Raw genomic sequence first — 57671 nt, forward strand, 5'->3', positions numbered from 1 at the left:
GCTGGTCAGTCAGACCCTGACAGAGGTCGCCGGCCTCCTGAAGCCCGGTGTGACCACCCGCTTCCTTGACGAGTTTATTGGCGGCTATATAAAAGATCACCAGGCAGTTCCATCCTTTCTCAATTATCATGGATACCCTTTTAATTCCTGTATCTCCGTAAACGATGTGGTCGTACACGGATTTCCGACGAATGAACCTTTGAAAGAAGGTGATATTGTCTCTATCGATATTGGTGTCGTACTGAATGGTTGGCATGGTGATCATGCCTATACATTTGCAATCGGAGCGCCGGAAGCTCCCTGGCAGGAGCTAATCCGGGTCACCAAAGCTTCGCTTTACAAAGGGATTGAGCAAGCGGTTGCCGGGAATCGGATCGGTGATATCGGATTTGCGATCCAGGACTTTACTGAAAAGCAACATGGCTATGGTGTAGTGAGGGAACTAGTGGGTCATGGTCTGGGACAGCGGATGCATGAGGATCCCCAGGTTCCTAATTATGGTCGACGTGGCAGTGGAACCAAGCTTAAGGAAGGTATGGTACTGGCCATTGAACCCATGATCAATCTGGGTACTAAAGACGTATTTACAGAAAAAGATGGCTGGACTGTAAAGACCAGCGACGGGCAACCCTCTGTGCATTTTGAACATGATGTCTGTGTAAGGAAGGGGCGGGCAGATATACTGTCTAATTATGCGCCCATCGAAGCCGCTGAAGCTGCCAATCCGCATTTATTTGTCTGTTAATCATAAGTAGGGTCGGATCCGGATATAAATCAACGCAATATTGAAGTCTCAAAAGACATTGGTCGTTATAGGGGGTGGGGCTGCCGGTTTTTTCTGCGCCATTAATGCCGCCCTGAAGCAACCCCATCTTCGGGTGGTCCTATTGGAAAAATCCGGAAAACTTTTATCCAAAGTGAAGATCAGTGGCGGGGGACGCTGTAATCTCACCCATGCCTGCTTTGATATTCCGGAAATGACCCACCGCTATCCCCGGGGCGCCCGCTTCCTGAAAAAAATATTTCATCAGTTTTTTACAACCGATACCATTCAATGGTTCGAAAGCCGTGGTGTCAAGCTCAAAACGGAGTCAGACGGCCGGATGTTCCCGGTTTCAGATAGCTCCCAGAGCATCATAAACTGTCTGCTGGATCAGGCAGCAGGTGCAGGCGTCCAGATTGAACTGCACCGTGCCGTGCAGCAGATTGAAAAAACCGCGACTGCCTTTAAACTGACCACTGCCGAGGGGCATCAGTACATTGCTGATGCTGTCTGTGTGGCCTGTGGCGGCTATCCCCGTTCCGTTTTGTATGACTGGCTGCAACAAACGGGACACCGCATCATTGCACCCGTACCTTCACTGTTTACCTTTAATCTGCCGCGGCATCCGATTACCGGACTGATGGGCCTCAGTGTTCAAACGGCCCGGGTACGGCTCAAAGGCGGATCCCTCCAACAAGAGGGGCCTGTATTGATTACCCATTGGGGGCTGAGTGGACCCGCTGTATTAAAACTGAGTGCTTACGGTGCCCGTGAACTGGCAGAAAAGCAATGGCGGTTTGAAGTCCAGGTCAATTGGGTGCCTGAATATAACGAGCACAGTCTTCGGGAGCTATGTATGCAATGGCGGCGGGAAAAAGGTGCTGCTTTATTGCATCAGCGAAATCCCCTTGGATTACCACAGCGACTCTGGACCTTCCTGCTGGATCAGTCGGGTATTGCCGCAGACTGTCGTTGGGCGGACTTGCCGGCGCGACAACAGCAACAACTGGTCTTTCAATTGACTGGTGGCATTTTTCAGGTGCAGGGTAAAACGAGTTTCAAGGAAGAATTTGTAACCGCCGGAGGGATTGACCTGGCGGAAATCGACGCCGGCAGCATGATGAGCAAAAAAGTTCCCGGTCTCTTTTTTGCCGGTGAAGTCATCGATGTCGATGGTATTACCGGGGGGTATAATTTCCAGAATGCCTGGACCACCGGCTGGGTGGCGGCCCAGGGCATTGCGCGTTTGATGCAGGAAGCATCCTGAACTGGAACATTTAATATTTTGCGACGATCCCGGTGTAATTATGCGGTGTGATTTTCTTTAATTCAGCTTTTACCGCTGCTGGTATTTTCAGGCCCTGAATGAACTGGTGCAGGGATTTCTTGTCGATACCGCTTTTGCCCCTTGTTAGTGCTTTTAGCGCCTCATAGGGATTCGGATATTGCTCCCGACGCAGGATGGTCTGAATCGCTTCGGCCACTACCGCCCAGTTTTGTTCCAGATCCTCCTTGAGTGCTTTTTCATTTAAGAGCAGTTTACCCAGTCCTTTTTCAAGGCTCCGGATTGCAATTAGTGTATGGGCTACCGGCACGCCAATATTACGCAGAACGGTGCTGTCGGTGAGATCCCTTTGCAGCCGGCTCACTGGTAATTTTGCCGCCAGGTGTTCCAGTCCGGCATTGGCAATACCCAGATTTCCTTCTGCATTTTCAAAATCAATAGGATTGACTTTATGAGGCATTGCGGAGGAGCCTACTTCACCTTTTTTGGTCTTTTGCTTGAAATATTCCATACTGATATAGGTCCAGATGTCCCGGCATAAATCAATCAGAATCGTATTAATTCTTTTAATGCCATCAAAATGAGCCGCCAGACAGTCGTAGTGTTCAATCTGTGTGGTATACTGCATCCGATGGAGTCCCAGGATATCATCTACAAAATGATTGGCAAATTTAATCCAGTCAGTACGGGGAAAGGCCACATGATGGGCGTTGAAATTACCGGTAGCGCCACCGAATTTAGCTGCGAAAGGGATGGAACTCAATAATAAAATCTGTTGGTCGATACGTTCCACGAAAACCATCAATTCCTTACCCAGCTTGGTGGGAGAAGCGGGTTGCCCGTGGGTTCTTGCCAGCATAGAAACGGAAGCCCATTGCCGGGCCATCGCACCGAGTCTTTGCTGCAGGTTGAGGTAAGCAGGCAGTAATTCATATTCCAGGCTGTGTTTCCAGAGCAGGGGAATAGCCGTATTATTGATGTCCTGAGAAGTTAGTCCGAAATGTACCCATTCCTTGGCCGCGCCGGCACCAATGTTATCCAATTGTTCTTTCAGAAAATACTCTACGGCTTTGACGTCGTGATTGGTGATCTTTTCAATTTCCTTGATCTTTCCGGCAGATTCGACATCGAAATTTTCCGCCAGTTCGCGAAGGCCCTTCCTGGCAGCGGCTGAAAGTTTAAGGAATTTCCGGTCTGCCAGCAGCAGCAGGTATTCGATTTCCACGATGACCCTGTATTTTATCAGGGCATATTCACTAAAATATTCCTTCAGAGAAGCCACCTGACTATTATAGCGGCCGTCAATGGGAGATATTGCGGTTAAAGACATGTTATGTAAAATTTGGTATAAAGTTTTGTGACATTCAGGCTGCGGCTCTTATGAAACTTCGAACTTGATTATCTTTACCGCGCAAAAATAAGCATTCAAGGTGGAAGAAAAGATAAGAGTAGGAATTGTTAGTTACTTAAACACCAGACCTTTGATTTACGGGCTGGAACGTTTACCCATTAAAGATAAAATCGATTTATTGGAAGCCCATCCGGCTTCACTCGCGGATCAGCTGATCCAGGGGCAAATCGACCTGGGTCTGGTACCTGTGGCCGTGATCCCCTTTTTGCCGGCGTATTATATCAATGGTAAATATTGTATCGGTGCCACCGGTGATGTAGCGTCTGTGGCGCTTTTCAGTCAGCAGCCTGTAGAACAGATCGAACGGATTTATCTCGATTACCAGAGCCGTTCTTCGGTACAACTGCTTTTATGGCTGCTGCGTCATCACTGGAAGATTAATCCTGAAATCATCGCCGCAACGGATGATTCCTATATCGCTGAAATTCAAGGTACTACTGCCGCACTGATTATTGGTGACCGGGCCCTTATGCAACGCGGCCATTCAGCGTACACCTATGATCTGGCGGGTGAATGGCTGGCCGCTACCGGTCTGCCTTTTGTATTTGCGGCCTGGGTCAGTGCCCGGCCGCTATCCGCTGCATTTATACAGGAATTTGACAGCGCCAATGCCTATGGATTGCAGCATATCGACGAGATTGCTGCGGGATTTAATAACGGCCTTTATGATCTGAAAAAGTATTTCTCCGTAAATCTGAGCTATGAACTCGACAGTGATAAACGACGAGGATTGCAGCTGTTCTTAGACAGTCTCAGCAGCCCTGTGCCACCTGCTTCGAAGGCGGGTATTTCACCGGTGGAAAGCCGGGATGACTAAAACTGTTAAGTTGGCCTGCCGGTTGGCCCGATAGCCTTATTTTTGCGCATAAAGGGGAAAACCCATTAATAATGAAAGTAGTCATTTTTGCAGGCGGATTAGGTACCCGTTTATCAGAAGAAACCGGTGTCAGACCCAAACCCATGGTCGAGATCGGCGGCAAGCCGATTTTATGGCATATCATGAAAATTTACAGCCATTATGGTTTTAATGATTTTATCGTATGTCTGGGCTACCGCGGTTATATGATCAAGGAGTATTTCATGAACTATTTTCTCCACAATGCCGACCTGACCATCGATATCGGGAATAACCAGGTGGAATACCATGCCAATAAAAGTGAGAATTTCCGAATTACCCTGGTAGATACCGGCGCTGAAACGAAAACCGCCGGCCGTCTGCAACGGGTACAGTCCTATATAGGCGCAGAACCCTTTATGCTTACCTATGGCGACGGCGTGGGTGACGTAAACATACCTGCCCTGCTGGAGTTTCATAAGCAGGGAGGCAAGACGGCTACGGTGACGGCTATTCAGATGGATTCACGATTTGGCGGCATGGATATTGCACCCGAAGGCGAAGTGACTTCTTTCAAGGAAAAGGCCAAGGATGAAAGTAAATGGATCAATGGTGGATTCTTTGTATTGAATCCGGAGGTTTTTGATTATCTGAAAGAAGATATGACCCAGATGATGTGGGAGGACCAGCCGCTTGAGCGACTGGCTGCTGCCGGACAATTGCAGGCGTACCAACATAAAGGTTTCTGGAAACCTATGGACGCATTGCGGGATAAAATTGAGCTGGAGCATTTATGGCAAACCGGAAAAGCAAAGTGGAAACTGTGGTAAATCAGCAAATATTGAGATCAGCGTTTGAAGGCAAAAAAGTCTTTGTTACCGGACATACCGGTTTTAAGGGCGCATGGTTCTGCATGTTATTGAACGCCCTGGGTGCCCGGGTTAAGGGCTATGCGCTGGAGCCAGCGGGACAACCGGCTTTGTATGATCTACTCCAGCCCTTGGATGTCAGCCATTCCGTTATCGCAGATATCCGGGATAAGAAAAGACTGCACTATGAACTGGAACGCTTTGCCCCGGATTATATCTTTCATCTGGCGGCGCAACCGCTGGTGCGGCGTAGTTATGAAATCCCCGCTGAGACTTTTGAAGTGAATGCCATCGGTACCGCCAATCTGCTGGAAGCGCTGAGAGGACTGGCAGGTAAATGCACTACCCTGATTATTACAACCGATAAAGTATACGAAAATATTGAGCAGAATATCGCTTATAAGGAAACCGACCGACTGGGAGGTTATGATCCTTACAGCGCCAGTAAAGCCTGCACGGAAATAGTTGTCGATGCTTTCCGTAATTCATTTTTTAATACGGGGACTTATGCCGCACATCAGAAGGCGGTCGCTTCTGTGAGAGCCGGCAATGTGATCGGGGGTGGAGACTTTAGTCAGGACCGGATCCTGCCTGATATTGTACGGGCGCTGGAACAACAGGAACCGATTGCCGTTAGAAATCCCGATGCGGTACGCCCCTGGCAACATGTACTGGAACCTTTGACCGGCTATTTGCAGTTGGCCCGGAACTTAAGCCAGGACCTGAGTTTGTCCGGGGCTTATAATTTTGGACCCCGGCCTGCCGATCATCTGCCGGTCCGCTCCCTGGTCGATCAGGCCATACAGGCCTGGGGCAGTGGCAGCTGGACTGACGTCTCTGATCCTGCACAGCCACACGAAGCAGGGTTGCTTCAACTGGATATTGAGAAGGCGTTAACTGTCCTGAACTGGCAACCCCGGCTCGATGCCATCACTGCCATACAGTGGACCATCGACTGGTACAAGGCTGTAGCCACAGATACTAATGCCGCACTGGCTATTACACAACAACAAATCGCCGCTTATTGGTCATGATGGACTTTATAGCCACACCCTTACCGGGAAGTTATCTGATTCAACTTGCTCCTATTGGAGACAGCAGGGGCTGGTTTATGCGTAGCTACTGTGCCAGGGAATTTGAACAAATCGGTCACCAAAAAGAATGGGTACAGATGAATCATTCCTTCACAGCATTGAAAGGAACGATACGGGGCATGCATTTTCAATTACCACCCCACCGAGAAATTAAAACGGTCCGCTGTATTGCGGGTTCTGTATTTGATGTGATCGTTGACATGCGGGAAGACTCGCCCGTTTATTTACAATGGTTTGGCGCGGAACTCTCTGCTGTGAACAAGAAAATGATCTATATTCCAGAGGGGTTCGCGCACGGGTTTCAGAGTCTGACAGACAATGCTGAGTTGCTCTACCAGCATACAGCGTACTACCAGCCGGAATTTGAATCTGGTTTATTGTATAATGACCCTAAATTGAACATAGAATGGCCAATGGCAGTTACAGAAATTTCTGATCGGGATCAGCAGCATCCTGCTTTATAAATGATCAATTAAATAAAATGAATTGCAGATTTTGTAATACAGTACTGGAAGATGTTTTTATTGATTTGGGCAACGCGCCGGCATCCAATTCTTTTCTGAAAGCAGAGCAACTCAACGAGCCGGAGACTTTTTTCCCCTTAAAGGTATTTACCTGCCCTAACTGTTTTCTGGTGCAGGTGGATGAATACAAGAAATCGGATGCCATCTTTAATAAAGAGTATGTTTATTTTTCCTCTTTTTCCACCAGCTGGCTGGAACATGCGAAGAACTATACGGATGCGATGCAGCAGCGGTTCGAATTGAATAATAATTCCTTTGTGGTGGAGATTGCCAGTAACGACGGTTATCTGTTACAGTACTTTAAGGAAAAAGACATTCCGGTGTTGGGGGTGGAACCTACTGAAAACACCGCAGATGCCGCCAGAGCTAAAGGTATAGAAACCGTAGTGGATTTTTTTGGCGTACGCCTTGCCAAGAAACTCGCGGCAAAGGGTCCGCTGGCAGATCTGTTGCTGGGTAATAATGTCCTGGCGCATGTTCCGGATATCCTGGATTTTGTGGCGGGTATGAAGATCCTGCTGAAACCTACAGGTGTTATCACCATGGAGTTCCCGCACCTGCTGGAGTTACTACAGAATAACCAGTTTGATACCATTTATCACGAGCATTTTTCTTATTTGTCTTTTTATACTGTAAAGCAGATTTTCGAGTCCCAGGAACTGGAGTTATTCGATGTGGAAACCTTGCCTACGCACGGAGGATCTTTGCGGATCTACGCCAAACATAAAGATGCGGCCAAACATCCGGTCCAGCCGCATGTGCTGGAATTACTCGATCGCGAAGCGGCAGCCGGGCTGAACCAGATCGATACTTATAAGGGTTTTCAGGAGCAGGCTTTTGCTATTAAACTGAGTTTGGTGGATTTTCTGATACAACAAAAACAAGCCGGAAAGAAAGTGGTGGCTTATGGCGCAGCGGCGAAGGGCAATACCCTGCTGAATTACTGTGGCGTGAAGAATGACCTGATCGAATTTGTAGTGGATGCGAATCCTTATAAACAGGAGAAATTTCTGCCCGGCAGTCATATACCGGTGGTGGCAGAGCAGGAGCTTAAAGATGCCCGGCCGGACTACGTGATCATACTTCCCTGGAACCTGAGTTCAGAAATAAAGAACCAGCTGGATTATATCAGGGAATGGGGTGGAAAGTTTGTAACGGCAATACCGTCTTTGCAGATAACGGATTAAGATGCGGGTATTAGTGACAGGTGCAACGGGATTTATTGGCCGCTATGTGATTGCGGCCTTACTACGCCACCCTGGTGTCGAAGTGATAGCGACTTCCCTGCATCCTGAGAAAGCAGCCTGCCAACCCTGGAAGGACCAGGTTCTCTATAAAGCCTTTGACATAAAAGGAGTGGAGGAAAGCCCGGCGCTTTTTGAGTATTTTGAACGCCCTGATATCCTGATTCACCTGGCTTGGGAAGGTCTGCCGCAGTATCGTTTGGCACACCATCTGGAAGTCAACCTGCCCCTGCATCGAACTTTTATCCGGCAGCTGGTGACCGGTGGACTGAAGAATGTCAATATCACGGGCACCTGTTTCGAGTACGGTATGCAGGAGGGACGCTTATCCGAGGATCTGCCCGCGCAGCCGGATAACCCTTATGCGAAGGCAAAGAATGAGCTGAGATTGTATGTGGAGGGGCTTTGCGGGGAAAAAGGGTTGGCATGTAAGTGGCTCCGTCTTTTTTATATGTTCGGACCTGGGCAGGCCGCCGGATCGCTGATTTCACAGCTGGAGACGGCATTGGACAGCGGTGATGCGGTATTTAACATGAGTGGTGGCGAACAGGTTCGGGATTTTTTACCTGTGGAACAGGTAGCGGCTTATATTGTAGCTGCCAGTTTACAGACACAAGTGCAGGGGATTATCAACATATGCAGCAATCATCCGGTGACTGTCCGGCAGCTGGTAGAAGATTACCTCAGGCAAACCGGCAGGACCATACGATTGAATTTGGGTTATTATCCTTATCCTGATTTTGAACCCATGCGTTTTTGGGGAGACAACAAAAAATTAAAATCTATTTATAAAGAATATGAGTGATCACATAAAAGAATTTGCCCGGGAATGCCAGCAGCGGGTAGATAGTTATAAAGAAAATACCGAATTGCAGGCTGCCAAAGAAGCGTTTAACACGGCTTCTAATAAGTCACAGTACTCCTATAATTTTAAATGGATGGGTCGGCCGATAATACAGTATCCGCAGGACATGATTGCCATGCAGGAGCTGATTTGGGAGATCCAGCCGGATTTGATTATAGAAACCGGTATCGCCCACGGCGGCTCGCTGATATATTATGCCTCACTATTGGAGCTGATTGGGAACGGAGAGGTACTGGGTATTGATATCGATATCCGCGCGCACAACAGAGCTGAGATAGAAAAGCATCCAATGTTTAAAAGAATCCGAATGATCGAAGGATCCAGCATTGATAAGTTTACCATTGAAAAAGTACTTCCTTATACCGTGGGAAAATCCAAGGTATTGGTAGTGCTCGATTCCAATCATACCCATGCGCATGTGCTGGAAGAACTCAGGCTTTATGCGCCTCTAGTAACCACAGGATCTTATATTGTGGTATTTGATACTATCGTGGAACACCTTCCCGATAATTATATCCCGGGTATGGAACGCCCCTGGGGCATAGGTGATAACCCGATGACCGCAGTTGATACTTTTTTGACGGAGAATGACGAATTCCAGATCGATACCAATATTGACAACAAGATTCTGATAAGCGTAGCACCACGAGGATATTTAAAACGGATTAAAAAATAGATATGTCCAATCCATGGGTTAGCTTTTGTATTTCAACCTATAAACGTCAGAAATTTTTAAAGGATCAATTAACATCTTTATTGACCCAGACCAATACTGATTTTGAAGTTGTGATATCTGACAATGATCCAGAGGGCAGCGCTCAGGAAATTGTTAGACTTCTCAATGATCCACGTTTAAAATATTTCAAGAATGAGGGAAATCTGGGAATGGTCAAGAGTTTTAATAAAAGTATTGAACGTGCGACTACTCCATTTATTGTCATGGTCACTGATGACGACCCAGTACAACCAGAAATGCTGGCTTTTTTCAAAATCATTATAGAAGACCTTCCCGGATTTGGTATTTATTGCGGGTGTTTAAGAAATGGCAAGCGCGAAGGTCAGGTCGAAAATTTTTCTGCAGCGGATTTTTTATTTGAGCTCCTACACCCCGGCCGTACAAGTAATTTTCTTTGGTCCAGCTGCGTTCTAGATCGCCGTGTTGCACTTGAAATTGGTGGTATGCAGGATTATGGAAGTCCACACTTGGCGGATCATGCCATGCTGGCACTATGTAGTAAAAAAACAGGTGGCATTATGGTCAATAAAATGTTCAGTCACCTGAATAAGCATGACAGCAATTTCAGTAAAACGAACCTTGAGTTATACTATACCGCTTGTAGCAGTTTCGTCGATCTGATCCAGGAGTCATTTCCTGAATCCAGCTATATCAAAAATGGAGCAAATGTGATTGAAATTCATTTGAGAGAATGGTTCATTGTAAATATGTTTGTATTAAAAAAATATTTCGCTATTACTAATCCAGACCCTATAAAATTTAATGAAGTAGACCAGATCGCCAAAAGGATATTATCTATACCCATTATGAGAAAAAATGTAGTCTGCTATTATCTTAAACAAGCAATTTTTAAACTCAAAAGACCTTTGTTAAAATCTGGTATTCTAAGATAAAGCAAAATCTATTGAGAGTTTTTAGAATATTTACTCCTAAAAGCCTATTTTTACGCTGATATAAATTGTAAATCAACTATTCTAACCGGTGCTTATCAATATGGCCATTTTTAAATTGGCAGTTCCCGAAATATCTTCAATAGACGCTTGTTCATGCCCGCTTTTAGGTGGAGTAAATGGAGCTAATCATATAAAGCCGATCAAATTCCAACTTGTAGTTTAATTTTTTACGAATAAAATATTAACATACTTCAATCTATTATTAATCTGTTATCAAAATAACTAATTATGAGAACGCTACTGCTAATTTTACTATGCGTGTTTTTTCAACTTGTTTCTTGTACAAAGAACGATCCAAAAGAAAAGGATCCGGAAGTAAATATTAACTATCAGTATATAAGGGATCTCGGTTACAAGGATTCGGAAATAAAAGATACGGGTGATGAGTATTTGGTAGACGGTGACATTTTATTTTCCAAGGAAGCACTACCCGATTTCTCCATTTTTGGGACAACCCCAAAAATTCAACAATCTGGCAGAACATCTTATTTAAGTTATAGTGTACAGTCAAATATATTAGTTCGAATCGATCCATCGATGAATTCCTTAAAAAGTGAAATTGAGGGAGCTATAGCTATTTGGGATAGTGTTCTCAATAGTCGAATAAGGTTCGTAGTTACAGAAGGAACGAATCAAGATGTACTTATAGTAAATGCTGAATTAGGTAGAGGTATTTGTGGGGCTGCCTATTTTCCAATGAACGGCTTACCAGGATCGTTGGTTAAAATCAATAAAGATGAAATAGCAGGGAATACGTTGGAAGAAAGAGTGAGAACTATTGCGCACCAATTGGGGCATGTTATTGGGTTCAGACATACGAACTGGTATTCAACCTTAGAGCCAGCCAGCAAGACTTTGCCTGATAATATAGCAAGAGGTTACGCTGCACAATTACTCAAAATGCCAGATGAGCGAGATCCGAGTTCACTTATGAACAGTGGTCAATGTGGCAGCGGTTCCATTAACCTTTCTAATTCGGATATTCTTACATTACAGTCTCTATACCCTGAGTATCCGCCGGTACCGGGTACTGTACCAGTCTTCAGATATTATATGAGTAATTTGGAAGGAAATTATCAGGATGAAGATTACATATTGACCACTGAAATTATTCAAACTGGCAGTGGCAGTAATACGTATATATTTCAGGGTGTTGCTTTTTTTGCCTTTGCAGAACAAGGCGCTAGTACAGTGCCTGTTTATCGTTATCATAGTGTTTCAGACAATGATCATTATTATACGATAACCCTTGGAGATTTAGGGGGCGGTGTTGGATATATATTTGATGATATAGCGTTTTATGCTTATCCTTATAATACCAATAATTCTGTTCCAATTCATTTGTACACTAACTATCAAACAACAGCCCATAGTTATTCAAATAATCAAGAAAAAATTGGTAGTGATTCAGAACAGTGGGGGTATTCCGGTATTGCCTTCTATGCGCATTAGCAGTAAAGACCTTTTCTAGGGTAGTGAGAATTTTCAAAAGAGAATCCTTAAGAGACTACAGGAGTTCAATATAGACAAGGTGCGGAATGATAGCTTTTCCTTGAAGAATGTAATGGATTCCTTTAGATTGGCACAAGTATTCTAGAGTTAAGTAATATCTCAGCGGAATACATATCTGAGACTATATTCAGTTTAAAAAATTGACATTTTCATTGGGCAAAACTGTTTAGCTTTACAGGTCTACATGAACCGGCAGTTTTCCATCATATTACCTGTACGCAATGGCGGCAATTATATTGCATCCTGTATTTCAGCGATTCTATCGCAAACCTGTCCGGATTTTGAATTATTAATTCTGGAAAACCAGAGTACGGATAATACCCTTGCGCTGATCCAATCGTTTCAGGACGAACGCATCCGGATTTTTCCGGCTGAACGGGATTTAACCATCGAAGAGAACTGGGCCAGAATTACTGAAATTCCAAAAGCGCCTTATATAACGCTAATCGGTCATGATGACCTGCTGGATCCCGGATACCTTACGGAAATGAAGCAGTTGATTCGGGAACAGCCTGCAGCAGGATTGTATCAGACACATTTTCGGTATATTGATAGCAAGGGGTCGCGACTCAGATCCTGTAATCCCATGCAGACTTATTACAGTCCGGAACAGGCGATTTCAGGGTTTTTGGAAGATAAAATTAATTTGATGGGTACCGGGTTTATGATGCGCAGCGAAACCTATGACCGGGCTGGCGGTATTCCACCCTATCCGGCGCTGTTATTTGCTGACATGGAGATTTTTATACGACTGGCCGCTGCGGGCGGGCTCGCCGTGTCGCCCAAAGAGCTGTTTGGCTACCGGATCCATCCTCAGGCGACAACATCGATATCATCCGACCGACGTTTTTTTGCGGCTTTTGAACAGCTGGTGCATTTTTTAGCAGATTTTTCCGTTGAACATCCGGAATTAAGGGATTCGGTCCGTAAAGGCAGCAGTTCGCTGCTGGATAAATATTGCCAGGGTATCACCCACAAGATATTAAAGACTGCCAAAAGCCAAAGGGACAGCCCTTCGGTGGCGGAAGCAATTACAGCGTTCCGTAATTACGGTCAATTACTGACTGATGGAGCGTATGATCCCCGGCAGAACCGTTCGGTGCGTTTGGGGGCCTGGATCGACCGGCGTCCATTCTGGCACCGGATGTTTCTAGAATTCAAAAAAATCTATAAAAAACCGGTACTCTAATACAATCCACTGTTGAGTCAATATTCCATCATAATCGTCAATTATAAGACCCCGCATTTGGTGATTGATTGTATCCGATCGGCAGTAACGGATATCAGGACGCACGAAATCGAGGTTATTGTGGTGGATAATGATTCAGGTGATTACAGTGAAGAGAAGATAATGGAAGCCTTCCCTTTTGTCCGTTTTGTTCAGATGGGTTATAACAGCGGTTTTGCCCGGGCCAATAACCGTGGCATTCAGGAGTCCAAAGGTCAAATTATTCTGTTACTCAATTCCGATACCCTGGATCAGGACGGAGGTATTATACAATGTTTCCGACGCTTTGATCGGGAATCCGATGTAGTGGCTTGTGGATTGCAACTGCTAAATCCTGACGGAAGCCCCCAGATTTCAGGTAATTATGTGATGAAAGGCGGTCTCAATTATCTGATGGCATTACCCTATGTTGGAAGGCTGCTTCGTGGGCTGGCCCTGGCTGCCGGTGCCCGAAAACCCAATATACCTGAAGCCCGGGATACCGTCACCGTAGATTGGATCAATGGTGCATTTCTAATGGTCAAGAAATCTGCGATAGCGCGCGCGGGACTACTGGATGAAGATTTTTTCCTTTACTCCGAAGAGGCAGAGTGGTGCAGTCGGCTGAAGAAGCAGGGCCGCCTCCTGATTTACGGTGACCTCCATGTTATACATCTGGAAGGCGGCTCCTCCAATGCAGCCTATGAATCCCGGTCCAGGGGCTATCAGGTGCTCTCGGATAAAAAAGGCTATCAGATCCTGGTATCCAATTTTGTTCGATTTCGTAAAGAGTTTGGACCATTCTGGTACCTGCTGCACTTAGGAATGCATACTTTCACCATTTTAATAGCTTTGCTGATACTGATTTTCACTACCCTTTTTCCAGGGGAAGGAGTGCGCCGGAAATGGCAGCTTTGGCAGGGATATACCAGGAATGTATTAGGATCCTATCAATTTTTGATACCGATTCTGTTCAACCGGAAACATTTTTATAAAGTACTTTGATTGCCGGTAGTTGCTGGCAATGCCTCAATAATTGCCATGGCTTTACGGGCGATGGCATCCCAGCTGAAATGCTCAAAAAATGCAGCCGGAATCGTAGTATCTTCCATTTGTAATTGATGCAGGATGGCACGGGCAAATCCTGCATTGTCACCATTCCCTGCTAATGCCAGATGCGTGCCTGTTATAGCTGCAGGAATGCCATAGGCCCCTGCCTGAAAAGAGACAGCAGGTGTGTTGGCCGCCAGCGCTTCCACCAGTTTTGTCTTAATTCCGCCACCGTCCGTGATAGGATTTAAAAACAGATCCGCTGCCTTAAAGTAAAGGCCGATGTCTTCTACAAATCCCTTATAAATTATATGACGTTCTTTATAGGCCTTCAATTCCTGGTAAACCTGTGGAAGCCGCATGCCGCAAATAATGATACGGTAAGGAGTCTTTAACGTATTCTGCAAAAAAGGATTGATTTGAGTAAGGATGCGGTCCAGTCCATCGCGGTTCGGCTGGTAATCCAGGGTGCCGTTAAACAGCAGTATTCTGGTATCCTCCGACAGCCCCAGTTCGTCGCAGAGGGCTTTTTTAGCAAGGGCTTTTTCTTTCCTGACAGGAGCAACGTCCGCTTCGATACCATAGGTGATTACTGCTGTCTTATGTGGGTCCAGCCGGTAAGTATTAACTGCGGTGTCTAAGTCTTCCTTGCTGATAAAAAAACTAAAATCCGCCTGGCGATGTCCGAACTTTTCATAGGCATGTAAAAGACGCCACCAGGGTTTTTGCATGCTTTTGAATCGGGCTGCTTCTATATTATGTGAATGAACGATGAGTCGAACGCCGGTAGATTTTTTCAGCAGGTAGCCCAGCCAGCTATAATAAGGATGTTCGATAATCAGGCAACCGATGCCAGTGTTTTTGATCTGTTTTCTGATCCGGAAAAAGAGCCGGATGTCGAGATATCTGAGTTTCCTAAGGGTACTTCCCAATACCGGGAGCCAGGTGATTCCGGGTATAGCTGCCTGGTTTTCGGTTACCGTGAAACAAGATATCTCACTGTAGCGCGACAGGTATTTTAAGAATAGAAAAATCCCTTTTTCTCCGCCGGTAACTGCGGGAACAATGCGGTAAGGCGTTATGGATGCTATTGATTTCGACATGGATCTCAGCCCCAATGCGGTATCCTAATTTTCTGCTTCTTCTTTTGCTGGCTTCGGTTCTTTTTTGTTGACGATCCGAAAATGCATAAAACAACCTCCGATAAAGATGATGATCAGGAGCCAGGAACTGGCGTATGAAATGGCGATACCATTTTTTACTGACTCTGGTTCAAAAACCATTTTTACGGTATGCTTACCCGCTGGAATGACTAAACCTCTGAGGAAATAATCGGTCTTGATGATTTCAGTTTTCTGACCATCGATATAAGCGTTCCAGCCTGCCGGATAGTACACTTCACTGAATACAGCGAATGCCTCTTTGGCACTGCTGGTAGTATATTCGATCAGATCATTGCCATAATTCACCAGTTGAATGACAGATGACGAATCAGCAATCAGGTTGCTTGCATTTTTTAGCAGCGACTGTTGCACGACCGCCGTATCTTTCAGATTGGTCTGACCAATGGCCTGGATTTCGTCAACCGCACTTTTGACAGGTTTAACTGCTTTCACAAACCAGGCGGCACCGTAGGCGCTGGGGTTGGGAATGAGTTCCTGCTGGCCCTGTTGGTTTACGTTGATGATATACTTGGCATCCAGTGCATTCAGGATTTGCTCATTGGGTGTACCGCTAAAATACTTTTCAATGATGTCCTGATAATTTCTCAGTTTCGCAGGATGATAGCCCAGCACCGAACGGTGATAATAGGAGACCCGGTTATCGTTCATGCCCTGCACTTCATACACCCGGTAATGCGGGTCTTTATCTTTGAGGATTTCCTGGTCAATGGGCAGGGGAGTAGTCAGGCTCGACTGTAATTCGTCTTTGGGAATATAGAGTTCATCGGGAAAATATTGTTTATCCACAATCCACAGATCGATTAGTGAGATCAGGGTAATCAGCGCTACGGCCATTACTGCGCTGAACCATTTTTTCAGGTAGCCATATAGTAATGCCAGTACCAAAAACAGGAATATAAGCGCCCGGAAGACCTGGCCACCGAAGACATGCTGGCGATCTGCTTTCATGCCAGCTATGATGGCCCGGTTGAACTGATCGCCCCCGTTCGGGTCCAGCTGCATTTGGAGAATTTGCTGGTCAAAACCCGAGCTATAGTCCTGTGATAAATATACCAGACCCAACACTACCGCGATACCGCCCAATGTATAGAGCACTTTTTTGAAGTTTGCTGCTAATGCCTCCCGGGCCCCTTCTTTAAAAAACAAGGTGTAGACAGCCAGCAGGGCCATCAGCGGCATTGTAAACTCTGCAATTACCAGCGCCATCGAAGGCGCCCGGAATTTATTATATAGCGGTAGGTTATTTAGCAGAAAATGATTGAAACCATAGAAATAACTGCCCCAGCTCATTAAAACAGATAAGACGGTGACGATCAGTAAGGGCCATTTCAGGCGATGTCGCACTACAACGAAACCGATGATCGCCAGAATAAAGATCAGCGCACCAATGTAGGCAGGTCCGCCGGAGTATTCTCCAGGTTTGCTCATGCCTCCCCAATAGAGCGGCAGTCGCATCTGGGAAATAAATTGGGCTGCCTGCATTTCAGGTACACCGGCACTGACCAGCTTTTCCACGACTTCTGAATCTTCTGGTATGGGCGTGCCACTACTGCCGCCAGCACCCTTTGGCATGAGCATGATCAGTGGCTCGGCCGGTTTCATACTGTAATTGAAGGCATAATCGGCATCCAGGCCGGAGGTTTGGGCCGCCTTAACTTCCGTTGCGCTGATTTCCAAATCCTTGCCACCCCGCATGGTAAATTTTGTGTATTCACTGGTCGTCAGGTAGGCCAAAGAATAACAGCCCAAGGCGACCAGTGCGGCCACGGCACTCAAGCCCAGCGATAGGGCCAGGTGCCGGTAATCTTTTTGGCGGATCCAGTTGACCATATAACCAATGGTAACGGCCAGTGCAACAATAAAAAAGTAATAACTGATCTGCGGGTGATTGGACATGAGTTCCATATAGGCGCCCAGGGTGGCTACTGCTATGCCCAGCCAGTATTTTCGGTTAAAAATCAATAACAGTCCGGCAAGCAATAATGGCATATAGGCGATTGCCATCATCTTGGTCTCATGTCCTGAGCTGATAATCAGCGGGTTATATGTAGAGAACGCAAAAGTCAGCCCACCTAGTATACCGATGACCGGATTAAAACCAAGAGCCAGCGACAGAATATAAAAACATATACAGGCGATGAAGAAAAAATTCATGGGTTTGGGCAGCCCCAATCCAAAAACCTGATTCAGGTCAAAAGGTAACGCGCTTTTGCCCTCCATTGCGATCTGGTAATTGGGCATGCCACTGAATACATTCGTGTTCCAGAGCGGCATTTTACCAGTCTTCTCTTTAATGTCATAGGAATTCTGGGCAGAACCCTTCCATCCGCTGATACCGGTATCGTGCTGGTTGAGTACCCTGCCGTCCAAAACCGGTTTGCAGAAAAAGACGCTGACGATCAGAAAAATAATAATGGCAATAAAATGAGGTAAGGCTTTTTTTAACCAGTTCATGTGAGTTGTTTTTTGTTACAGAGGCCTGGGACTCCTTGTGATTTTGCGAAATCCCTGAAGGATTGGGCTCCTGAAAAGGCAAAATAATACTATTTTGTACGAATTGGGCATAAATTTTAGGCCGGATTCCGACTTCAAGCGGTTAAAAAAACCAGGAGATCGTTTTTGAGAAGTCAGGTTGTCCTAAATTTGAATCCTATGCGCTGGTTAATTTTCTTATCCAGGGTGGCGTTTTTGAGCGGTGTGTTGATGCTGATCGCCATTTCCCTGTTGATATGGCCCTGGAACGGAGAAGAACCGGTTTCCTCCGCCGTTTTTAATGCGGGTTATGTTCTGGGCGTTTTTTTACTGCCCATGGTCAACGTCCTGTATCTGTTGTTGAGAGTAAGTGGGAGGAAACCCCAAGCCTTCGTACCCCGATGGCTAATGAGTGCTAATCTTTTCTTTCTGATTGTACTGCTGGTCTTCATTCTATTTGTTTATTAATATGATACGATCTATTATTGGTAATAAAGCCACCAAACTCTATATCATTCTGGGCGGCTTCTTTATTGCCAACGCTATTATTGCAGAAGTAATTGGTGTTAAAATCTTTTCACTGGAGAAGACCCTGGGAATCACGCCCTTCGACATCCGACTGTTTGGCAATAGTTTTTCTTTCAATCTGACAGCAGGCGTTTTGTTATGGCCTGTGGTCTTTATAATGACAGATATTATCAATGAGTATTACGGGATGAAAGGCGTAAAGCTGCTTTCCTATATTGCCGCAGGGTTGATTGCCTATACTTTTCTGATGTTTCAGGGAGCAATATACCTGACGCCGGCCGATTTCTGGACCGGCAACTACGAAGCGCAGCAAATTACCAATGCGGATAATGCCTATAAAATCATACTGGGTCAGGGATCCTGGATTATCATTGGATCGTTAGCGGCATTTTTAATAGGACAAATCCTGGATGTGGCTGTTTTCCACAGTATCAAGAAAGTGACAGGCGAGAAAGCCATCTGGCTACGGGCGACTGGTTCTACGCTGATTTCGCAGCTCATTGACAGTTTTGTGGTTCTTTTTATCGCATTTTATATCGGCCCCCGGGTTTCGCCAAATCAGGGTGCCCCCTGGGACCTGAAACTGGTCCTGGCAATTTGCGTAGGCAATTATATCTATAAATTTATTGTGGCGGTAGTGATGACCCCTTTAATTTATTTGATCCATGGTATTATCGAAAGATATCTGGGTGACCAGCTGGCCAGCGAAATGAAAAAAGAAGCGATGCATCATTCTTGAGCAGTGGTTCGATCATTACCAATAACAGGATTTACATCAGGAATTTCTACCAATTTTTCAACAAATACAGAAAACGGAATTAATTATCCCGTTTTTTAACCTATTTTTGCGCGATTTTTTGTTCAAACACAACCGTCACTGCTACCTGAAATTCGGAACTTAGACCCGGAGGGTTGATCCCGAAGACTCTGGTTCGCCAGTGATGACAAAAAAAAGACATAAATGCCTGACAGTCAACCCCGCGCCATTTTATTATTACAGGATGGAACTATAGCCGAAGGATATGCTTTTGGCGCCATCGGAACCACCACCGGTGAGATTTGCTTTAACACCGGAATGACCGGTTATCAGGAAGTTTTTACCGATCCCAGCTATTTTGGACAGATTGTCATCATGAATGCGGTACATGTCGGAAATTACGGTGTGAAACCTGAAGATGTGGAAAGCAACAGCGTGAAGATTCTAGGTGTAATTGCCAAGAACCTGAACGAGAATTTTTCACGACCGCTGGCAGAAGGCTCCCTGGATGCCTATCTGAAGCATAATAATATTGTCTCTATTCAGGGAGTGGATACCCGGGCTCTTGTAGCCCATATCCGCACCAGGGGGGCCATGAACTGCATTATTTCTTCTGAAATTTTTGATGTTGATGAATTGAAGCGCCGGCTGGACGCCACCCCTGACATGGGTGGTCTGGAACTGGCATCAAAAGTGAGTACGGAGCAGGCTTATGAACTGGGCAGTCCCGATGCAGCCGTGAAGATTGCGGTTATGGATTACGGTACCAAACAGCATATTCTGAAATGTATGGTTGACCGGGGTGCCCACGTGAAAGTTTTTCCGGCGAAAACCAGTATACAGGAAGTCAATGCCTTTGAGCCAGACGGCTACTTTATATCCAATGGCCCGGGAGACCCGGCAGCCATGGAATATGCCGTAGATACCGTTAAAGAAATTCTCAACCAGGAAAAACCAGTATTTGGTATCTGTTTGGGGCATCAGCTGCTGGCCCTGGCCAATGGCATCGAAACCTTTAAAATGCACCATGGCCACAGGGGACTCAATCACCCGGTGAAAAACCTGATCACGGGTAAGTCTGAAATTACCACCCAGAACCATGGTTTTGGTGTGGATCCGGAAGCGGTCAGGGCTTCCGATAAGGTGGAAATTACCCATGTCAACCTTAATGACCAATCCATCGAGGGGATTCGTGTTAAAGGCAAACCCGCTTTTTCTGTGCAGTATCACCCCGAAAGCACTCCCGGTCCTCATGATTCACGCTATTTATTTGATGATTTCATTCAAATGGTGAAATCTCATAAACAGTAAGCCGGGATTTGCCCGATTGAATGCATCAACCTGCCTGTCTCTGTTGGCGGCTTTCTGGCCATTGTCTAATTTTCCCTAACTGCTAAATAAATTAGTATGTAATTTTGTGCCATGACGCCATTAGCAGAAAGATTAAGACCCCGAACACTGGACGAAGTTGTGGGCCAGCAACACTTGATTGGACCGGACAGCGTTTTGCGGAATGCAGTAGCTGGTAAAACCCTGGGTTCCGTTATTTTCTGGGGACCTCCCGGAACCGGTAAGACCACACTCGCTCATATTATAGCGCAGGAACTCTCACTTTCATTTTTTGCACTGAGCGCTGTGGATGCGGGCGTAAAAGAAGTCCGTGCGGTTATTGAAAAAGCGCGAACCTTACCGGGCAGTATTTTATTTATTGATGAGATTCACCGATTTAATAAAACACAACAGGATGCGCTTTTGCATGCCGTAGAACGTGGCATCATACGATTGATTGGAGCGACCACAGAAAATCCATCTTTTGAAGTCAATAGTGCTCTTTTAAGCCGCTGTCAGGTTTATGTATTAAAATCACTCGAAAAACAGGAACTGATTCAACTGCTGGAACGGGCCATTCAACAGGATGCCGTATTAAAACGACATCGGGTTGTACTCGGTGAAACTGAAGCCCTGTTGCGGCTCAGCGGGGGTGATGCTCGGAAACTGTTGAATCTGCTTGAACTGACTGTGAATGGAGCTAAATCCACAGCCGGGGAGGACCTGGTGCTTACCAACGATATGGTAATGGAGATTGCGCAGCAGAAAACGGTATTGTATGATAAAACCGGCGAGCAACACTATGATATCATTTCTGCCTTTATCAAATCTATTCGGGGAAGTGATCCCAATGGTGCAGTATATTGGCTGGCTCGAATGATCGAAGGCGGCGAGGACCTGAAATTTATTGCTCGTCGGCTGGTAATCCTCGCCAGCGAAGACATTGGGAATGCCAACCCCAATGCATTGTTGATCGCTAACGCCTGTTTTGACGCAGTAACACGGATCGGATATCCCGAATCGCGGATCATTCTTTCCCAATGTGTGATTTATCTGGCTTCAAGTTCTAAAAGTAATGCAGCATATCAGGCTATTGGCGCAGCGCAGGCGATGGTGCGCAGCCACGGGGATTTATCCGTACCCCTGCACCTGCGCAACGCGCCCACCAAACTGATGCAACAGATGAATTATGGTAAAGGCTATCAATATGCACATCAGTTTGAGAATAATTTCGCTTCCCAGGAGTATCTGCCGGATGAAATAGCCGGTACCAGGTTTTATGAGCCGGGAGATAACCCCCGGGAAAATGAATTGCGAAATTTTCTTAAGAAAAGATGGAAAGAAAAATACGGCTATTAACTATTTGTGCTGATATCCTGTTTCGCCAAACCATTAATTATTAAAAAGATCAAAGCATGGACTGGTTTTGCAAAAAATTTGAAGCGCTTTCAAGGGAAGAATTATATGCAGTACTGCAACTGCGATCCGAAGTATTTGTAGTCGAGCAACATTGCTATTACCAGGACCTTGATGACAAGGATCAGCAAAGCCATCATTTACTGGGTTATGAGAACGGAGCACTGATGGCTTACAGCCGGCTGCTACCGCCGGGACTGAGCTATGAGGAACCGGCGATTGGCCGGGTCGTATTACGGGTACAGGCGAGGGGTGGCGGCGCTGGCCAGTCTTTGATGGAGCATAGCATTGAACAATGTTACCGACTATACGGCCGGCAACCTATCAAATTAGGCGCACAATATCATCTGCGAAGATTTTATGAAAAGCTGGGATTCATACAGGCCGGTGATATATATGACGATGCCGGTATCGACCATATTCCAATGATCAAAGCTTAAGACCGAATGGGTAGATTGATCAGATACAATAGCAAACGGCATTGATATTCATTCCGGCCCCGACTGAAGCAAACAGGATGATATCGCCTTCAGTAATTTGATGCCCCGGTACCTTATTATTCTGTAGTAGATAATACAAGGTTGGTATGGTGGCAACCGAACTATTTCCCAACCAGTGAATACTCATCGGCATAATATTGTCGGGAGGCGTTGCATCGTATAGTTCGTAAAACCGGCGTATGATCTGTTCGTCCATTTTTTCATTGGCCTGATGAATCAGGATTTTGCTAATACGCTCCACCGGAATGCCACTCTTGTCCAGACAGGCTTTCATCGCCAGGGGAACTTGTTGCAGTGCGTATTCGTATACCTTTCTGCCTTTCATTTTTATAAAAAGAGCATTCCCCCCGGGGTTTTCATAGCCGGAGCCCATATTGATAAAGTCCAGCTCTTCCATGCTATGGGTTTGTGCAGCACAACTTAGAATACCTTTTCCAGCGGGTGCCGGTTGGTATTCCATCACTACGGCTCCGGCACCGTCTGCGAAAATCATACTATCCCGGTCAGAAGGGTCGATGACCCTGGAAAGTGTTTCAGTACCGATCAGTAAAACCTTCTGTGCCATACCCGCCTGAAACCAGGCATGAGATTGAATAACGGTATGCAGCCAGCCGGGGCAGCCTACCAGTACATCATAGGCGATACATTCGGGTCTTCTGATACCCAGTACATGTTTGACCCTTGAAGCCAAAGATGGAACATTCTGTGTCTGCAGGGAATTACTGGTAACATCGCCAAAATTGTGAGCGACGACTACCTGATCGAGCGATTCGGGATCGATACCGCTATTGAGTATTGCCTGCCATCCCGCAATGGCCGCCATATCAGATGCATTGACATGAGCAGGTGCATAGCGTCGTTCAGAAATCCCGGTGATGTCTTTGAACTTCTCAATAATCGTTTGCTGGTGTGCGGTAATGGGCACGCCGTCCGATTTAAAAAATTGATGGGTAGAGAAGTCGGCATTTTTTTGGATCTCCGATGGTATATAAGCTCCTGAACCTGTGATAATGGAGGCAAAACTCATGTAAAAACTGTTTAATTGATCAAGGTATTATCCGTTTGGATATTGACAAATCAATATTCACTTAAATATACCCCTTTTTAAATTAATTTTTTCCATCCACCGTAAGGTACGAGGTCGACAACGCTGCCTGGTAACTGGATTTACGCAGATGCCGGACGGCGATAAAAGCGCTTCTTATTTTTACCGGCATTGTTTTTTTGTCCTGAACTGTTTCGATGGCCTGTGGCCGATGCAGTGGATTCCTTCGCAGGCATCATGGGCACCAGGGGCGCTTCAAAAGCATGACCTTCGACTACCGGAATGGTTTTGCGAATCAGTTTTTGGATATCCCGCAGATAGGGTCGTTCTTCGGCATCGCAGAAAGAAATTGCTACGCCATCTGCACCTGCCCTGCCTGTTCGGCCAATGCGGTGTACATAAGTGTCGGGTTCATTTGGTAATTCGAAATTGATTACCAGCCCCATCTGATCGATATCAATACCTCTTGCGGCAATATCAGTAGCTACCAGAACCCGAATAGCTCCTGACTTGAAATTGCCAAGTGCTGTCTGGCGAGCGTTTTGAGATTTATTGCCATGAATGGCGGCAGCTTTGAACCCTGCCTGAATCAGTTTTCTGACTACTTTATCCGCACCATGTTTAGTCCGGGTAAATACCAGAACGGAGGGTGCAGCTTCTTTGTGTAGGATATCCAATAACAACGGTAATTTCTGCCCTTTATCTGCAAAATATACGGATTGTTGGATCCGATCCACGGTGGTGGCAGGCGGAGTGATTGTAATCGTGGAAGGGTTGTTTAAAAACTGTTGTGACAGCCGCTGGATCTCCATGGGCATGGTTGCTGAGAACAGGATGGTCTGGCGGACGGCAGGCAGTTTGGATAGAATTCTTCTAACATCATGAATAAAGCCCATATCCAGCATCCGGTCTGCTTCATCCAGCACCAGGTATTTGATATCCCTGAGAGAAAGCAATCCCTGCTGCATCAGATCCAGTAAGCGGCCCGGAGTTGCAATCAGGATGTCTACCCTTTGTTGGAGCGCCCTGACCTGATTAACCTGAGATACGCCACCGAAAATCGCCAGATGTTTCAACGGGAGATATTTACCATACTCTTTAAAACTTTCTGCGACCTGAAGGGCCAATTCCCGGGTAGGTGTTAGTATCAGCGCCCGACAATTCTTACTGCGTATGTCTTCTTCGGACATCAACTGAAGCAGCGGTAATGCAAAGGCAGCAGTTTTGCCGGTGCCGGTCTGGGCACAGGCGATCAGGTCTTTATTCTTTAAAACGATAGGTATGGATTGTTCCTGAACAGGAGAGGGGGTGTTATAACCCAGTTCACTTACAGCTCTTAATAAAGGCGCTATAAGCGGTAAATTATTAAATGACAAATTATTAAAATTAAACAGTGAAAAATCGGGTAAGGCTGTGTACCAGGAAGTTCACACGAAACCCGCCTTACGTTAAACGCGCACTATATTTGATAGGAGGAATAGTACAAATCCAGTGAAGGGATAACATAACAGGGCGCAAAGGTAGCGATTTTATGCGAGATGACCCATATTCGACGGAAACAGACGGGCTTTTGCCGGATATAGCTGGCCCAAATATGACGAATGATTAGTTAGGAGATGGAAAAAGGAAATACCGGACGAACTGGTCCAACTGTTAGTTATTTCGTTAATTTGTAAGGCTAAAGTCAATTTCCGGTGGGAGCCAGGACGGGGCGTTTTGGTACAATTCTTATCCACATATTATATTACCCGAATGGGCGTAAACCTTTTTAGAAATGAGCAGTATCATCGGTGCGCTAAATATGACTTTGGATGGCTATTGTGATCACAATGCCGTCGATGCAAGTGAAGCCTTGCATCAGTATTGGGCATCCATTATCGATAATGCCGGAGTACTGATGTATGGCAGGGTGACTTATCAATTGATGGAGTATTGGAAGACTCTCCTGGACACGCCTTCCGGAAATGCTTTTATGGATGCTTTTGCTGTTTCCATAGACCGGGTCCCTAAGATCGTGTTTTCCCGGACCTTACAAGCGCTTGATTGGAAGTCTGCCCGACTGGCGGATGAAGATTTGAAAATGGCAACCCTGAAATTAAAGGAAATGGCTGGGAAAGATATCTATGCCTGTAGTCGCAGCCTCATTGTTCAGTTACTGGATTTGTCGCTGCTGGATCAGCTGCAAATCGTGATACATCCCGTTGTTGCCGGTAAAGGATTGCCGTTGTTCCAGAATTTACAAGCGGGTAAAAAACTTCATTTGCTGAGAACCGAAAAGGTAGGTACAGGAGCTTTAGCCTTGTATTATCAGCCCTTGCATTCGAGCTGAATACTTTTACCTCCTAGTTAAACCTCCACGCGTGTACGCGCAAGTTCCTTACGAGGTTTTTACATCTAATACTGATGTTGCAAAAATGCTTTATTTTACAGTTATGCAAAAAACAGTTTTCTGCCTTTCATCCCAAAAACTAAATACTTTTGGGTTTTACGGCAAGTTTTATTAATAGGGTGATTTGTTCTCGAGTTCGACAGATATTGGCACAGACAATTTTAATGACAGACGAAACAATACAAGTTATGGGATTAGACATGCGGCCATTGGGTAAACCTAAGCCAGGATTTGAAAAAAGGTTCGTTGAAATTTTTGGATTGTTGACAATGAATATCTTCCCTAAGCCTTCTTTCCTTGACAAAATAAAAGGGACAAAATATCCAACAAAAGAAGAACTTTTAATTGAATGGTTTACAAATCAAATTCAATCCTATGAGACCATTAAAGCACCGAAAGTTGGACGAGATAAAGAGGCCAACGAATGGATTAGAGTTAAGTATGAACAACTTAAACAAAAGCCACTACTCGAGCAATTTTTACAAGATTACGATGGATACTATGTAATTGAGTTAGCGAAAGAAAAAGACGGCGTGCCTGTTTATGTTGCAGCGGGACAGGACGAAAATGTATTTCGTGGTGAATTTCTTCGATTCTGTGAAGATATAATTGGAGATGACTTAATCAATGAAGCGTGGAATACAAAAATGGCTATCGAAACTTTGGAATATGGTAACAGACTAATGGAAGTAGCTGGCAAAATAGCTAAACAGCATAACTTGGAATATTTGAAATCCCAACGACTTCCACCTGACGCGGACGAAGACTCAATAGAAAGTAAATTGCATATTCTGTTTTCTTTAGCGAAATGGTTAATTTTTTATGGAAAAAACGGACACGGCTATGAAGCTGACTTTTGATAGAAGAATTTCCTGTAACAGTACTTCGTTTCCACCACTTTCAAATTTGAAAAACTTATCTTATTAGTGAGGTGATTCCTGCCTTGTCTCGATTTTACACAGACCGGACGGTCAGGTCTCTGAACGAAGCGTACCATATCTGTAAACGACTGTTAAGCCGTTTACAGATATTCCATTTATTTATTGACTTGCCCCGCAATAATTTTTTTACCGGATGCTCTTTAATCCGGGAATTGCTGCTTTATAATACGTCGCTGATCGGCAGGTATATCTTCTATTTTGCGTAGTGTATTAGCCTGTATATGAGGCCAGCTTGTGGTACCACCCGAATTCCCGAATTGAAATTCAAAGAAGACGATTTGCTCATACTGCAGTTGCAGGATTTCTTTTCCGTCCTCGATTACGGTCTCGATCCACATACTCATCTCCACTTCAACTGTAGGAACAAAGCGATTCACGAACGGGACATTTAAAATGCCACCTTCTGCGCCGGTTGGCATTCTGGATGACAATTTTACCAGCACATAGTTGCTTACCTGTTGACCGCTTAGAGTATCCCGGAGTCTCAGATCGGGTCTTACGGCATAGGGATATAAATCGTCGGCCAGTATTCTTTGCGTGTAAATTTTATTGGAACCGGGATCATTTTCATCCGTAAGTGTTTCATGCACCCAGGCTGGCGCAGGCTGATCGAGATTGATAGGGTCCGACGGACTGGCACCTGCGCCCCCCATCGTATTTGAAATTGACAGATGCTCAGGTTGCCAGGCTGCGTCACCATAAGGAAATTGTGGCGCCGCATTGATGAGATAACTATTGCCATTAGGTTGGATGTCACCCAGTAAAGTAACGGTACTGCCATGAGGGATGACACCACTTCTGGAAATAGAATAGTCGGGTATAAAATACGGTCCTTCAGTACCAGCGCCCGGTTTTATTTCCTGAGCCGGGATGATTTCATAATATTGCTGTCCTGGTGCCAGTTCACTTAACAGAATATACTTTTTATTATTTTCATCCGCCGATACCTGAACCAGGGGCTCATTTCTGTATTCTCCCTTGTAGCCGTAGAGTTTATAATCTTCCTCAGAAAATGCATGGATGCCGCGGTCTTTTTCGATCGATTCTTTGGTAGCGGCATGATTGTACACATCGCTGAGCCATAAATACATGCCGTTTTCATCATGAATGGGTGTGTATTTTAAAGATTCCTGTCCTTCAACTTTCGTAACACTCTTGATGTTTTGCTCATATTTGACGGCGCCACAGAATAATTCACTTGCCCCGCCACGATTACGTACACCACCCGGCATGAGCGAGAATGTCAGTTTCTCGATATATTCTTCACAGTCAAAACTAAACTTCCCGGGGATAGTTCCTGAATTGGTCCCCGGAGAGGGCATGATGGTGGTATGGATTCCACTGGCCAGGGACGGCTTGACAATATTTTTGTTGTAGTTGGCATTGTAGCTCACCCAGGTGCCTTCCAGGGCAAGTAGCACACCGTAATCCACATCGTTGACGATTTGATCGAGATTTTCTTCCTTAAAGGGCAGTACCGGGTCATCGATCAGCAGCTTCGAGTATCCCTCCATGATTTGCGCCAGGGAGCGCTGATTGGTAGCTTTTTTTTTGATGAGGCGCGAAGCACCTGCTTCGAGACCTTCTTTTTTTCGTTTAAGCATTTTCTGTTTTTTGAAAGTTTATGGGTTTTAATACAGTTATTCTATGTCAGGTCAATGATCCTAAGGGGTTAGGTAAATTCTTTGCTCAACTGTCGGTTTTACATCTTCTGGTTCCTGACTTTATTATAGATGCCCCGGTGAGCAAGCAATGGTGATAGGGTCGCCATTTTATTTTGTTATGTGGCTTCAAACGCTACCAGCCCAGATAATAGTCTGCAGGTATCCAATCAGGTCGTTTCAGGTCAAAGAAGTCCTCCAGCATGTTTTCAGCAACACAGAAGGCGCCTTCGACCCAGCCTTGCTGGTCGGAGTAGGCTTCGCCACAGATATAAATAGATTCTGCTTTGTCAGGGTTACGCATGTATTGCATGACTTCCTGGATATTGTAATTGGCTTTCCATGCATGGTAACCGCCGCCATAAGGGTCGAGGGTCCAGTCTTTGAACCAGGTGACATAGGGGTTGGGTATGTCCTCACGGCCATGTAGTTCCCGGATCTGATGCATGGCTTCATTAACCATCACCTGGGTGGCCTGATTGGATTGCAGTTTGAGCAGCACTTCAGCATCCACATCTGCGGATGCCAGCAATTTTTCAGGTTTGAATTGGAATAGCTTTCTTTTGGGACCAAACGGTTTCCGCGAACCCGCCAATGTCTGCCAGAAAGTAATCGTATTCATGTCGTTATAACTGCTCAGAAATAAGGAACGACTGTTGTTAGGATCGGTTCCAAAATAATAGCACTGGCGCATGGGCAGGTCGGTAATGGAATGGCCGGCCTCTATTCCAAAGTCTTCTTTCCACCAGGGGGTCTCAAATCCCATGAGTATTTTCAGGGAAGGTTCTTTGATTACGGAAGCGATATTCTTTTGCAGGACTTTTTGCGTGTCCTGGTTAAAAAAGAAATTGTTTTGATCCAGGAGCTCAAGTGATCTGCGCGGCATCGCCAGAATGATTTTGTTCGTTTCTAAAACCCATTTTGACTGCGTCACCACGTTAAAAAAAACAAGGGAATATTTGTACGGCCCTGATAATTGTTTGGTAAAAGTCTCCAGGCGATTTCCCATCCATATATTGGCTCCGGCTTTTTGCAAATAGGCTTTTGCTAATGCGTAAGCAATCAGGTCATAACCGCCGTCGATAGTTTTATAGGTCGATCCTGCATTCGAAAAATCACCGACCATATAAGGAAAGGCCTCTGCGGCATTCCAATTGATCGTATTGGAATAATAGCCGCCGGCTACCGACAGAAACGTATAACCTTCTTCCGAAATCCGGTCCTTGATCAGGTTCCAGAATCCAATATCGTTGACCCGCATTCCCTGGTACGGCCCATCGAAATTATAAATCAGTTGAGGTTTGATATCGTTCCATTGTTCTCTCGTGATCTTAAATTCATACTGATAAGGCGCCGGGTTAGAAATTAAACTACCATATACTTTCATAAATGCAGGATCGGCGGCTAAAACATCATAGATTATTTTATTAAATAGCTGATCCGCGCTGTAACCGATATCGTCTTCATTTAAGTAGTATCTTGTCTGTAGTTTCTCTCCTTTATTCTGTGCAGCCACCCAATCACCCATATGTACACGCTGCTTCCTGAAATAGCCGAAGAGATCAGCGTCGTTTCCCATAGGGAAATCCACATGCTGTAATTCATCTTTAAAGACATCCTCAATAAGGGAAGTGACGATCTCCTGTGAGGTCATATAACGCATTCCGCCTAATTCTCCGGTTATGCTCATGCCTGGCAACTGAACCGATTCCAATCGGCCGCCAATGCGGTCGCCCATTTCGAATATCTGGACCTGATCTGCAGACATTGGATTTTGCACATCATGGGTGAGGCGATAGGCACTGTACAAACCTGAGACGCCGGCGCCAATGATGGCCACTTCGACTGCACGGATGTCCGGTTGTCCGACTTTCAGGGGTAGATCTTTTGTTTTTGTTGTTTTCATGAGATGGTGTAGTTTAATTGCTGAACAAATACAGATGGGGAAAAGGAAATATGCAACATCATTTTAATGAGGTGAAATATTGAGGACCTAATCGGAAGGGACTGATGTCATAATCAGTTTTGCCGTCCAACGCCATGTCGGCAAGCAATTTTCCCAGGAAGGGGATGAATTTAGCGGCCCAGCCCGTACCATAGATTGCGATATCCTTGTGGCCGTCAATATAGTTCGGTGCAAAATCCAGTAGTAGTTCTTTTCTTTTAAGTTTTGACAAGGCAATAAGACAGGTCGAAGTATGCGTAGGCGTGATATCCAGACCCGTCATGTGATCTTTTACCCATTGGGCAGTATAAGCGAGGGCCTGAGGGTCGGGCTTACGGGTGGCATCCTCCGGATTAGCCAATGGCTGGATAACAAAATCAGGTGCCACTCTGATATACCCCGGATAATCCCAGTCCACTGCCGGAAACCCATAGAACTGATTGCCGTTAGCTTCGATGGCATTCTGAAAGACAAACCAGGTCGGATACTGGATTTGGGGATCCTTTATTTTAAAGTAGGCGGAAGACATTTCCCAATAAGTAACGGCTACTTCGAATTCTTGTAAGTTAAGCACCTCATTAATATAGGGACCCGGTGTTATTACCAGCTTGGGAGCGGTGAAAACACCGTTTGCAGTTGAGATATAAAAAATACCATCTTTTCGTTCGACTTTTACCACCTGGGCATTTTCCTCTAGTTGAACTAAGGGGTTTTTGTTGTTCAGGTCAAAAAGCGATTGCAGGGTAGCTGCCAGGTTGATGCTGGCTCCATCGGGCTGAAACAGTCCCGTATAATTTTGGGGTAAGTTTTTAAAATGGAAATTCTCCTCGATATTTTCGACCGTCAGGCTGTCATATTTTACGTGTAACTGCTGAAGCGCTATTTCTGCTGCAGCAATATTTCCTTCGGTGGAATCAACCGTTGGGTCTCCAAACCACAGCGTGCCCACTTTGTCCATCAGGGGTGATGGCGTAAGCTGCTGAAGAGCGTCCCAATAAGGCTGGGAATCCAGAGCCATTTTTACCATATAGGTATCAGGATAGGGGATGCGGTATTGCCGGGAAATGCCGGCAGAACTGCCATTCTGATTTAGGAATTGAAACCTTTCGAGTACCAGCACGGATGCCTTTCTCTTACTGATTTCATGGGCGCTGGCAAGCCCCATGGCGCCACCGCCAATTACGATAACATCGAAGTTATTATCCATTTGAATATTATTTTGATCTTAAATCCTAAACGAGTACATACCTATGCCTGTACGTCAAGAATCAGCTTCCTGAAATAGTGTCGCTTAAAAATTCTAGCGACAATAATTGTATTTAAGTTAAATACTAAAACTAATTGAACCGTGTCCTTAAAATTGGCCGGAAAAAACTATGCAGATTAGAGGGTTACTTTCGCAATTGCCTTTCCGGTTTTTGGAACAGAATTTTGATTAAATTTTAATTTGATGGTTTAAAATGGCCGCATAAATATAATATAGAAATTCGAACTAGGCTAATTTTTTTAAATTAATAAACTATGAAATAGTTTATTAATTATAAGATTCCTGAAATTCATTTATCCGAATGAAATTCTATAACTGTGCTTGCAGGCTATACCAGCCTGATTGCAGCAAGCTACTTTTATCGTGAGTCGTCGAAACAGCAATTGTACTTGTTTGTATGATAGCAGTTCAAGAGAATAAGATTTTTTTTGACAGGGTCCCGCAACAGGTTACGGAGATTAGCTTCCGGGAGTTTACATCCTTGTTGAGGGGTGTGAGTGAAAGGGCATTACACCTGCCGCAACATCCCCCTTATAATGTCGTTTTTCCCCCTTGTGGCTGTAAAGATCCGCATTTACCTTTATGAAAAAATTTAACCCATATGGGGAAGTTAAAATTGCTGATGCAGATTTCCGTCGATGGTTATGTAGGAGGACCGGAGGGTGACCTTGACTGGCGGGTATGGAACTATGATAACAAGTTAAAGGCCTTTGCAAATCACCTCCGCGATAGTAGTAGTGTCATTCTCCTTGGCAGAAAAATGGCAGAAGTTTTTATTCCGCATTTCGAGCAAATCGTGAATGATTATCAACCTGAGAATGGAGATAGGTTAGTTGATGAAAAGTTTGCATACGCCAAACGGATGGTTGATATGTCAAAGCTTGTCTTTAGTAAAGTCCTGAAAACAATTGACGGTAAAAATGCTTCTGTGGGAAACGGTAATATGGTTACTTTAATTAATAATCTCAAACGTGAAAAAGACATGGATATGATTGTATATGGTGGCGCTGGATTCGTTTCATCGCTCATCAAAGAAGGATTAATTGATGAGTTCAACTTATTTGTCAACCCTGTAATGATAAGCAGAGGATTAAGGATTTTCGATCTGCTTGAACGCAGACAAAAACTCACCCTGATAAATGCCGTGCCCTATCCATGTGGAATTGCTGTTTTGACCTTCAAACCCAATCATGGAAATGAAAATTGAATAAAGGAATTACGATAGATGAAAGATTGGCGGCCAACAATAATTGGCATGTAATGAACATCTTTTTACAAAGACGTACTTTTCGGTGTCTTCGAAGAACCTGAGATTTGAAAACTTGAGTTAAATGGTGATGAAAATTAGGAACCTGGTCGAACTTTTTTCTATTCTTCCCGAAGATGAAAAGATTATTGTGGATGTATTACGGCAAATCATTATTGAAACGCTTCCGGAATACTGTAAAGAGAAAATATCATACAATGTTCCATTTTTTTATGGTCACAAGGGTATATGTATTATTTGGCCTTCAACGGTTCCGCGTGGGGGTATTAAAAAAGGAGTTCTTTTAGGTTTCTGGCACGGAAACAAATTAAATGATCCGGATGGTTTTTTGTCCCATGGTACAAACAAGCAAATTTTTTATGTAATCTATCAAACTCCGGAAGAAATCGATGAAGCAGGCATTAAAAAGTTATTGAAGGAGGCGATTAAATTTGACAGCAGTTTCAAAAGGAACACTTGAGTTCCGCAGTTGGTTTCGGGCACCGTTGTTCGATTCCGATGGTAAGATTTAATCCGTAAAAAGCAAAAGCCGCTAAAACTTTGATTTTAGCGGCTTTTCGGTTTCTTTAAACCTTAAAAAGTCGGCCTGCCGGGACAATTTTCGAACCATTTTTTGGAGGTTTTGGGAAGCTTGGCCTCAGAAAATGGAAGCTTAATATTTTAATTTACAATCATTTAGGTATTTATGGTTATACAATGATAGTAAATGGTATTCGGTTGCACTTTAGCGTTATACAAACTTTCATGCCGGGAGAGCATACCAGAAATCCAGTGCAAGCCCTCATTCAGATAGGTTGATCCTACCTCATTCAGCAATTTGGAAATGGAATACAATACTTCGGGATGATGCCCTATATCCTCGCACACCTGTTTAAAGAAAAGGCTGTCGTCGGGTTTTAATAAATGTCATTCCCTCGCAGTGTCTTTCCACCGCTGCCAAGCGATTCGAACGAGGCTTGTTCGCGCTGGTGAAACTTAGTTTTGAATGTGTTCCAGTTCGGTGCCGTCATTTGAACAGATCCTCCATGGTGACCTCCGAAACAATGCGGCCGATGTAATAAATATTCTGTTTCGTTCCATAGGTGGTGATCATGGTTGGAAAAATCGTTTTCCTCGTTTTTGTTTGATCCTTGAATACCTGGACTTTGCTATCCAGTTCACCTGCGTATTTCTTTTCAATGGTGAATTCACCTGCCGAGAATTTCATTTCGCAGAGGTTGATGCAGTGGTCAGCACGGTCAAGCAGCAGATCCACCTGCGCGCCTTTTTCACCTTTCTTAGGGATGTAACGCCAGCCCGATGCTTCGGTATATACTCCGGCAATTCCCAGGGCATCCTTGATAACATCCACATGTTTCTGGCACACCGATTCAAAAGCAAAACCGCTCCAGCTGGTATAGGATTGTGTTTGCGAAAGACGAAGCCAGGTTCCCGCGCCGGTAGCCCGCGCTCCTTCGATGAATTTCAGGTAGAATAGGCTATACTCATCGGACAGTTTATAAATGGCATCTCTTACTGTGCGATCAAATGGTATGTACTGGGTGATGAAACCCGATTGTTCCAATTCGTTAAAGAGTTCAGTGGTCCATCCGCCTGTAGTAAAACCACAGGCATCGATAATCTCCGCCCGCGTCATACCTTTTGCTTTTTTGGAAAGAACCCTGACTATCGCTTCATGATTTTCTGCATGCGCAAACAGGGATTGGTAGAGATCATCGAATTCAGTTTTGAGCATACCGCTTGTCATGAAACAGAGTCTGTCGATAGACTGCGCGGCGCTTTCCCCCTTTTTTATTTGCTTTAAATATTGCGGGATGCCACCCATCGCCATATAGAGTTGCAGGATTTGGTACCGGTCTAACTTTACTCCATGATGATGAAGAAAATGCTCCGTTTCGGCAAGGGTGAAAGGCAAAAGACGGATGCGCTGTGTCACGCGGTTATGTAATCCCCCACGATCATTGATAATATTGCGGATGATCCATGACGCTGCCGATCCGCAAATAACTACTTTCATGAGTGGGTGACGGGAAGCCCAGGTATTCCACCAATGCCCAAAGGTCTGGAGGAACCCCGACTTCGGGGTGCAAAGCCAAGGAAGCTCATCGAAAAGGATCACCACGGGTTCCTTTTTAAGGAGAGTCTTTAGGTGATCGCTTAACAGGCTGAATGCATCGATCCAATTGGTGGGGTCAGCAGGCGCCACAGGAATAGCCATGGATGTCTGCAGTGCGAGGCTGAAATTGTGTAACTGATCTTTCAGTCTCGCTTCGTGTACCCCGGTTAATTCAAACCGAATATGTTTGTCATAATGATTGTGGATCAGAAACGTTTTTCCAATCCGTCTTCTTCCGTAAACAGCAATTAGCTCCGCATCCTTGGATTGCAAAGCATCACTGAGTATCTTTTTTTCCTCTTCCCGCCCGATAATTGTTTCCATTCAATATTTATAATACTCCACAAATATACAGTTTTTACTACTTGTGGAGGAGTATAATAAATTAAAATACTCCACAACTATGCCTGAAATGACAGATATGGCGGATTTTAAATGCCTTCCCGCCAAGAGCCGACCGCCCCTAATACATATAAGGAAAGATATAGTCCGCGTAAGGATCATCAGGAAATCCTGCAGCGGTGTCTGCAATCCATCGAATTCCTTCCTAAATTTCCGGATGGCCGCTGCTTCCGTTGTCCTGAGCGTATTGGGACCAAAGGGATGCGTGTGCCATTCGCCAATATAGCCCAGTTGGTTACCCGAAGGAAGGAAATTAAACCGGTTCGAATTCTGTCAACATTTTCGCCTCTTTAAATGCTTGGTCAAGAGAACAGATGCAATTAAGTGATTTTTCACGAAGGGCAATTTCTTGATTATAAGTTGCTCTATACTGGTGAACTGCTCATTGGCTAAAGACCAATGGGCTTCGTGCTTCACAGCGACTTGCTTACTGCTCCGAGGAGTTAGAAGTCTTACTTATCGCTCCACACGTGTACGCGCAAGTCCCTTACGAGGTTTTTACATCTTATACTGATGTTGCAAATATCAGTATTATACAAGAAAACAATTTTGTGCCTTACATCCCAAAAGCTAAAGACTTTTGGGTTTTACGGCACGGTTTATAAAAAAACGGCACCATTTGTCGTTAAATGGCGCCGTTTGGCTTTAGTCGGGATGACTGGATTCGAACCAGCGACCACACGCCCCCCAGACGTGTACTCTAACCGGGCTGAGCTACATCCCGAGCCTTCTTCGCACGAAGCGGAAGGGCGGCAAATGTACATAATTTTCATAAAAATTCAACCTATCTTATCAATATTATGTGTAAAATCTTCAATTAAAAATCAAGGGTAGTTATCCCGCTTGCCTTATCTTCGCAACTTAATGAACCTCATCATTAAGCAGGCAAAAATTATTGATCCGACTTCCGCCTATAACGGTCAAATTGCCGATATCCATATTGCCGGCGGCAAAATAGTTTCCATAGGTAAAAGGTTAAACGTCAAAGGAGCTGAAAAACTTGAAATCAGCGGGCTGCATGTGTCGCCTGGCTGGTTAGATCTGTTTGCCGATTTTGCGGATCCCGGATACGAGTTTCGTGAAACACTTCAGTCAGGGGCGGCGGCAGCGGCCGCAGGCGGATTTACTGATGTCTGTATCCTGCCGAATACCAAACCCTCCATTGATCAGAAATCTGTGGTGGAATACATTGTACAGAAATCCAAAAGCTTGCCGGTAAGCATACATCCGCTGGGTGCTATTACCCGGGGTGCCGAGGGCCGGGAACTGGCTGAAATGTATGATATGAGGCTAAGCGGTGCCGTTGGGTTTACGGATGGCAAAAATCCGGTGCAGGCGGCAGGCATACTTGTAAAGGCACTTCAGTATACAAAATCCTTTGATGGGGTGATCATTCAGTTGCCTGATGACCGGACCATTCAGCCCAACGGGTTGGTGAATGAAGGCATTACTTCCACAAGAATGGGCCTGCCCGGACGGCCCGAAATCGCCGAAGAAATTGCAGTGGCTTCCGGGATTAAACTGGCGGCTTATGCCGAGTCCCGCCTGCATTTTACCGGCCTGAGCACTGCGGGATCGCTTAAAATGATCAGGGAAGCCAAAAGACAGCAAACCGGACTCAGTTGTTCCGTGACGCCCTACCATTTGTTATTTTGTGATGAGGATATTTCGGGTTACGATACCAATCTGAAGGTCAATCCGCCCTTACGAAATAAGAAAGACCGGAAGGCGCTGCAAAAAGCGCTGCTGGACGGACTGATAGACGCCGTTGCCTCCCATCATTTACCACAGGACAAAGACCATAAAGTGGTGGAATTTGAGTATGCCAAAAATGGGATGCTGGGCCTGCAGACCCTGTACGGTGCATTACATACTGCCCTACCCGAGATTTCAGAAGAACGCTGGGTAGAGCTGTTGGCCATCAATCCCAGAAGAATTACTTCGCTGCCGGTTCCTACGATCGAGACGGGCCGGGAAGCTTCGCTGACCCTGTTTCAGCCTGAGGAGAAATGGATTTTTGAGAAGCAGGCCATCCGTTCGGTTAGTAAAAATTCCCCTTTTATCGGACAGGATTTTACGGGAAAGCCACTGGGTATTGTTCATAAAAACCAACTCACGTTAAATTATTGATATTTTGAAGATTAATGCAACAATTAAAGGCCTGATTGCCGGTCTGCTCATGGTGCTGGTCGGCGCCCTGCTGACCCTGAACAAGACCGATCAGCAATCCGGGCTGCATTATATCGGCTACCTGATATATGGAGCCGCCATTGTCTGGAGCCTGCTGGCATTTGCCAGGAAAAATCCCGGAGCGAAGTTTGGTGCCCTCTTCAATCAGGGCTTCCGGTGTTTTATATCCGCAACTTTGGTGATGGCGATCTATACCTTTATCTACTGGAAAACCCATCCGGAGTTGGTTGATTCTATTGTGGAGACTTCAAAAATAGAGCGGATCAAGACGGCGAAGGACCGCACCCCCCAGGAAATCGAAAAGGAAGCCCAGAATACCAAAAAGTATTTCATTCCTTTCGTGATCTCAGGCGTCATCTTTTCCAATCTCCTTATCGGTGCCATCGTCACGATGTCAGCTGCAGGAGCCTTATATTTGCGTGATAAACGACCCTGATGGATATATCTGTAGTCATACCTTTATTGAACGAAGAAGAATCGCTTCCGGAGCTGACTGCCTGGATCGAAAGGGTCATGGAATCACATCAGTATAGCTACGAAGTCATTTTTGTGGATGACGGCAGTACCGATGGTTCCTGGGATGTAATAAAAAAGCTCCGCGCTGTCAATGCCCGAATCAAAGGGATTAAGTTTCAGCGTAATTATGGTAAGTCTGCGGCGCTGAATGAAGCTTTTCGGGCTGCCGAAGGTGATGTGGTAATTACCATGGATGCCGATCTTCAAGACAGCCCGGATGAGATTCCGGAACTTTACAGAATGATCGTGGAAGACCACTACGACCTGGTGAGCGGCTGGAAAAAAGTACGTTATGATAATACTTTGACCAAGAATATTCCCTCCAAATTCTTTAATGCGGTTACCAGCAAGGTCTCCAAAATTAAATTGCATGATTTTAACTGTGGCCTGAAATCCTACAACAGAAAAGTTGTAAGAAGTATTGAAGTCTATGGTGAAATGCATCGGTATATTCCTGTGATCGCCCGTTGGGCCGGTTTTAGTAAGATCGGCGAGAAAGTGGTGGAGCACCGCAAACGGAAATATGGTGTAACCAAATTTGGCTGGGACCGCTTTGTGAAAGGCTTTCTGGACCTGATGTCTATTACATTTGTCGGCAAGTTTTCAAAAAGGCCGATGCACTTTTTTGGTCTCTGGGGCGTGGTTTTCTTTATGATCGGTGCCATCACTTCCCTGGTACTAATCATTTCCAAAATTATTGATGCCGAATACGGGATTACCAACCGGCCTTCATTTTATATAGCACTTACCGCAATTATAATTGGTATGCAGATGTTCCTGGCAGGATTTCTGAGTGAGCTGATCTCCCGTAATTCGCCGGGCCGCAATGCCTATCTGATTGAAGATAAGACCGGGATCAGCTAATCCGGTGATACAAGTTTTTGCTATTTTCCCAGGGTTTTTCAAGCCTGTTCCATAACCCTCCCGTTCCCTAGTGACTCCGAAGCCTTCGGATGTCAGTAGCCGGATTCGGATTAATTTCTCTATCTTTAAAGGGAATCTAAAAACCATCCATGAAACTGTTAGCACGTTTGACGATTTGCAGCCTTTTTTTGACAGCGGGGTATGGTAGCCTGCTGGCACAGATAAGAACAAAACAGGAGAAGGGCTATTTTAATATTACTAATATTGCAGAGCCTCAGTACCTGCAGTCCATTGACTCGTCCAATCTGGATCACGGAACGGCCTATATCAGGAACCTGGGTATTTCATTCAGTACGGTAAATGGTGTTTTCCTGAATCCAGGTCTTTCTATTGGATTGGGACTGGGACTCCAGTTTACAAAATATAAGGCAGACGAATCCGGTATGCTCGATGAGGATTTTTTGCCGCCTGAAGATTATTATACTAAAAGTCATATAATGACCCTGTTGCCCATTTTTGCTGATTTCAGGTATTATCCTTCCAACTTTCGCAACAATATGATGCTGTTGATCAATGTGGGCTATGCACCCTTATTAAATATTGGTGAGGATATGGACCGGGAGCAATTGAATGGCGGCCCTTTTGTTAAACTCGGTGCCGGTTATAAGGTGGAGCTGAGTTCCTCGATTTCATTGCTGCCATCACTTAATCTCAATGCCCAGCGTTTCGGTGATAATACCGCAGTCGGAGGCAGTGTGGGCCTGGGGCTGATGTTTTAGTTCCTATCCACTTGATAAGCTATCATCTTAAATCTGAAGTATTAGGCTGCATCTATAGCCGGGATACCCAATTTATCTAAATCAATCACTGCTCACTCTTCTAGTTTCTTTCGGAATTGTTCTGCCTTCCGGCCTATCAGCCAGAAGGAAAGTGCCAGCAGCGCGAAAAAAATGCCCTTATTGGTTCGGTCCCAGAAATATTCAAAGTACCGCGTATAAATATTCAACAGGAAAAAAACGATGACGATATCCCGTAATGTGTCCTGTTTGGTACGGAAAGTATAAATCAGGAGTCCTGCCAACAATCCGGTATAAGCAAGAGCCCAGAGTACGAGTTTTCCCTGACGAATAGCCGTCCATACATCATAACCGAGATTGCCCGACACCGACACCACCAGACCGGAAAGCAGGAAGAAAACCCAGCTGCTGTACCAGGAGATATTGTAAAAGCCAAGAAAAGAAGGCTGCTGACGCAACAGGTAGGTACCCCCTATGAGCAGCAGGGCAAATACGGCCATACGTAAGGGGTAATTCATGCCCAAGAAATAGGTCATCCGTTCGTCTGAAGACCAGGCATAGGTTTGTGTTCCCCAGGCGCTGACCAGGGCCAGCAGTGCACAAATCCAGAGTAGTTTGGATTTCAGGTAAAAAGCTGCCGTGCCGTAGAGTAAGGCTACGATAAATACAGCCAGCCCGTAGGACTGGATGTCTGAACCCAGACTTCGGGCGAAATAAGCCACAGCGATACCGATCGTTAATGCAATCAGAATGGTAAAGCTTTCGTTTGCAAGGTGGGCATAAGGATGCTTACGGGCTCGCTTTTTGGCCAACCAGCAAAGCAGCACCGACAAGGTGGCGAAGATCATTCCAATAATCATTTCTGAAAAGGAGAAGAACCTGCGGAGTCTTTCGATCCATTTTTCATCGAGTACCAATGCTCCGAAAGCCAATAGTGCACAGGAGATGGCGGCAATCATGGCATAAAAAGCCACCGTGTCGAACGGGCTGTGGTAGGAGGCTACCGCTTTTTTCAGGCGATCCGCAGTTGCTTCATCCAGCAATTGCGCCTCCTGCCATTCTTCAATGGCTTCCTTCAGAAGTCTGCTTTTTTTACTGTTGATTTTCATGATTGTCCTGATACAAATGTATGTTTTAAACAGCAGATCGCCCTGGCGGTACCGGGTGCCTGGCTGTTGGTAGCAGGTACGGGGTTTGGTTTATGATTATCACCTATTTAGGCGATGGGTAATTGGCAATAACAGGTTTGAAATGCGCTAATTTTAATGCGGATTACCAGATGACACCCTTTCAGTGACCCGGTAATGTGCTACCAATTGGCTTTTTAAACTTCCAGGTCCTCTTGTAGCCGATCGTTGAAAGGTGGCGGCTTATCTGCCGGAGCGGTAGCAAATACATGACTGTTACCCGGCCATCCAACTGCCTCCGGCATAATTGGACTGCGGCGGACCGGTCGGAAATCACAGCTGGTGTACCGCAAGCGCATTGAACGCTACAGCCTGAGAGAACAGCAACCGGTAGGTCGTTCAGCAATACGACAGTGGGAAAACGGCCTTTTTAAATTGGAATTTTATGAACGATGCAGTAAATGCAACTACGATGTCAGCGGGTCAGTTTTCAATTGATTGGGATGATATCTATTACGATATTAAAACCCAGAAGGCCATTCTGGTACTGGGACCTGGATTTCTGGCGCAGGGAGAGAAGTCGGCCAGGGAACTGCTCTATGAGGATCTCTGCCATAAACCCGATAACGGGGTGCTGCATTTTAATACCGACTATGAAATCTTCCTGTTTGAAAGCCAGTTTCACAAAACCAAGGCACAGAAATATGCCAGCCTGTTTTATGAAAAAATCAAACCCGATCCCGATATTCTTAAATGTATATCTGAATTGCCTTTTCCTTTGATTATTAACACCAATCCCGATACCGCACTGTTGGGCGCCTATAAGGAAAGTTCCAAAAAACTGCAGTTTGACTACTTCACCGGCAGGGCCAGTAAAGTGCCGGCTGAAATCGCCAGGCCCGACAAGGATACGCCTTTGGTTTATAATCTTTTTGGCGCGGCGGCACCGGAATCGCTGGAATCCGTGATTATGGATTTTGAAGATATGTTCGCGCACCTGAAGGCACTTTTTGAAAATAGCCGGCAGGTGCCGGATGCTTTCAATACGATTTTAAAAGAAGCTGATACTTATATATTTGTCGGATTCAGCATCGAAAAGCTGAGGACGCAGTTGCTGATGCGCTATATTAATAATAAGACGCATGATTTTGATAACCGCGATAAAAACTATACGACCCGGGCCACCGGCATTGATAAAGATTCTGAATCTTTTTTTACCCAGCAATTCAACATTAAATATTATGGTACGCCGGTGGAGTTCCTTAATGAGATCCATCGCTTGTATTTTGAATCCAAAACCGTCGATGATACTGCGGGAATACTCATCAAGCCATTCAAGGAGTTGGCAAAGAACTATATCAGCCTGAATGAACTCGATAAGGCATTCGAGATATTGAAAAGTAACGTATTCGATGGGGACCAGAAGAATGAACTCATCCTGTATCAATTGCAATATGCTTCTTATTGCGAAAAACAGGCAGCCGGCACTGAATACAAGATGAATCTCGATGTCGAATTGAATAAACTTGCCAAATCGCTGCTTGATTTTATTGACCGGCTTACTTTAGATAATGGTTGATGGATATGGAAAAAATGTACCGATATCCGGGCGTCCGACCCTTTACCACTGAAGAACAGGGTATTTTTTTCGGACGTGAACAGGATGCGCAAAAATTATACGATTTGCTGATGCTGGAAGAGTTGGTCGTATTGTTCGCCAAGTCCGGTCGTGGCAAAAGTTCACTGATCAATGCGGCATTGATTCCGATGCTGGAAAAAACTACCGGACAGGATCGATTTAGCTATACACCGGTAGAAGTCCGGCTGAGTGATATCCGGGGCAGCCAGGTTTCACCCATTGATAAGATTATTGCCCGTTTAAATGAAGTCGCGCCCGTACCCGCCCATTCCCACCCCGTGCTGGATATGTTTGCGTATCGGTTTCGGCTTTGGCATCATTTCAAGAAAATTCAGCTAACCCAACCCCGCCGGGTTATCCTTATTTTCGATCAGTTCGAAGAGTTCTTCCACCTGTCATTGGCGCAGCAGCAGGAATTCAAATCCGAAATTTCAGAACTGCTTTATAGTCCGGTACCTCAGATCGTCCGTGAGCATATTGATGAACTGACACATGAACAGTACGATATGCTTGCGCAGCCCATGGACATCCATATATTGTTTTCTATTCGATCCGACCATTTAAGCAGCATGCATTCCATGACGGACCTGCTGCCCAATCTGCTAAAAAACCGCTTCGAGATATACAGCCTTTCACTACCGGAAGCGAGGGAAGCCATCCTCAGGCCGGCTGCCATACAAGACCCGGATACTTTTATCACTCATGCTTTCACTTATGATAATGAGGCGCTGGAAGCCATATTGTCACAGTTTACCGGGCGGGAACAGGATGAAGGGGGCGGCATTGAACCCTTCCATCTGCAGATCATCTGTCAGGCCTGTGAAGTCCGAATTGAAGAAAAGCTGCGACAGGGCATACCGGATTTTGAGGTCAATCCTGCGGACCTGCCGGCATTCGATGATCTTTACGGCGATTATTACCGCAGACAGTTGGGGAAATTACCCGAAGGATTACGATTGAAGGCCGGTTTACTGTTGGAGGATCATCTGATTCATGAAATTGGCCGAACCGGTGAATATCGGCGTATACCTGTGGACAAGGACGTACTCATCAGTGATATGTCCCGTCTCGGTGCTTCGCCGGAATTGCTGGACCGGCTCGAAGAAGTATTTCTGATCCGACGGGAGCCCAATACCGTAGGCGGTTATAGCTATGAAATCGCTCACGATACGATTCTGGATCCAATCGTGAAGCAAAAGAAACTGCGGTTACAGGCTGTCAGGGAGGCGGAATTGCAGCAGTTAAAACTTTCAAAACAGAAGATCGAACGGGAACGCCGGCTGGGGCGTATTACCCTGGCCTTTCTTACTTCCATCATTATTGCTTTGATTTGTATTTTTTACTGGGATAATTTTTATTTCAGTTACAAAATGATGACATCGAATGACCAGTACCCGGTCATAAAAGACCGGGAGAAACTGCAGCTGGCCGCAGATATTCTGGAGAATGATGTGTATAACACCGCCGCAAAAATCGGGTTTACCGATATCAATACCTGGGAAGCAGCTCAATTGATGATGGCGCTTTACCGGGACTCAGCATTTGATGGTAACCACCGGCTTCGGGGCCAGTATCTGGGCTTGGCGCAACGTACGCTGAAAACCAAATCCTGCAGCTGGAACGAGATCAGGCATTTCGATGATATCAGGGCCAGTAGCTGGATCATCAGTGCCAACGGTATGCTGGGTCTTAACCATGCATTTTCCTGTAATCCTGTCAACTTTTTACTGGATCATCAGGATTCGAGCGGCGCCTGGCCCATGTATGTCCTGCCCGCGACTGTGAAAAACTACAATGCGACCTATGCGACCTGTCATGTCCTGCGGGCACTGAACAATGCACTTCCTTCAATTCCGGACAGTCTGCAGAAAGTCCGGACAAGGCTGGCCATTGAAGGAGGGGTGCAGTGGTTGTTAACCAGTATTAGTGACTTTAAGAAAGCCCGTTGGGGCGACTATGATCAGAAACAGGGGCGATACGAAAGTCTGCCTGTGTCGATGAGTATTTCCGGATTGGCCATACATACCCTGAATATCCTGGGAAGTAGTACCGATACTTTGAATCAGCACTGGTTGAAAAGCCTGCTATTGTCAGATGCTGCCATGGATATTAACCTGCGGGAAAGAAGTGATAAAAGTTTTCTGGATGATAATTTGGATGTGATACTCAAGGACGAGACAAGACACCTGATTCTTCCCTGGATGCTAATTGCAACGGTAGACGCTTATTCCAGCGGTACTTTCTCTGAAAGACTCAGGGCCAATAAATGGATCAACCGGGTCATTGAAAATCTGGATCCCGGGCTATTGCCACAGACCGACAGATTTGCCCGCGCTGAAGTACTGATTTCATTGCGGTACCTGATGAAAGACAATTATACCTTCAAATAATGACTATGGAACAGATAGATCAAATTCAGCAATATCTGGAGAAAGGAAATTTAAAAAAGGCCCTGGAATCACTTGCGGAACTCACTAAAGAAAATCAGGACTGGAAGGAACAGGTAGCCCTGCAGTCCGGGAGGTACCATGAGCTTCTCAGAAAGGAGCAGATGGGCGTAATCAGTTATGAAAATGCCAGTCTGGGTAAAAATCAGGTGGCATTCGCCCTGATCCAGCTGGTGGCAGCGATCGAAGCGCAGCTGGAGAAAAAGTTGCATCGTGTATTTATTTCTTACAACCACCAGGATGCAGTCATTGCCGGGAAACTCCGTCAACGCCTTCAGGCAGCGGAAATTCAGGTGACGATGGACAGTGCCAGCATGCAGGCCGGCCAGTCAATCGCTGATTTTATCAGTACCGCAATTAGGGATACTGAAACAACTTTATCAATCGTTTCAGTGAAGAGCCTGCTCTCCGCCTGGGTCGCTATGGAAACCCTGCAGACCTTTGGTTTGGAAAAGGGGCCGCAATCCAAAAAATTTATACCCTGTTATACCAGTCCCGATTTTTTTGATCCGGGATTCACAGATAACGCGCTGGAGCAGATCGGAGACAAGATTGCCGTTCTGGCCCCATTGCTCGAACAAAGGATAAAAAGCGGTCAGGATACCCTGGATATACAGGATGAATATTCCCGGCTCATCAAGCTCAAAAACAACCTGGGAGAAATTATCGGAAAGCTCAGGGGCAGTCTTTGTATGGATATTAGCGACACCGGATTTGAAGCCAGTTTCCCCCGTATACTGGAGGCCATCCGTCAGTAGCATAGGATCGATGCCCTGAACCCGGGTTTATCTGGAGAATGGCCGGCTGTTTTCAAATTCCCGGTCACGTTTACCACTCAGGTAATAATTGGGCGTCTGGTTGGAAGGCATCAGTTTCAATATTTCACGGAGCAGTTTGCCATATCCTCCTTCAAATTTTCCCTTTTTATATACTTTGAGCAGCTTTTCCGTAAAAAGTCCGTTCTTATTGCCATCCAAAGAGGTCTGATTGTCCTGACATCCGGAAAGCAGAATGATGGAAGCCTTAATCGCCGGTGTTTTTTTAGTGCCGGATCTTGCGGTCGAACTGTTCTGGTAAAGGCTCTTGTGCTTCTGATAGACTTTGGGTCCATTTTTCATCAGTCGGCTGCGTTGCGGCAGGGCCTGGTCCAATTGACCATCCGGCCGGATGGCACGGGAGACCGTACCGCTATGGCAGCTGTCAGAAATCATAAAAATGCGTACACCGGTCCGGAATTTTGCCCATAGCGCTGCCAGTTCATCATCCAGGATCATACGGTCATAGAGACACCAGGTTTCGTCATAACCGTCCAGCTCATCCCTGTTTTCATCCGGTACATAGGCGCCGTGCCCCGAGTAGCTTATCAGCAGGCTGTCCCCTTTTTTAAGTTTTCGGGCGGCGGCTTTCAGCAGATCCGTCAGTTTTTTATAAGTGCCTTCCTCATTGGTGATCAAATGTGATTTATCGAAGGCTTGCGCTTTTGCAATGGCGATCATATCCCGTGCATCATTAATGCATCCGTCCAGTGGATAATCGTCGCCATAATGACCGGGGTCGATTTTATTAAGTCCGATATGGATCGAAAGGGCGTAGCTCATAACCAGTAATTTAAAAGGTATCAGGAGATCTTGGATATCGACAGGCAAGGTAGACCAAAACCAGCGAATCTGACTTTCCGGCGTATCGCATAAATGGGTGAGCCTTCGCTTTAAAGCTTATCTTTCCGGCAAATATTCTGAATCGTGAATACTGATTATCTTTGCAGCCCGTAAATAAGTACGGAGAAGCCTCCTGCATTGAAAATCCTTGGATAAGCCAGTGGTTACCGGGGAGCTGGAATCAAGAATGAATTGTTCAATTAAATTATAATATGTTTCGAACCAATACCTGTGGTGAGCTGAGAATCACCGATGTGAATAAAGAAGTAACCCTGGCCGGCTGGGTACAGACCGTACGTAAATTTGGAAGCATCACTTTTGTGGATCTGAGGGATCGGTACGGCATTACCCAGTTATTATTTTCTGAAGCATTGAATGAAGAGTTGGAAGCCAACCCCCCGGGCCGGGAATTTGTACTTCAGGTGTCCGGTCGGGTGAACGAACGATCCAATAAAAATTCCCAGATTCCTACAGGCGATATTGAACTGCTGGTAACGGAATATAAAGTACTTAATGCAAGCCTGACGCCACCGTTCACGATCCAGGAGGATACCGATGGCGGTGATGACCTGCGTATGAAATACCGTTATCTGGATCTGCGGCGTAGTTCGGTAAAACGGAATATCGAACTGCGGTATGCGGTAAACCGGGCCACCCGAGACTACCTGCATCAGCAGCAGTTTATGGATATTGAAACCCCTTTTCTGATTAAATCCACACCGGAAGGTGCCCGGGATTTCGTGGTTCCCAGTCGTATGAATTCAGGGGAGTTTTATGCCCTACCGCAGTCTCCCCAGACTTTTAAGCAATTGTTGATGGTGAGCGGCTATGACCGCTATTACCAGATTGTAAAGTGTTTTCGGGATGAGGATCTTCGGGCGGACCGCCAGCCTGAGTTTACCCAGATTGATTGTGAAATGTCCTTTGTGGAGCAGGAAGATGTATTGACAATGTTTGAAGGACTGATCCGGTATATCTTTAAAACGGTTAAGAATATCGATTATACCGAACCCATTGCAAGGATGAGCTGGCAGGAAGCCATGTGGCAATTTGGGAATGATAAACCAGACATCCGATTTGGAATGTCTTTGTTGAATCTGAAGTATCCTTCACATGTTTTCGGAAATAAACCCGATAACAGTACACTGATTAGTGGCGCAGATTTTCCGGTTTTTGATCAGGCAGAAACGGTTTTGGCCATCGCCGTACCGGGCTGCAGCGCGTACACCCGTAAGCAAACAGATGCATTGACAGAATGGGTAAAACGCCCACAGATCGGCATGAAGGGGCTGGCATTTATCAAATGCAATACCGACGGTAGCTATAAGAGCAGTATCGATAAATTTTACGATCAACAGCGACTCAAGGCCATCGCCGATGCGGCTGGTGCCAGCGCCGGAGACCTGATTCTGATCCTGGCTGGCGCTGAAGAAAGGACGCGTAAGGCGATCAGTGAACTGCGACTGGAAATGGGGGAACAACTGGGAATGCGAAAAAAAGACGATTTTAAATTATTGTGGGTTTTGGATTTTCCGCTTTTTGAATACGCCGAGGAAGAAAACCGATGGGTTGCAAGACACCATCCTTTTACGTCTCCCAAGCCTTCCGATATTGACACCATGATTCAAAACAGTCCCGTAATTAAAAATGCAGCCGAATACCTGAAACATCCCTATGCGCATATAAAGGCCAATGCCTATGATATGGTACTTAATGGCAATGAAATCGGTGGGGGTAGTATCCGGATCTACCGGAAGGAACTGCAACAGAAAATGTTTGAAGCCCTGGGTATGAACGCCAGTGAACAACAGGAAAAATTCGGTTTTCTATTGGGAGCATTCGAGTACGGAGCACCTCCGCATGGCGGAATCGCCTTTGGATTTGACCGGCTCTGCGCCTTACTGGGGGGTAGTGAAAGCATCCGGGACTTTATAGCATTTCCCAAGAATAACAGCGGCCGGGATGTCATGCTGGATGCGCCAAGTGCCATCGATCTGAAACAATTGGAGGAATTGTCCATCCGGTTGGCGCCGGAGTCCTGATACAACTTTATCTCAAGCTTTGATTCCATGCTGTAGCATTTCTCTTTCAGAAGCGCTGCAGCATTTTTTTATCAATCGACTGCCGATTCGCGCAATTTTACGCATGAATAGTCCGATTTTTTCCGCAGTTTTCCGCACGGACTGCTACTATTTGCATTTTATTTCTGCTTTATGCTGTTTTTTGCTATGTAATTTCTTATCTTTAGCATAGATTTAACTAACGGTGGAGGAAAGCTTGCGCGGTTCAATAGTAACGATTGAAAGGGCTGTAATACATACTACCGGGTAACGGTAGCAATTTGTCGGAAAATCATAGATCCTGTCAGGTAAAACAGGAGACGGGTAATCATCTTCGGTGCAATGATCTCGTCATCGGCATATGTACGACACGTATTCACCGCTATTTAAAAAAAATCCAACAGATCAGGTTTTTGAATTAAAAAAGTAGAAAATGAAAAAACTAACTAACAGCATGGCTTTGCTATTGGTACTGTTCGTCTGCTGTCCATTTCTGGCAATAGCCCAGACGAAAGCGGTTACCGGGACGGTGACGGATGAGGACGATCTTCCCTTACAGGGCGTTTCCGTAACTGTGAAGGGCGGTTCAGAGGGAACCAGTACCAACAGTAACGGTTTCTACCGCATTGATGCAGCGGCGGGTGATTCCCTTATCTTTTCCCATGTCGGTTACCAGGCTTACAGTGCACGGGTTGGCAATCGTTCCGTCGTTGATATACACCTGATCTCTGATAAAGGTGCCCTGGATGAGGTAGTGGTGACAACGGAGTTTGGTATGAAACGGGTCGCCCGAGCGGTGGGTTCTTCTGTGCAACATATCGATGGTAAAACGGTTGCTGAATCCGGAAGGGACGCTTTTATTTCTGCTTTGCAGGGGCGTGTTCCCGGTTTGAACGTCACATCTACCAGTGGCGCACCCGGTGCATCCACCACGGTTGTACTGAGAAATATCACTTCCATTTCCGGAAACAACCAACCATTATACGTTGTCGATGGGGTACCTATGAATAATTCCACATTCGATCCCTTGGGTATGGCCGGTGGGGGAGTGGACGTGTATTCGGTCCGCAATCTGGATTTCGCATCCCGGGGTAATGATTTTAACCCGGAAGATATTGAAGAAATTACGGTGCTGAAAGGCGCAGCTGCAGCAGCACTTTATGGATCTGATGCCTCCAACGGTGCCATTATCATCACAACTAAGAAGGGTAGGGCAGGAAAAGGCCGGGTTACCTATAGTAATTCTTTCCGTTGGGATATGGCCTATGGCTATCCTGAGACCCAGAGCAAATATGCCAATGGCGCTTACGGCACGACCAATTATTATTATACTTCCAAATACGGAGGATTGTATCCGGAGGGCATGCAATTGTATGACAATATTGCGGCGATTCTCCAAACCGGTTTTTCACAGAAACATAATTTATCGGTGGAAGCGGGATCGGATAAAGCGACCCTTCGTGCGGGATTTTCCTTCCTGGGTAGTGAAGGAGTAGTGAAGACCACAGATTTTGACCGGACCAACCTGAGCCTTTCCGGAAAAGCCAAAATTACCGAATGGATGAATTTTGAAGGTTCGGTACAGTATACCAAAACTAATAATAACAAAGTGCTGAGAGGCACGGACGGTCCCTTATACCGCGCAATGATTTGGCCGGATGTAGATGATATGTCCAACTACCTGGCAGCTGATGGTATTCATATGCGGAACCCGGATTACTATATAGATGTTGACCTGCTCAACCCCTTGTTTGCGATGTATAAAAATAAAAACTTCGACAAGTCAGACCGGGTGATCACAAATATGGCGATTAATATTACGCCTGTTAAACATACTTTTATAAGGGGCCAGATCGGTTGGGATGTAGGTATGCAGACTTTTGAAAGTTCCTGGCATCCCTACTATGCTTATGACAATGGGGGTGATGGTTCCTATAACCTGGTGCATTCCAATTTTTCGGATCCTACCGTCAATATCCTGGCGGGTTACAACAATAAGTTTCTGGATGATAAGTTTTCTTTTTCCGGCCAGGTGGGATACCACCAACTGGAGAATGGGGTAACCCGGCAGTCGACCTACGGATCGAAGTTTCTGGTGGCGGATTTTCAGTCCATCAACAATACCGACCCCGCGACCATTACCTCTATTCAAAGAAATTCCAAACGCAGGATACAGGCGATATCAGGACAATTCGAGTTTGGCTATAATAATATGGCATTTATAACCCTGCGGGGACGGAATGACTGGTCCTCCACCTTACCGGTAGATAACAATTCGTATTTCTATCCGGCAGCAGAAGCTTCTTTTATCCTGACGGAACTGGCGGGTTTGAAAAACAGCAAAACCTTCAGCTTCATTAAACTTCGGGGATCCATTGCCCAGGTAGGTAAGGATGCCGGTCCACTGGAGATTTACCCCCAACTGGAAGAAACCGGATTGACAGGAGGCGGTTTTAAATACGGCTTTACAGGACCCAACCCCAAACTGCGCCCGGAAATGACGACAGCCCATGAAATCGGCTTTGATACACGGCTGCTCGACAATCGGATTAACGCCATGTTTACTTATTTTACCACCAAGAATGAAGACCAGATTGTTAAGGGATTCAGGCTGAGCTATGCTACCGGTTTTGTACTTAATACGATGAATGTTGGTTCCTTTAAGACCTGGGGCTGGGAAGCGCATGTCGATGCGGATATTTTGCGTGACCGGACCGGACTTACCTGGAATGTCGGCGTGAATGCCTCCCGTGGTAAATCTAAAGTGATTTATCTGCCGGAGAATGTTACCGAGTACTACAATGCCTATACCTGGAATTCCGGTAATATCCGCAACGGGATCATGGTCGGACATCCCATTACAACGCTTACCGGTCGGGCTTATGAGCGCAATGACAAAGGCCAGGTATTGATTTCGCCGACTTCCGGTCTGCCAATAACGGATGATCAGTGGAGTGTGATTGGTGACAGGGAGCCCCAGTTGCGTTTTGGTTTTGTAACCAGTCTGAGCTATAAAGGACTCCGATTATCGGGACTGCTCTCCGGAAGATATGGTGCGACGGTGGTCAATGGTACCAAAAGACTCATGATGTCCAGGGGAACCAGCTGGGAATCCGTGGCTTTGCGGGAAGCTGACCCCGTAGTATTTAACGGTGTATTGAAAGACGGTAATGAAAATACCGATAACCCAACTGTCAATAATATCTCTGTGGATTACCACCTATATGGATCCAGCATTTTCGAGGGTGGTGATGAAAACTGGTTGGAAAAGGATGTAAATTATCTGCGTTTGCGGGAGCTCAGGCTTTCTTATTCGATACCGAAAACGATGTTGAGCCGTTCCCGCGTGATCTCGGCACTGGACGTATATATCATTGGAAATGACCTGGCGACCTGGACGAATTATTCAGGTATCGATGCGGTGGGTAACACCGTTTCGGCAGCCGCAGGTGGTACCGGGGGAGAGGGATATGATGTATGGTCGCTTCCGAACCCGAGGGGTATAACGGTGGGCCTTAGCTTAACATTAAATTAAAAAAAGAAATTATGAGAAAGATCCTTATATATTTAATGCCGTTGCTGATCATTGCCGGAGGCTGTAAAAAATACCTGGATGTGAATAAAAATATTGATGCACCGGATCAGGTTGACGGGTACCTTTACCTGGCCAGTATCCAGCAGCAGTACCAGGGAATTTATTGGGACAATCGCGCCCTGGGACCATTGACCCAGATGATGGGTACTGTTTCAGGTACTTATGATTCCTATGCTGCCAATTATTATGTAGCGGGTAGCGATGCTGCCGGTGAGATCTGGCGGGTCGTTTACTGGAACCAGGGCATGAACCTGGAAAACCTGATCAACCAATCGATGGCAGCAGAAGACTGGACCCTGGCGGGGATCGGATACGCGATCAAGGCCTTTTCCTGGGATATGCTGACCAAGGTGAATGGTGAGGCTCCCATGAAACAGGCTTTTGTAGCCGGCCAACTGTCACATGATTATGATTATCAGCAGGACATCTATCCACAGGTCAGGGAATGGGCTTATAAAGCCATTGAATTACTTGAAATGGAAGACAATCATGCGTACGGTGCCAAGATCAGCGCCAATGATTATATCTATGGTGGTGACAAGAGCAAATGGATCAAGTTCGCCTACGCCGTTATTGTCCGTAACCTGGCTTCTTTGAGCAATAAGACCAATTTTACTACCGAGTATGCCGAAGAACTGATTAGCTGTGCCAGCAAATCCTTTCAGTCAGCTGACGACGATGCTGTTGTGCGGGTAGCAGCAGGTTCCCAATCTGCACCTTATAGTGAATACAATAATTTCTGGGGAACGGCCAGGGGAAATCTGAGCCGGACCTATTTTCAGCATGAATTTGCCGTACAGACTTTTACCGGTACCGTTCCGGTTTATGATGAATCTACCGGAGAGAAAAACCGCATCGAAGGCAACGATTATCACCCCTATGCATTGATGGCCAACCAAATCATCACCGACACACTGATCGATCAGGCAGGACATTATGACCCGCGGGTAGCCGTTAAACTGGGTACGACCAGTAATCCCAATTATATGAATCTTGATAATCCGGATAGTATAAAAGCGTATAAATATTACGGTGGTTCATTTACCAGTACTGCTGGCCCTATAGGCAGCGCACCTTCATTTTACGGCAGGAATAATTCATCTACTTATTCTGGTACAACTCACGATGGAATCGGCCGCTGGATTTACCGCGATGATGCGCCCTATATCCTGACTACCTGCGCCGAAGTAAAATTCTGTCTGGCGGAAGCCTATTTTAAACTGGGGCAAACAGCCAATGCGCTTACTGCCTTTAAAGAGGGCGTCAAAGCAGATATGGATTTTACAGTGAAATACATTTCCCCGGGTAAAGAAGGCAGTCCCACCGGTGGTGATAAGATTACTAAAGCGGCGTTTACGACAATGGCAGAGAGTTATCTGCAGGGGCCTTTTGTAGGCAGTTTGCCAACACTCACCTTGTCACATATAATGATGCAGAAATGGGTGGCGCTGTATCCCTGGGGAGCGCCTGAAGCCTGGGTGGATATGCGGAAATACCATTATGATATCGAATATTCGGGACCGTATCCGAAAAACGGGGACGGATGGACCAATTCCCTGTTGAACCAGAAATGGGATACCGATCCGTCGAAAGTGTATAAGGGGTTGTACCTGGCGCCGGCTCAGGTGCAGGGACGTAAAGGCAAGTACAGCGAAAACAATGAAGGGTCGCCCTGCTACCGCTTGCGACCGCGGTATAATTCTGAGTATATGTGGAATCTGAATTCTCTGAAAACGCTGGTGCCGATTGCCGGTGATGCGCCGAATTATCAAACTTCAATTCCCTGGTTTGCGTATCCGGAAGCCATGCCGGGTAAATAATCTGACTAATTATATATAAATATACTAGCATGAAAAATCTTATTAAACTACTTTCATTTTTACTGATAACCTGCCTGGGGCTATCATGTGAGAAGCATGTGGTTACTTATGACGCGACGACGATACCGGAAAATGAATCGGAGTTTCAGTTGCATTATTTCGTACCGGTCGTCACGGGTTCTGCCAATAATATCACGAAGGTGGAATTGAACGGCAAACTGATTTCAAATACCAATTCTACGCTGGTGCCCTACAATGCCATACCCAGTGGCGGGGTAGGCCGTTTTTATACGACATCCTCCGGAACCAACAACATCAAGTTGTACCGTGGTGATAATGCGGAAATCGTATACGATCAGGACGTGGAACTGCAATCAGGGAAACAGAATGTTTTCGTGTATGATTTTAATAAGGCACCTATTGTATTAGACAATGGATTTCCTTATCCTACCATCACCACCGAAGAAACAGGTACTACCTGCTGGATCCGGTTTTATAATTTTCTGTACGAAACCGAAGGCGTTCCTACAGATCTGAAACTGCAGTACCAATACCAGTATACCATGGATGTGGAAACCGGAGAAAAAAGTGAATGGCTGAACCTGGGGACGCCGGCGGCTTTCGGCGAATCAACGGGCTGGGAACCGGTACCTGTGGTCAAATCAGTAGAGATATCCTCATCTTATGCCAGGGTAGATTACCGGATCCGTGTCATTGGCACGGATGGCAGTGACCAGGGCCCCCTGAAAGTTAGAAATGGATCTGGGAACATGGTAGATTATTCTGATTGGTGGACGGCATATACCGGAAGGGCCTATCATCATATAATTGGAGGGATGCGGGCCGCCACTCCGATTTCATCCGTCAGACAATTTACCGCCAGATAAGCCGAAAGAATATAGTTTTTTTAAACGCAGGCACCTGATCTTCTGAGACAGGTGCTTTTTTCTGCTCTTCTGTAATTCCTACATCCCCGGCCATATAGGAATTGCCTGTTAATGACAGCGTATAAGGGAATCCTGTTGGGACCCACCTATAGGAACAGCAATGAATTAAAATTTTCTCCGAATAGTGGCGGTCTCGTACTAGATCCTGCCTAATTGCGGAACAGGCTTTCGGTTCAGGACTTGATTAGCTGAAAAACAAATAGCTTACGGAAATGGCCGTCAATACGCCTGCCAGATCCGCCAGTAACATTGCACCCACGGCATACCGGGTGTTTTTGATACTTACGGCGCCAAAATAAACAGCAATAATATAAAAAGTGGTGTCAGCAGAACCCCGGAAAACCGATGCGAGATTGCCGGCAAAGGAATCCGGACCATAAGTCTTCAGGGTGTCAATCATCATGGCCCTGGCACCGCTGCCGCTGAAAGGTTTCAGGACTGCTGTAGGCAGGGCGTCCACAATCCGGGTGTCGCCGCCCAGGAAGGTAAAAAGATGTTTGATGCCGCCCATCACAAAGTCAAAAGCCCCTGAGTTACGTAGCAGGCTGATGGCTACCAGCAACCCTACCAGGTAAGGAATGATTTTCACCGCTGTTTCGAATCCGCCTTTCGCGCCGTCAACAAAAGCATCAAAAATGGGGGCTTTTTTATACAGCGCCCCCGCAATGATCAACAGGAAAATCAACAGAATCAGGCCGTTGCTCAGGCTGCTGGAAAATAATTGCACGCCCTGAATATCCAGGGTTCTTACATATAGTATCAGTGCTGTAAACAGACCGGTAATGCCCATTACCCAGGCAATAATCACCGGTTGAAATACCCGGATGCCCTGTTTGAAGGACACGACTGTCATCGCGGTGATCGTGGCCACAAAAGTGGCGATCATACAGGGGATAAATACTTCCGTCGGAAATTCGGATTGCAAAGCGACACGATCGGCAATGATGGTGGTGGGTATCAGGGTCAATCCTGATGCATGGAGGCAGAGGAACATGATCTGTGCGTTCGTTGCCGTCGTCTTATTGGTATTCAGCTCCTGAAGGCTCTCCATGGATTTGATCCCAAAAGGCGTGGCCGCATTGTCCAGACCCAGGAGGTTGGCGGAGAAATTCATGACCATATGACCCATGGCCGGATGATCTTTGGGTACGTCCGGAAAAATTTTGGAGAAAAAAGGCCCGATAATTCTGGACAGCATCCGCACGCCCCCGGCCTGTTCCGCGATATTCATAAAACCCAGGAACAGGGCCATGATACCGATCAGACTGATGCAGAGATTTACGGCATCCTTAGTGGTTTCAAAAACGCCATTCGTCGACTGGAGCTTAAATGTGGTGTATTTTCCATTGGCGGCAGGTGTAACCTGTAGCCCGTCCCAGCTGGCCAGGGACTGCCCCTTGGAAAATTGATTTAAAACCGTGCCAGGCAGGACGGCTGCATCCACTTCTTGTACAAAAGTTGTGTCGCCGCTTTTGCCGGTGGCCATCTGGCTGAATAGTTGCTGTTGTCCGGGTTCCAGCAGGAACCTGCCCAGTGCAACCAACAGTGCTATCAGGATGAAAGCACTCCAAATTCTGCTTAAAACCATAGCAGTAAAAGTAGTGAAAGCGAACCTAAATTCCCGCAATTAATTATCACGCTAACCGAATGAAATCGACGCCTGGCACATTTTTCGGCCTGAGATTCCGGTCTTTGTCAGTTATAGGATTTGTTGCGGCGTATCGCGGCCGCACAGTTATTGAAATTGGGAAGTATTTAGAGCATTCTTATCTTTAGGGTCATGATAGAGGTTAGCTGCGCCGTAATTCAAAGTCAAGGTCAATATCTGATCTGTCAGCGGTCCGCCAACATGAAACTACCACTTAAATGGGAATTCCCTGGAGGGAAAATTGAGGCGGGTGAATCTAAAGAAGAGTGCCTGATCCGGGAAATTAAAGAAGAGCTGGGTGTCCAAATCCGGATTATCAGCGCTTTGCCGGTTGTTCACCACAAATACCCGGAGTCGGAGATCCGACTCTATCCATTTATCTGTGCTATAGAGACGGGTAGTCTTCATGCAAGGGAACATATTCAATTTAAATGGGTTGAAGGAAAAGCGTTATTGAACTTTGATTTGGCCGCCGCAGATCTACCCATAGTACTGGAAATTCAAGAAATATGATTACAGGCATTTATGAATCTTTAATTACTGCTTCGCTGAGGAACAAATTAGCTAGCCTTGACCGGAACAGGTATTTTCTCAACGAGATGGTTCTGGATAAAGAGGAGGCCGTTAGGGTGCTTTCCATGCACTTGCAGTCGGCCATTGCCAAGGCTTTTAACGGCATTAAAACCCATTCCGGCAGTTCACTCGAAAAACAGATCGAGGTTAGCAACCGACTGATTCAGTTTTTGCATCAAGAGATTGCTCATTACGACTTTGAAGAGGATATCATTGATGGACA

47 protein-coding genes and 1 tRNA gene (2 of these 48 only partly in view) are annotated in these 57671 nt (G+C 45.7%); 35 read left to right on the plus strand and 13 right to left on the minus strand.

Annotation, left to right across the window (positions count from 1 at the left end):
• Together map and ACYVI9_RS07170 are read left to right on the plus strand one after the other, a co-directional pair.
• Window positions 1-745 carry the 3' portion of a type I methionyl aminopeptidase gene (gene map / locus ACYVI9_RS07165; RefSeq protein WP_460762605.1) on the plus strand. The gene continues 53 nt to the left of window position 1, outside the view, so 745 of the gene's 798 nt are visible here — the last part of the coding sequence; the start codon falls outside the window, past its left edge; the stop codon is at window positions 743-745.
• Between the two features lie 40 nt (window positions 746-785).
• The gene (locus ACYVI9_RS07170; protein WP_460762608.1) at window positions 786-2030 is read left to right on the plus strand and encodes a BaiN/RdsA family NAD(P)/FAD-dependent oxidoreductase; all 1245 of its coding nucleotides are present in this window, start codon (window positions 786-788) and stop codon (window positions 2028-2030) included.
• Window positions 2031-2040: 10 nt separating this feature from the next.
• Here the strand turns inward: ACYVI9_RS07170 and purB are convergent, their stop codons facing one another.
• Entirely contained in the window at window positions 2041-3378 is a 1338-nt protein-coding gene (purB, locus tag ACYVI9_RS07175; RefSeq protein ID WP_460762610.1) for an adenylosuccinate lyase, read from the minus strand.
• 100 nt (window positions 3379-3478) lie between these two features.
• On the opposite strand from purB, the gene ACYVI9_RS07180 reads away from it, so the two are divergent.
• From ACYVI9_RS07180 to ACYVI9_RS07230, 11 genes are all read left to right on the plus strand, one after another.
• Entirely contained in the window at window positions 3479-4276 is a 798-nt protein-coding gene (locus ACYVI9_RS07180) for a menaquinone biosynthetic enzyme MqnA/MqnD family protein (protein WP_460762613.1), read from the plus strand.
• 71 nt (window positions 4277-4347) lie between these two features.
• Window positions 4348-5124 (plus strand): glucose-1-phosphate cytidylyltransferase, encoded by a 777-nt coding sequence (rfbF, locus tag ACYVI9_RS07185; RefSeq protein WP_460762616.1) that lies wholly within the window; start codon window positions 4348-4350, stop codon window positions 5122-5124.
• Entirely contained in the window at window positions 5088-6197 is a 1110-nt protein-coding gene (gene rfbG / locus ACYVI9_RS07190; protein ID WP_460762619.1) for a CDP-glucose 4,6-dehydratase, read from the plus strand. The genes rfbF and rfbG overlap by 37 nt, the downstream gene beginning before the upstream one ends.
• The gene (gene rfbC, locus ACYVI9_RS07195) at window positions 6194-6721 is read left to right on the plus strand and encodes a dTDP-4-dehydrorhamnose 3,5-epimerase (protein WP_460762622.1); all 528 of its coding nucleotides are present in this window, start codon (window positions 6194-6196) and stop codon (window positions 6719-6721) included. The genes rfbG and rfbC overlap by 4 nt, the downstream gene beginning before the upstream one ends.
• A 17-nt stretch (window positions 6722-6738) precedes the next feature.
• The gene (locus tag ACYVI9_RS07200) at window positions 6739-7968 is read left to right on the plus strand and encodes a methyltransferase domain-containing protein (RefSeq protein WP_460762625.1); all 1230 of its coding nucleotides are present in this window, start codon (window positions 6739-6741) and stop codon (window positions 7966-7968) included.
• Between the two features lies 1 nt (window position 7969).
• Window positions 7970-8830 carry an NAD-dependent epimerase/dehydratase family protein gene (locus ACYVI9_RS07205; protein WP_460762628.1) on the plus strand — a complete coding sequence of 287 codons (861 nt, stop codon included), beginning with the start codon at window positions 7970-7972 and terminating at the stop codon, window positions 8828-8830.
• Complete coding sequence (locus tag ACYVI9_RS07210) at window positions 8823-9566, plus strand: cephalosporin hydroxylase family protein (RefSeq protein ID WP_460762632.1); 744 nt, start codon at window positions 8823-8825, stop codon at window positions 9564-9566. Before ACYVI9_RS07205 ends, ACYVI9_RS07210 begins: the two co-directional genes overlap by 8 nt.
• Window positions 9567-9568: 2 nt before the next feature.
• The gene (locus ACYVI9_RS07215; protein ID WP_460762634.1) at window positions 9569-10519 is read left to right on the plus strand and encodes a glycosyltransferase family 2 protein; all 951 of its coding nucleotides are present in this window, start codon (window positions 9569-9571) and stop codon (window positions 10517-10519) included.
• A 288-nt stretch (window positions 10520-10807) separates the two neighbouring features.
• Window positions 10808-12031, plus strand: a complete 1224-nt coding sequence (locus tag ACYVI9_RS07220; protein ID WP_460762637.1) for a M57 family metalloprotease — start codon at window positions 10808-10810, stop codon at window positions 12029-12031.
• A gap of 244 nt (window positions 12032-12275) precedes the next feature.
• A complete protein-coding gene (locus ACYVI9_RS07225) occupies window positions 12276-13280 on the plus strand; it encodes a glycosyltransferase family 2 protein (RefSeq protein ID WP_460762640.1) in 1005 nt (334 codons plus the stop codon).
• A gap of 12 nt (window positions 13281-13292) precedes the next feature.
• On the plus strand, window positions 13293-14303 hold the full coding sequence (locus ACYVI9_RS07230; protein WP_460762642.1) for a glycosyltransferase family 2 protein: 1011 nt from the start codon (window positions 13293-13295) through the stop codon (window positions 14301-14303).
• Here the strand turns inward: ACYVI9_RS07230 and ACYVI9_RS07235 are convergent.
• Window positions 14288-15451: a glycosyltransferase family 4 protein gene (locus tag ACYVI9_RS07235; protein ID WP_460762645.1), complete on the minus strand. Its 1164-nt coding sequence runs from the start codon at window positions 15449-15451 to the stop codon at window positions 14288-14290. The two genes, ACYVI9_RS07230 and ACYVI9_RS07235, sit on opposite strands and share 16 nt — an antisense overlap.
• Window positions 15452-15475: 24 nt before the next feature.
• Complete coding sequence (locus tag ACYVI9_RS07240) at window positions 15476-17986, minus strand: YfhO family protein (RefSeq protein ID WP_460762648.1); 2511 nt, start codon at window positions 17984-17986, stop codon at window positions 15476-15478.
• 198 nt (window positions 17987-18184) lie between these two features.
• On the opposite strand from ACYVI9_RS07240, the gene ACYVI9_RS07245 reads away from it, so the two are divergent.
• From ACYVI9_RS07245 to ACYVI9_RS07265, 5 genes are all read left to right on the plus strand, one after another.
• Window positions 18185-18472, plus strand: a complete 288-nt coding sequence (locus tag ACYVI9_RS07245; RefSeq protein WP_460762651.1) for a hypothetical protein — start codon at window positions 18185-18187, stop codon at window positions 18470-18472.
• A 1-nt stretch (window position 18473) separates the two neighbouring features.
• Window positions 18474-19271, plus strand: coding sequence for a queuosine precursor transporter (locus ACYVI9_RS07250; RefSeq protein WP_460762653.1), 798 nt, complete (start codon window positions 18474-18476; stop codon window positions 19269-19271).
• 222 nt (window positions 19272-19493) lie between these two features.
• Window positions 19494-20600 carry a glutamine-hydrolyzing carbamoyl-phosphate synthase small subunit gene (gene carA, locus ACYVI9_RS07255; protein ID WP_460762656.1) on the plus strand — a complete coding sequence of 369 codons (1107 nt, stop codon included), beginning with the start codon at window positions 19494-19496 and terminating at the stop codon, window positions 20598-20600.
• Between the two features lie 111 nt (window positions 20601-20711).
• The gene (locus tag ACYVI9_RS07260; RefSeq protein WP_460762658.1) at window positions 20712-21977 is read left to right on the plus strand and encodes a replication-associated recombination protein A; all 1266 of its coding nucleotides are present in this window, start codon (window positions 20712-20714) and stop codon (window positions 21975-21977) included.
• Between the two features lie 56 nt (window positions 21978-22033).
• Entirely contained in the window at window positions 22034-22474 is a 441-nt protein-coding gene (locus ACYVI9_RS07265) for a GNAT family N-acetyltransferase (RefSeq protein ID WP_460762661.1), read from the plus strand.
• Window positions 22475-22493: 19 nt separating this feature from the next.
• Here ACYVI9_RS07265 and ACYVI9_RS07270 read toward each other — a convergent pair whose 3' ends face one another.
• Together ACYVI9_RS07270 and ACYVI9_RS07275 are read right to left on the minus strand one after the other, a co-directional pair.
• Window positions 22494-23561 (minus strand): 3-oxoacyl-ACP synthase III family protein, encoded by a 1068-nt coding sequence (locus tag ACYVI9_RS07270; RefSeq protein WP_460762664.1) that lies wholly within the window; start codon window positions 23559-23561, stop codon window positions 22494-22496.
• A 140-nt stretch (window positions 23562-23701) separates the two neighbouring features.
• Window positions 23702-24955: a DEAD/DEAH box helicase gene (locus ACYVI9_RS07275; protein WP_460762667.1), complete on the minus strand. Its 1254-nt coding sequence runs from the start codon at window positions 24953-24955 to the stop codon at window positions 23702-23704.
• A gap of 398 nt (window positions 24956-25353) precedes the next feature.
• Between ACYVI9_RS07275 and ACYVI9_RS07280 the strand changes: the two genes are divergently transcribed.
• Together ACYVI9_RS07280 and ACYVI9_RS07285 are read left to right on the plus strand one after the other, a co-directional pair.
• On the plus strand, window positions 25354-25908 hold the full coding sequence (locus ACYVI9_RS07280; RefSeq protein ID WP_460762670.1) for a dihydrofolate reductase family protein: 555 nt from the start codon (window positions 25354-25356) through the stop codon (window positions 25906-25908).
• A 149-nt stretch (window positions 25909-26057) separates the two neighbouring features.
• The gene (locus ACYVI9_RS07285; protein WP_460762673.1) at window positions 26058-26828 is read left to right on the plus strand and encodes a hypothetical protein; all 771 of its coding nucleotides are present in this window, start codon (window positions 26058-26060) and stop codon (window positions 26826-26828) included.
• A 221-nt stretch (window positions 26829-27049) separates the two neighbouring features.
• Here the strand turns inward: ACYVI9_RS07285 and ACYVI9_RS07290 are convergent, their stop codons facing one another.
• From ACYVI9_RS07290 to ACYVI9_RS07300, 3 genes are all read right to left on the minus strand, one after another.
• Window positions 27050-28513, minus strand: a complete 1464-nt coding sequence (locus tag ACYVI9_RS07290; protein WP_460762676.1) for a peroxidase, FMP-type — start codon at window positions 28511-28513, stop codon at window positions 27050-27052.
• Between the two features lie 193 nt (window positions 28514-28706).
• A complete protein-coding gene (locus ACYVI9_RS07295; RefSeq protein WP_460762678.1) occupies window positions 28707-30476 on the minus strand; it encodes a flavin monoamine oxidase family protein in 1770 nt (589 codons plus the stop codon).
• Window positions 30477-30534: 58 nt separating this feature from the next.
• A complete protein-coding gene (locus ACYVI9_RS07300) occupies window positions 30535-31722 on the minus strand; it encodes an FAD-dependent oxidoreductase (protein ID WP_460762681.1) in 1188 nt (395 codons plus the stop codon).
• Between the two features lie 661 nt (window positions 31723-32383).
• Here ACYVI9_RS07300 and ACYVI9_RS07305 point away from each other — a divergent pair.
• Both ACYVI9_RS07305 and ACYVI9_RS07310 read left to right on the plus strand, forming a co-directional pair.
• The gene (locus ACYVI9_RS07305) at window positions 32384-32989 is read left to right on the plus strand and encodes a dihydrofolate reductase family protein (RefSeq protein ID WP_460762683.1); all 606 of its coding nucleotides are present in this window, start codon (window positions 32384-32386) and stop codon (window positions 32987-32989) included.
• 124 nt (window positions 32990-33113) lie between these two features.
• Window positions 33114-33509 carry a DUF1801 domain-containing protein gene (locus ACYVI9_RS07310; RefSeq protein WP_460762686.1) on the plus strand — a complete coding sequence of 132 codons (396 nt, stop codon included), beginning with the start codon at window positions 33114-33116 and terminating at the stop codon, window positions 33507-33509.
• Between the two features lie 546 nt (window positions 33510-34055).
• Here ACYVI9_RS07310 and ACYVI9_RS07315 read toward each other — a convergent pair.
• Both ACYVI9_RS07315 and ACYVI9_RS07320 read right to left on the minus strand, forming a co-directional pair.
• Window positions 34056-35489, minus strand: a complete 1434-nt coding sequence (locus ACYVI9_RS07315) for an AAA family ATPase (RefSeq protein WP_460762688.1) — start codon at window positions 35487-35489, stop codon at window positions 34056-34058.
• A 727-nt stretch (window positions 35490-36216) separates the two neighbouring features.
• A tRNA-Pro gene (locus ACYVI9_RS07320) sits at window positions 36217-36291 on the minus strand.
• Window positions 36292-36431: 140 nt separating this feature from the next.
• On the opposite strand from ACYVI9_RS07320, the gene ACYVI9_RS07325 reads away from it, so the two are divergent.
• The 4 genes from ACYVI9_RS07325 (at window position 36432) to ACYVI9_RS07340 (ending at window position 39916) form a co-directional block, all read left to right on the plus strand.
• Window positions 36432-37697 carry a dihydroorotase gene (locus tag ACYVI9_RS07325; protein ID WP_460762691.1) on the plus strand — a complete coding sequence of 422 codons (1266 nt, stop codon included), beginning with the start codon at window positions 36432-36434 and terminating at the stop codon, window positions 37695-37697.
• 4 nt (window positions 37698-37701) lie between these two features.
• Window positions 37702-38193, plus strand: coding sequence for a DUF4199 domain-containing protein (locus ACYVI9_RS07330; RefSeq protein WP_460762693.1), 492 nt, complete (start codon window positions 37702-37704; stop codon window positions 38191-38193).
• On the plus strand, window positions 38193-39137 hold the full coding sequence (locus tag ACYVI9_RS07335; protein ID WP_460762696.1) for a glycosyltransferase family 2 protein: 945 nt from the start codon (window positions 38193-38195) through the stop codon (window positions 39135-39137). The genes ACYVI9_RS07330 and ACYVI9_RS07335 overlap by 1 nt, the downstream gene beginning before the upstream one ends.
• 149 nt (window positions 39138-39286) lie before the next feature.
• A complete protein-coding gene (locus ACYVI9_RS07340; protein WP_460762698.1) occupies window positions 39287-39916 on the plus strand; it encodes a hypothetical protein in 630 nt (209 codons plus the stop codon).
• A 92-nt stretch (window positions 39917-40008) separates the two neighbouring features.
• Here the strand turns inward: ACYVI9_RS07340 and ACYVI9_RS07345 are convergent, their stop codons facing one another.
• A complete protein-coding gene (locus tag ACYVI9_RS07345) occupies window positions 40009-41043 on the minus strand; it encodes a hypothetical protein (RefSeq protein ID WP_460762700.1) in 1035 nt (344 codons plus the stop codon).
• A 463-nt stretch (window positions 41044-41506) separates the two neighbouring features.
• Between ACYVI9_RS07345 and ACYVI9_RS07350 the strand changes: the two genes are divergently transcribed.
• From ACYVI9_RS07350 to ACYVI9_RS07360, 3 genes are read left to right on the plus strand one after another with little or no spacing between them, the layout of a single operon-like run.
• Window positions 41507-42640 (plus strand): SIR2 family protein, encoded by a 1134-nt coding sequence (locus tag ACYVI9_RS07350; protein ID WP_460762702.1) that lies wholly within the window; start codon window positions 41507-41509, stop codon window positions 42638-42640.
• Window positions 42641-42645: 5 nt separating this feature from the next.
• On the plus strand, window positions 42646-45090 hold the full coding sequence (locus ACYVI9_RS07355) for an nSTAND1 domain-containing NTPase (RefSeq protein WP_460762703.1): 2445 nt from the start codon (window positions 42646-42648) through the stop codon (window positions 45088-45090).
• A 5-nt stretch (window positions 45091-45095) separates the two neighbouring features.
• Window positions 45096-45905: a TIR domain-containing protein gene (locus ACYVI9_RS07360; protein WP_460762706.1), complete on the plus strand. Its 810-nt coding sequence runs from the start codon at window positions 45096-45098 to the stop codon at window positions 45903-45905.
• A 27-nt stretch (window positions 45906-45932) separates the two neighbouring features.
• Here ACYVI9_RS07360 and ACYVI9_RS07365 read toward each other — a convergent pair whose 3' ends face one another.
• The gene (locus tag ACYVI9_RS07365; protein WP_460762708.1) at window positions 45933-46745 is read right to left on the minus strand and encodes a caspase family protein; all 813 of its coding nucleotides are present in this window, start codon (window positions 46743-46745) and stop codon (window positions 45933-45935) included.
• 272 nt (window positions 46746-47017) lie between these two features.
• Between ACYVI9_RS07365 and aspS the strand changes: the two genes are divergently transcribed.
• The 4 genes from aspS (at window position 47018) to ACYVI9_RS07385 (ending at window position 55167) form a co-directional block, all read left to right on the plus strand.
• The gene (gene aspS, locus ACYVI9_RS07370) at window positions 47018-48847 is read left to right on the plus strand and encodes an aspartate--tRNA ligase (RefSeq protein WP_460762711.1); all 1830 of its coding nucleotides are present in this window, start codon (window positions 47018-47020) and stop codon (window positions 48845-48847) included.
• Between the two features lie 451 nt (window positions 48848-49298).
• Window positions 49299-52400, plus strand: a complete 3102-nt coding sequence (locus ACYVI9_RS07375) for a SusC/RagA family TonB-linked outer membrane protein (RefSeq protein WP_460762714.1) — start codon at window positions 49299-49301, stop codon at window positions 52398-52400.
• Window positions 52401-52411: 11 nt separating this feature from the next.
• Complete coding sequence (locus tag ACYVI9_RS07380) at window positions 52412-54280, plus strand: SusD/RagB family nutrient-binding outer membrane lipoprotein (RefSeq protein WP_460762717.1); 1869 nt, start codon at window positions 52412-52414, stop codon at window positions 54278-54280.
• Between the two features lie 29 nt (window positions 54281-54309).
• Window positions 54310-55167 carry a hypothetical protein gene (locus tag ACYVI9_RS07385; RefSeq protein WP_460762720.1) on the plus strand — a complete coding sequence of 286 codons (858 nt, stop codon included), beginning with the start codon at window positions 54310-54312 and terminating at the stop codon, window positions 55165-55167.
• Between the two features lie 244 nt (window positions 55168-55411).
• Here the strand turns inward: ACYVI9_RS07385 and ACYVI9_RS07390 are convergent, their stop codons facing one another.
• Window positions 55412-56815 carry a nucleoside recognition domain-containing protein gene (locus ACYVI9_RS07390; RefSeq protein WP_460762723.1) on the minus strand — a complete coding sequence of 468 codons (1404 nt, stop codon included), beginning with the start codon at window positions 56813-56815 and terminating at the stop codon, window positions 55412-55414.
• Window positions 56816-57007: 192 nt separating this feature from the next.
• On the opposite strand from ACYVI9_RS07390, the gene ACYVI9_RS07395 reads away from it, so the two are divergent.
• Entirely contained in the window at window positions 57008-57388 is a 381-nt protein-coding gene (locus ACYVI9_RS07395; RefSeq protein ID WP_460762726.1) for a (deoxy)nucleoside triphosphate pyrophosphohydrolase, read from the plus strand.
• Window positions 57385-57671, plus strand: partial view of a DEAD/DEAH box helicase gene (locus ACYVI9_RS07400; protein WP_460762729.1) — the beginning only. Its footprint extends 2860 nt past the window's final position; only the first 287 of its 3147 coding nucleotides appear in the window; the start codon lies at window positions 57385-57387; its stop codon lies off the right edge, out of view. Before ACYVI9_RS07395 ends, ACYVI9_RS07400 begins: the two co-directional genes overlap by 4 nt.

The sequence above is a fragment of the Niabella terrae genome (genome assembly GCF_054783135.1).

Bases quoted from the DNA above. Each gene is read 5' to 3' on its own strand.
- purB (WP_460762610.1), bottom strand. From the start codon at position 3,378: ATGTCTTTAACCGCAATATCTCCCATTGACGGCCGCTATAATAGTCAG.
- rfbF (WP_460762616.1), top strand. From the start codon at position 4,348: ATGAAAGTAGTCATTTTTGCAGGCGGATTAGGTACCCGTTTATCAGAA.
- rfbG (WP_460762619.1), top strand. From the start codon at position 5,088: ATGGCAAACCGGAAAAGCAAAGTGGAAACTGTGGTAAATCAGCAAATA.
- rfbC (WP_460762622.1), top strand. From the start codon at position 6,194: ATGATGGACTTTATAGCCACACCCTTACCGGGAAGTTATCTGATTCAA.
- ACYVI9_RS07200 (WP_460762625.1), top strand. From the start codon at position 6,739: ATGAATTGCAGATTTTGTAATACAGTACTGGAAGATGTTTTTATTGAT.
- ACYVI9_RS07205 (WP_460762628.1), top strand. From the start codon at position 7,970: ATGCGGGTATTAGTGACAGGTGCAACGGGATTTATTGGCCGCTATGTG.
- ACYVI9_RS07210 (WP_460762632.1), top strand. From the start codon at position 8,823: ATGAGTGATCACATAAAAGAATTTGCCCGGGAATGCCAGCAGCGGGTA.
- ACYVI9_RS07215 (WP_460762634.1), top strand. From the start codon at position 9,569: ATGTCCAATCCATGGGTTAGCTTTTGTATTTCAACCTATAAACGTCAG.
- ACYVI9_RS07220 (WP_460762637.1), top strand. From the start codon at position 10,808: ATGAGAACGCTACTGCTAATTTTACTATGCGTGTTTTTTCAACTTGTT.
- ACYVI9_RS07225 (WP_460762640.1), top strand. From the start codon at position 12,276: ATGAACCGGCAGTTTTCCATCATATTACCTGTACGCAATGGCGGCAAT.
- ACYVI9_RS07235 (WP_460762645.1), bottom strand. From the start codon at position 15,451: ATGTCGAAATCAATAGCATCCATAACGCCTTACCGCATTGTTCCCGCA.
- ACYVI9_RS07240 (WP_460762648.1), bottom strand. From the start codon at position 17,986: ATGAACTGGTTAAAAAAAGCCTTACCTCATTTTATTGCCATTATTATT.
- ACYVI9_RS07245 (WP_460762651.1), top strand. From the start codon at position 18,185: ATGCGCTGGTTAATTTTCTTATCCAGGGTGGCGTTTTTGAGCGGTGTG.
- ACYVI9_RS07250 (WP_460762653.1), top strand. From the start codon at position 18,474: ATGATACGATCTATTATTGGTAATAAAGCCACCAAACTCTATATCATT.
- carA (WP_460762656.1), top strand. From the start codon at position 19,494: ATGCCTGACAGTCAACCCCGCGCCATTTTATTATTACAGGATGGAACT.
- ACYVI9_RS07260 (WP_460762658.1), top strand. From the start codon at position 20,712: ATGACGCCATTAGCAGAAAGATTAAGACCCCGAACACTGGACGAAGTT.
- ACYVI9_RS07265 (WP_460762661.1), top strand. From the start codon at position 22,034: ATGGACTGGTTTTGCAAAAAATTTGAAGCGCTTTCAAGGGAAGAATTA.
- ACYVI9_RS07270 (WP_460762664.1), bottom strand. From the start codon at position 23,561: ATGAGTTTTGCCTCCATTATCACAGGTTCAGGAGCTTATATACCATCG.
- ACYVI9_RS07280 (WP_460762670.1), top strand. From the start codon at position 25,354: ATGAGCAGTATCATCGGTGCGCTAAATATGACTTTGGATGGCTATTGT.
- ACYVI9_RS07290 (WP_460762676.1), bottom strand. From the start codon at position 28,513: ATGCTTAAACGAAAAAAAGAAGGTCTCGAAGCAGGTGCTTCGCGCCTC.
- ACYVI9_RS07295 (WP_460762678.1), bottom strand. From the start codon at position 30,476: ATGAAAACAACAAAAACAAAAGATCTACCCCTGAAAGTCGGACAACCG.
- ACYVI9_RS07300 (WP_460762681.1), bottom strand. From the start codon at position 31,722: ATGGATAATAACTTCGATGTTATCGTAATTGGCGGTGGCGCCATGGGG.
- ACYVI9_RS07305 (WP_460762683.1), top strand. From the start codon at position 32,384: ATGGGGAAGTTAAAATTGCTGATGCAGATTTCCGTCGATGGTTATGTA.
- ACYVI9_RS07310 (WP_460762686.1), top strand. From the start codon at position 33,114: ATGGTGATGAAAATTAGGAACCTGGTCGAACTTTTTTCTATTCTTCCC.
- ACYVI9_RS07315 (WP_460762688.1), bottom strand. From the start codon at position 35,489: ATGGAAACAATTATCGGGCGGGAAGAGGAAAAAAAGATACTCAGTGAT.
- ACYVI9_RS07325 (WP_460762691.1), top strand. From the start codon at position 36,432: ATGAACCTCATCATTAAGCAGGCAAAAATTATTGATCCGACTTCCGCC.
- ACYVI9_RS07335 (WP_460762696.1), top strand. From the start codon at position 38,193: ATGGATATATCTGTAGTCATACCTTTATTGAACGAAGAAGAATCGCTT.
- ACYVI9_RS07340 (WP_460762698.1), top strand. From the start codon at position 39,287: ATGAAACTGTTAGCACGTTTGACGATTTGCAGCCTTTTTTTGACAGCG.
- ACYVI9_RS07345 (WP_460762700.1), bottom strand. From the start codon at position 41,043: ATGAAAATCAACAGTAAAAAAAGCAGACTTCTGAAGGAAGCCATTGAA.
- ACYVI9_RS07350 (WP_460762702.1), top strand. From the start codon at position 41,507: ATGAACGATGCAGTAAATGCAACTACGATGTCAGCGGGTCAGTTTTCA.
- ACYVI9_RS07355 (WP_460762703.1), top strand. From the start codon at position 42,646: ATGGAAAAAATGTACCGATATCCGGGCGTCCGACCCTTTACCACTGAA.
- ACYVI9_RS07360 (WP_460762706.1), top strand. From the start codon at position 45,096: ATGGAACAGATAGATCAAATTCAGCAATATCTGGAGAAAGGAAATTTA.
- ACYVI9_RS07365 (WP_460762708.1), bottom strand. From the start codon at position 46,745: ATGAGCTACGCCCTTTCGATCCATATCGGACTTAATAAAATCGACCCC.
- aspS (WP_460762711.1), top strand. From the start codon at position 47,018: ATGTTTCGAACCAATACCTGTGGTGAGCTGAGAATCACCGATGTGAAT.
- ACYVI9_RS07375 (WP_460762714.1), top strand. From the start codon at position 49,299: ATGAAAAAACTAACTAACAGCATGGCTTTGCTATTGGTACTGTTCGTC.
- ACYVI9_RS07380 (WP_460762717.1), top strand. From the start codon at position 52,412: ATGAGAAAGATCCTTATATATTTAATGCCGTTGCTGATCATTGCCGGA.
- ACYVI9_RS07385 (WP_460762720.1), top strand. From the start codon at position 54,310: ATGAAAAATCTTATTAAACTACTTTCATTTTTACTGATAACCTGCCTG.
- ACYVI9_RS07390 (WP_460762723.1), bottom strand. From the start codon at position 56,815: ATGGTTTTAAGCAGAATTTGGAGTGCTTTCATCCTGATAGCACTGTTG.
- ACYVI9_RS07395 (WP_460762726.1), top strand. From the start codon at position 57,008: ATGATAGAGGTTAGCTGCGCCGTAATTCAAAGTCAAGGTCAATATCTG.